Source organism: Paenibacillus lentus, assembly GCF_003931855.1.
In the GTDB taxonomy this organism is placed as follows: Bacteria; Bacillota; Bacilli; order Paenibacillales; family Paenibacillaceae; genus Fontibacillus; species Fontibacillus lentus.
Genome location: NZ_CP034248.1, coordinates 2,652,892 through 2,710,562 on the forward strand (window position 1 = coordinate 2,652,892; position 57,671 = coordinate 2,710,562).

Here is a 57,671-nt window from a genome sequence, read left to right on the forward strand (position 1 = left end):
CAACTACTATACAACGAATTTCCCTGAGCAAATTGTTGCTGGGTATACCGAAGCAGAGAAAGAAACTTTAAAAGCTTACGGCGCTACCACTTGGAAAGATCTGTTCCCGTCGGAGGAGGATTTCCCAGCGAAGGAATGGGGCGCGCTATACAATATGCCGGTTCCAACAGATGGCGATTACCAAATCATTTTTAAGAAAACACAAGATATCATTCGTAAGCGGATTCCGGAAGCCGTTCTAGCAAAACGCGAGAATTTCGATAAAATCTATGATGATTTCCTTGCTGAGCTGGATAAAGCCGGTGCGGAAAAAATGGAAGCCGAGTATACCGAGCTCGTTAAAGCAAGAGTAGCTCTGTTCACAGGTAAGGATATTAAATAGTTCAGCTTACAGAAATAGAAATTATGAAAATTGTATAGCTTGAATGCAGAAAAGGCCCGTAAATACTCGGGCCTTTTCTCTAAGTTACTGTATGCGGAGGGGAGAAAATGAGTAGAGAGCACCGGGCTGACCGCGAGGGAGTAAAGCTGTGGTACAATCAGCCGGCCTCCCGCTGGGAAGAAGCTCTTCCCGTCGGGAACGGAAGGTTGGGGGGGATGGTGTTCGGCGGGGATCGCAGCGAGCTCATTGCCCTGAATGAGGATACGCTGTGGTCTGGATTTCCACGTGATCATCATAATTATGATGCGCTTCGCCACTTGCAGCGGGCGCGAGAATTAATATTTGCGGGGGAGTACAGAGAAGCGGAGCAGCTGATCGGGGCCAAAATGCTGGGCAAGCGGACGGAGTCGTACCAGCCGCTGGGAAATTTGAAATTAGAGCATAGAGGCATTGGGGGCATCACGGATTATTACCGTGAACTGGATTTGGACACGGGAATTGCCATGGCTAAATATTATGCGAATGACACCTATTTTACGAGAAAGGTATTTGTCAGCGCGGTAGACCAGTTGTTGGTCGTGCATTTGTCGGCAGAAGGACAGAAGACGATTCAGCTAGGTATCACTCTAGATTCTCCGCTTCTGCACAGCGTCAGGGGATGTGATGAAGGGGATGGACTTGTCATGCGCGGCCAGGCTCCGAGTCATATCGCCGACAACTATAGGGGGGATCACCCTCAGTCTATTCTTTATGAAGAAGGCCTCGGATTGTCCTATGAAGTGCATCTGCGTGTGTTGCATAACGGCGGGAGTGTGAGTGTACGAGATAATGGACTGCTAGAGGTCTCCGACGCAAACTCAGTAACGCTGCTGCTCGCGGCGGCTACCGATTTTGTCGGTTATGGCATTATGCCGGGAACGGGTGGCATAGAAACCAGTATTGCCGAGAAGTGCAGGAAACCGCTGGCAGCCTCGCTTAAGCAAGGGTATGAAGTGCTGCTTCGTAATCACGGCAGGGATCATCGGAGAATGTTCCGCCGGGTAGAACTGCATTTGGAGTCGGAGTTGAAGCCGGTGTCTCAGTCGGAATCGGGAACGCCTCCGAGACCGAGTAACCCGGATAATAGCTCACTACCGACGGATGAGCGTCTTAAGGCTTATCAGTCCGGCAAGCCCGATCCGATGCTGGAGGCGCTATATTTTCAATATGGACGCTATTTATTAATGGCAAGCTCCAGACCGGGCACGCAGCCAGCTCATTTGCAAGGAATTTGGAATCCGCATATGCAGCCTCCCTGGAATAGCGATTATACGACAAACATTAATACAGAGATGAATTACTGGCCTGCGGAAATCTGTAATTTAAGCGAGCTGCATAAGCCTTTGTTTGACTTGATCAAAGATTTGAGTGTAACGGGGGCGCGGACGGCGCGGATTCATTACGGATGCGGGGGCTGGACTGCTCATCATAACGTGGATTTATGGAGGTCTGCTACACCGTCGGATGGGGAACCGAGCTGGGCGTTCTGGCCCATGGGCGGGGTATGGTTATGCCGCCATTTATGGGAACATTACGCTTTTAATTTGGATCGAGGTTTTTTAGCAGAAACGGCTTATCCATTAATGAAAGGCGCGGCTGAATTTTGTCTCGATTGGCTTGTTCCGGGGCCAAGCGGAGAGCTTGTTACTGCCCCCTCGACTTCGCCGGAGAATAAATTTTTGACGAGGGAAGGAGAGCCATGCAGCATATCCGCGGCTTCCACAATGGATCTGTATCTCATTCGCGAGCTGTTCGAGCATTGCATGCAGGCGGCTGAGCTTCTGGACATCGACGGGGAATTTGTCTATAGGCTCACGGAGACTTTAGAGCGTATGGCCAAGCCGGAGATTGGCCCGGATGGACGATTACGGGAATGGAGCAAGGATTATCCGGAAGCTGAACCCGGGCATCGTCATGTGTCGCATCTATACGGCCTGTACCCTGGAAATGCCATCACACCGACTCGCACACCGGATTTTGCCGAGGCAGCCCGCAGATCACTGGAGAGCCGGATCGTTCAAGGCGGAGGTCACACCGGCTGGAGCTGCGCCTGGCTGATCAACCTGTACGCGAGGTTGAAAGACGGGAATACGGCTCATCGTTTCGTGAATACCCTGTTGTCCCGCTCGACGTATCCGAATTTATTCGATGATCATCCGCCGTTCCAAATCGACGGTAATTTCGGCGGCACGGCTGGAATTGCCGAGATGCTGCTCCAGAGCCACGAGGGGACGATTGAGCTGCTGCCCGCATTGCCGGAGGCTTGGCCTAGTGGCCGCTTCAGCGGCCTCAAAGCGAGGGGCGGCTTCACGGTTAGCGCGGCTTGGGAGAACGGCCGCCTGAAATCAGCCGCCCTGGCCTCCAGCTTGGCAGGGTGGTGCTCCGTCAAGTATGTAGAGCCGTTAAGTGTTCAGGCGCCTGACGGAATCATAGTGAGCACGGGGGAGCGGTTCTGGGCCGAAGCGGGCGAGACGTACTTGGTTCAACTACGGAGCTAGGGCGTTACGACCGGTTGGTCGATGTGCTTGCTAGGATTGCGGACTGTTGACAACGGACATCAAAGGCTATATTATGCAGTCACCTATGCAATAAGGAGTGCTACTGTTTCAATCTGGCACCACCAAATCCTTAAATGTAAGAGGAGGATATTCTCTATACATTTACTGATATTGGTGGTTCTTTGTTCTAGGACTGAATATGAAGAAGGGGGGAGAGGACTATGAGCAGTAAATTCTATATGATAGGTTTAGGTCTAGCAGCATTGTTGGTAGCATTACTGGCAGGATGTTCCGCCGCTTCTTTGCCTGCAAACGAAAACAATTTGTCTAGTGAAACAATATTTGGGGAAATGGAAGCAAGCGAGCGTGATGAGCGGGAGGAGCATTCTGCTGGGATTGAACAACTGGAAACCGGGCTGATCTCCGAGCAAGTTGAGAAGGAAGCTGAATCAGAGTTTGAGGGCAAGCAAACAGAGATTGGGCAGATTTTCGAGCAAGAAAGGTATGAAGCCCTGTTTGAAGCTGAGGCTGAGGCCGATCTAGCAGAAGATCAGCCAGTCGTTGCGATTGTGAAGAAGCGAGAGCTACCCGAAGGGTTTGTTTATGTGGATGAGGTGCTGGAACATGCTTTGTACGACATTCGATATTATAGTGAATACAACTTTGTTGGAGAACGAATCGATGGCTATCATGCGCCGTTTGCTATTTTAAGCGAGCAAGCGGCAATTGCTTTAAAAAATGCAGAACAGGTGCTGGAGCCGCTTGGTTATGTCTTGCTCATTTATGATGCTTATCGCCCGCAAAAGGCGGTAGAGCATTTTGGTCGATGGGCGGCAGATGAGCAGGATGTAAAGATGAAGGAGGAGTTTTACCCAGACATTGACAAGGAATATGTATTCAAGCTAGGTTACCTTTCACGCCGGTCAGGTCATTCACGCGGCAGTACGGTTGATTTAACACTGGCTGATCAAGAAACAGGAGAGCCGCTTGACATGGGCGGAATACATGATTTTTTGGGGGAGATTTCCGCTCATGATGCGGCAGGCTTGACAGAAGTGCAGGCAGAGAATCGTTTGCTGCTGAAAGAAACGATGATGGCCGTCGGTTTTAAACCGTATCGTAAGGAATGGTGGCATTATACATTGAACAACGAGCCGTATCCCAAAAAGTATTTTGATTTTGATGTGGAATAAACCGAATAACGAATGGAATCCATGTGCTTAATTATGCTCTGAACGAATGTTTCAGGGAATTAGATGGATTTTATGCTCCTAAAATCAAGAAACTTACCCATGATTGGCATTTCCCTTCTTTTAGCGACATGAAATACATTTAAATTAATTTGCATGCATTGCCGCAGAAACTAACTACTATAAATCCACTTATTTAAGTTAAACTATTGAAAAGGCTATAAGGGCAAGCACGTAAAATGTTCCTGCGATCATTGTTGCTCCCAGATTTTCTGGATTATATATTATATAGATAAGCTATTCTGCTTAAAAATAAGTCGGATCATATATTTAAATTCGCAAGACAGCCCAGAAGATGGAGCCCCCCTTCTTCTGGGTCTTTTTTGCCTTTTTGTAAGGGAATCGCTGCAATTTGATCAGAGCCAGCAAAGCTTGGAGCTCAGAGTAGCCCTTCTATGAACTCGGTTATGATTTAGGTTCAGACAGAAGGCAGCGCGTCCCTTTTTTCTCTGCGAATTACGCCTCTCACTATTAGCATTAAGAATACACCTTGCGAAAATGTTGCGGTGTCATACCGGTAGTCTTACGGTACGTAGCGACGAAATGGCTTGGATCGCGAAATCCGGTAAGCTCGGCGATCGCAGCGACCGTCAGCTCGGAGCGGCCGGCCAGCAATTCCTTTGCTTTATGAATGCGCATCTGCACGAAGTAGGCATATGGGGAGAGCCCGAAGGCACGCTGAAATAATTTGCTCAATTGTCGCCCTGACATTTGAGCGATTTCTGCGAAATCATCCAGACCGACATCGCTGTCGCCGAGATTCTCTTCCATCCATTTTAATATGGGAATTAGCCTTTCAATATTGCGGGAGGTATACATCTGGTTGATTTGACCGTATTTGCTCAGCATGCCTAGAAAGCGATAGGCATCTATCGAGGTTTCGAGTCCGAACATATCTGTGTCCGTATCGAGCCTGGCCAGCATAGTGCTCAGCAAGGTTACAAATGTTGAATTGGAATCAAGGCGGTATTGCGATGAAGTCTGTACGCCGAACGAAGATATAATTTGCGCAGCCGCCTCACCGCCAAAGGTCAAATAATAAGTGCGCCATATTCCCGGTACGGAAGCTTCGTAGCTATGGGGCAGTCCCGGAGGCAGCAGCACTCCTGTTCCTTCGGTCAATCTGATGGTTTCATTGGCATAATTGAGAATGCCCTCGCCTTCCTCGGTTTGTATCCAGTGATACTTGGGATAGCCATCCGGCCGGGTGATTGGCTCCTGGTCGGGATTATAACCGATACTCTCAACGCTGATCGGTAATCCGGAAGGACCGGATGGCGAGAATACGAATCGGCGCATCGCTTTGGCAGTCAATGGGATCACCTACTTAATGGAGTTCCATATTATTATATCCTTAATCAATAATATTATATATATAGCAGTAATTGAAGAGATTACAATGATAATATAATTATATTTCATTAAAGGATGTGTATGGCATTGATTAATGATAAACTACCGAAAATTTGGTACGGCGGGGACTATAATCCGGAGCAATGGGGGCCGGAGGAGTGGAGCGAGGACGATCGCATGTTCAAGTTGGCTGGTATTGATGTGGCGACGATTAACGTGTTCGCCTGGGCTCTTCTACAGCCGGATGAGGAAACTTACGACTTTTCGACTTTAGATGCGACCATGGATCGTTTATATAACAATGGGGTATATGTTTGCCTGGGAACAAGCACGGCGGCACACCCGGCTTGGATGGCAAAAAAATACCCCGATGTGACGCGCGTGGACGTACAGGGGAGAAAACGCAAGTTCGGCGGCAGACATAATTCCTGTCCAAACAGTCCAACTTATCGCAAGTATTCTACCCGTATTGCCGGTAAGCTGGCTGAGCGCTATAAGGATCATCCAGCGCTGCTTATTTGGCACGTGTCAAATGAGTACGGAGGTTACTGCTATTGCGAGAACTGCGCCAAAGCCTTCCGCGTGTGGCTCAAGAAGCGCTATAAGACGATCGAGAATTTGAATAAGGCCTGGAACACACGCTTCTGGGGACATACGTTCTATGAGTGGGATGAAGTTGTTCAGCCAAGTGAGCTGAGCGAAGAGTGGGACGGAAATCGCACCAATTTCCAAGGGATATCTCTCGATTATCGCAGATTTATGTCAGACAGTCTGCTGGAATGCTACAAGCTGGAGCATGACGAGATCAAGAAGTATACGCCGAAAATTCCGATCACGACCAACCTCATGGGAACGTACCCTGAGCTGGACTACTTTAAATGGGGCAAGGAAATGGACGTTGTATCTTGGGATAACTATCCTTCCCTGGATACGCCGATCAGCTTCACAGCGATGAGCCATGATTTGATGCGCGGACTCCGCAGTGGACAGCCGTTCATGCTGATGGAGCAGACGCCGAGCCAGCAGAACTGGCAAGCCTATAATTCGCTGAAGCGCCCAGGCGTGATGCGTCTATGGAGCTACCAGGCCGTCGCGAGAGGCGCGGACACAGTGATGTTCTTCCAGTTGCGGCGTTCGGCGGGAGCCTGCGAGAAGTACCATGGCGCTGTTATTGAACACGTCGGGCATGAGCATACGCGGGTCTTCCGGGAGTGTGCTGAGCTTGGACGCGAATTGCAGCAGCTGTCCGATAAGCTGATCGATGCGAGGACGCAGGCTAAGGTTGCTATTGTCTATGACTGGGAAAACCGCTGGGCTACGGAATTATCGTCTGGACCGACCGTTGCTTTGAAATATGTGGATGAGGTGCATAAATACTACGATGCTCTCTTCCAACTGAACATCGAAGTCGATATGGTGAGCGTGGAAGAGGATTTTAGTAAATACGACCTGGTTATTGCTCCCGTAATGTATATGGTGAAACCTGGCTTTGCGAAAAAAACAGAGGATTTTGTCTCCAGCGGGGGGACGTTCGTTACAACCTTCTTTAGCGGTATCGTCAATGAGAATGATCTAGTGACGCTTGGCGGTTATCCTGGTGAGCTGCGCTCCCTTCTGGGCATATGGGCCGAGGAGATCGACGCGTTGTTCCCGGATCAGAAGAATAGAATTGTTATGAAGCAGCCATGGGGAGAACTGCAAGGCGAGTATGATTGTGGTTTGCTCTGTGACTTGATTCATTCCGAAGGTGCGGAGGTCCTGGCTGAATATGGTGATGATTTCTATCAGGGCATGCCGGTGCTCACGAGGAATCGATTTGGATCCGGTCAAGCTTACTATATAGCCAGCAGCCCGGAAGAATCCTTCCTGCAGGGCTTCCTGAGCAATCTGTGTGCGGAAAAAGGGATTAAGCCGCTTGTCTTGGCTGGAGACGGCTTGGAGTCTGCCCGCCGCGTGAAGAACGGGAACGCGTATCTTTTCTTGCTTAACCATAACGCAAGCCCGGCAGAGGTGCAAATCGGCGAAATCGAACAGAAGGATCTTCTTACGAATGAGACGGTTAAAGGTACGGTTATGGTGCCGGCTCGCGGCGTAATGATCTTGGAGAGCAAGTTGGATTAAAGTCTCATCAACAGTGGGCTTTTGAGCAATTGCGGGCTTGCTGGTTAGAGCTTCAAGGCTGAAGTATGAAAGATGTAGTTTGTTGCTTGTGCAGAGCTAGAAGGGAACGAAAAATGGTTCAGCATCGTAACAAGTAGGAACGAAAGGTGAGGCGCTTGCGGTATGCAAGCGCCTGTTAACTTTTGTATAACTAACTGTTCTCGAGAATCGTGTTCAAAGTGCTCCGATCTAGCCCTTGAACGAGCTTAATTAGCAGCTCTTTGGCCGCCGCGTAATCATCCGTATGAATGATTGAAGAGGAGGTATGAATATAGCGGGAGCAGATGCCGATGACAGCCGATGGGACGCCAATGCCGCTTAAATGTACTTGCCCTGCGTCAGTGCCGCCTGGCGAGACGAAGTATTGGTATTTGATACGGTGTGTATCCGCCGTGTCCTGCACATATTCAAGCAGGCCACGATGTGTCAGCATGGTCGGATCATAGATACGCAGTAGCGTGCCTTCGCCGAGCTTGCCGAAAGCCCGTTTATCTCCGGTCATATCGTTGGCAGCGCTGGCATCCAAGGCGAAGAAAATATCCGGCTGAATCAAGTGGGCAGCCGTTCTAGCTCCGCGTAAACCGAGCTCCTCCTGGACGTTAGCTCCGCAGTATAGCGTGTTCGGAAGCTTCTTATCGTGAACTTCCTGCATCAGCTCGATCGCCAGCCCGACGCCGTAGCGATTATCCCAGGCTTTCGCCATAATTTTCTTTGGATTGGCTAGCGGGGTAAATTCGCAAATGGGTACAATTTGCTGGCCTGGCTGTATGCCAAAGGATTCCGCTTCGGCACGATCATCCGCTCCAACGTCCAGATACATTGCTTTAATATCTACGGGCTTGCTGCGCGCGGCCTCATCCAACAAATGCGTCGGAGTAGAGCCGACCACGCCGATAATTGATCGCTCAGGGGTAATAATCTGCAAGCGTTGTGCTAATACCGCCTGGCTCCACCAACCGCCGAGCGGTTGGAAGGTGATCATTCCGCTGTCCGTAATGCCTGTAACCATAAATCCTACTTCGTCCATATGACCGGCTACCATGACTTTAGGTCCCTGCTCATCTCCACGAATTACACCGAACAGGCTGCCCAGCCGATCCTGTACAAATTCCTCCGTATATACTGATAGCTTCTCCTTCAGTAAGGCCCGAAGATTTCTTTCGAAACCCGGAGCAGCCGGAAATTCAGTTAGTTGTTTAAAAAGTGATAGTGTCTGTTCGTTCATATCCTGTGTCTCTCCTTCCGTCTATGTTTAGTATGAACTAGCTTTTCTGGATTGTCTATGCACCCCGATATGTCGCCGTGCATATAGTGCATGAGAGCATGCTGGGAGTCATAGGGAGGCAATTGCGATGGAACGTTATTCCAAGGACTGGCTGTTGATCTGCTTATTGTTCATTTTGCTCGTTATCGTGCTTCTATATTTGTAGCGACCCTAAGAAAAATAATGGCGGCGTAATCTCATGGTCAATATGACTATAGGCAAGCTGCTCTCAATTGGGGGAAGTGCCGCGTCCACTGGACGCGGCATTTGGCGTTCTGGGTATTTTTGCAATATGGATGATTTACCAAACATAACAAGCTTTGATCCGGCAAATAATATGTGGCAGAGCATGAATATACACGACAATTTGCAGTTTAATATGACGCATATGTAGAAAGGAGGAGTAGAGATTGCCTGCCAAAAGCAAATTCAGATCCAGAGTGAAGCTTAATTCCTTATCGATGAATGAACAGGAATACAAAGATCTCGCCAAGCAGCACAGGCCAAAGACAAATGTCGTTGGAAACTGCCTGAAAGCCTTTCTTGTAGGGGGGACGATCTGCCTGATTGGTCAGTGCATTCAACAGCTGTTTATGACATTTGCCAATATGACGTCCCAGGAGGCAAGCAGTCCTACCGTTGCCGTCTTGATCTTGATTTCCGTCATCCTGACCTCACTTGGGGTTTACGATAAAATAGCACAGTGGGCGGGAGCTGGTTCAGCTGTGCCTGTTACGGGCTTTGCGAACTCCATGTGTTCGTCGGCGATTGAATCGAAGGCGGAGGGGATCGTCCTTGGTGTAGGCGCCAATATGTTCAAGCTAGCGGGCTCCGTTATTGTGTTCGGTGTAGTAGCAGCGTTTGCTGTAGGCGTTGTGCACGTTATTTTTGGTTTGGGAGGAGTGCATTAGCGGTGTTAATCGGCTCGCAAACCTGGAGGTTCGACTCCAAACCATTCATTATCGGCGCATCCGCGGTCGTTGGCCCTGAAGAAGGAGCTGGACCGTTGTCGGCTGATTTTGACTTTAGCTATGACAATCTTGAAATTGACGAGAAAACGTGGGAGAAGGCTGAGCGCAAGCTACTGGAGCACGCGTCCGCACTTGCGCTCGTTCATGCTGGAATTTCTAGGGACGAGCTGCAGATTTTTATCGGCGGGGATTTGATGAATCAAATCATTAGCACCACATTTGCTGCGAGAAAGATCGCCGTTCCTTATCTTGGCGTATTCGGAGCCTGCTCTACGTCTATGGAAAGCCTGGCCCTGGCTGCACTTATTGTCGATTCAGGAGGGGCTCAGTATGCGATGGCTGGAACCGCCAGCCATAACTGCACGGTGGAGAAGCAGTTTCGTTATCCGACCGAATATGGTTCACAAAAGCCGCCGACTGCACAATATACGGTTACAGGCGCTGGCTGCGCCGTCGTATCGGCACAGGGTGTAGGACCGAGAATCACCCACGCAACGATTGGAAAGATTCAAGATCTCGGCGTTAAAGATCCCTTTAACATGGGGGAAGCGATGGCTCCGGCTGCAGCAGATACGATTGTGGCTCATTTTCGGGATACGGGGCGTACCCCGGCTGATTATGATTTAATCGTCACAGGGGATCTGGCTTCCGTCGGCCATGGCATTGTAAAGGATATGCTGAATAAAGATGGCCTATCCATGGCTGGAACAGAATTTAACGACTGCGGGCTTATGGTTTATGACCGGGAAAAGCAGCAATATGTTATGGCCGGAGGTAGCGGGTGCGGATGTTCTGCGGTGGTTACTTACGGACATATTTTCAAAAAATTAAAACGATTCGAGCTTAGCCGCGTGCTCATCATTGCGACAGGAGCCTTATTGTCTCCCTTGTCCTACCAGCAGGGAGAGAGCATCCCCTGTATTGCCCATGCGGTCGCTCTGGAAATGGAGGAAGGCGTGAAATGATTTTTCTATGGGCGTTTATCATTGGGGGACTGTTTTGCGTCGTCGGGCAATTAATGTTCGATGTTCTTAAACTCACTCCCGCTCACACGATGAGCACATTAGTTGTAATAGGAGCTCTAATGGATGCATTCGGCTGGTATGATCCACTTGTTAAATTCGCAGGGGCAGGAGCTTCTGTACCGATTACAAGCTTCGGAAATTCGCTCGTTCACGGCGCTTTGACCGAGCTGCAGAATGATGGCTGGATCGGGGTTATTACCGGGATCTTCGAAGTTACCAGCGCGGGTATCTCGGCGGCGATAATTTTCTCCTTTCTCGCCGCGCTTGTCGTACGTCCGAGAGGATAAATTGGATAAGTATTCCCCAGCGCTAATGAGGTGTGCCGAATACTGTTGAAGCAGCCAAAGAAGAAGTGATGGGCCTTGACCTGAGCTACTGAAGTATATCGCTTGTACTTGTAGTATTCCTGTTGGCGAGGTGCACCCCAAAGGTAGAGTAAAATCTAACTCTCGGGGTGTACTTTTAGTTGAGAAGATTTTGTAGCTGTAACCTGTTTGTAGCTGTAACCTGATTGGACGAATGTTACACGAAATTTTGTGCGGATATTGCATGCATGGAATGAATATTGTATGGATATTGCATGCATGGAAGGAATGCCGCACGCAGCACACAGGCGTCATATAAGCACCACACAAGTACCACGAAAAAACACCACGCAAGCAGCACGAAGAAACCCACGCAAGCACGATAAAGCATTGCACAGACAACCACGTATGCACCACACAAGTAGCACTCAAGTAGCACACAAGCACAGCGCCCTAGAAGTACGTAATGAAAGTTCTCAGCATTCACGGATGCATAAATAGTAACTGGATTTGTTGTAATTAAATGATACAATTTCTCGTCGAAAAAATAATTAACTGGATTCGATGTATTAAAAAAGATGATGCTGGACGAGTACGGCCAAAAACAATACATTAGATGCACGAAATCCACCTATTTTCACGGAAGCACCGGCTGGGAGGGAAATAGATACATGGAATCGATCTATCCTTAGGTTCGCACCTGTTCCCGGCAAAAGTGTGTGCTAACAGTGGATGTATGCTTTACGGGCATCTGTATAATCACAACTAATCGTTGCTACATACAACACCAACTATTAAACGCCGCATGTCTGCTACATACAACCAACCACTGAACGCCGCACGTTTTCTACATACAACCAGCTACTGAACGCCGCACGCTTGCTGCATTCAGGCCAACAAAAGTAATCGCATCGTATGTACATCGACAGGCTGCATCTATGTTATAGCAGCTATGTTCAAATGAGCCATCATCATACGCAATAGCTATAATTATAGCTGGAATCTTCTCCTGCACCACCCACCTGACCGTCAAGGTATTCAAAGGACGCCGCAAGATGCTTTTCTTCTGAAGGAATACTGTGAGTAGAGTGTACTTCCCCTCCTTGCTTCATGTACAATAAGTGTAAGTGTGACGAATTATGTCTGGGGAGGGAATTATTGATGCCCGTAAGAGAGCAATCGATACAAACGATGTCTGCTGTTCGCGCAAATCTGGAATCTTGCATACTAGGGAAAGAATTTGAAATAACTCTTCTTCTCACTGCTCTTCTTGCTGGAGGTCACGTTTTGATAGAAGATGTTCCCGGGACGGGGAAAACCCAGCTAATAAAAGCGATGGCGAGATCCATGAGCGGAGACTATCGACGCATCCAGTGTAATCCTGATATTTTACCGAGTGATATTACCGGCGTGTCCGTTTTCCATCCGCATGAAGAACAATTTGTATTTCGGCCGGGTCCAGTTATGACGAATATTCTGCTTGCGGATGAAATTAATCGAGCCACCACGAAGACGCAATCCGCTCTGCTTGAAGTGATGGAGGAACGCAGCGTAACTGCGGATGGACATACATATGAGCTTCCGCATCCATTTATGCTCTGTGCGACGCAAAATCCGATCGACTTCGAGGGAACCTACATGCTGCCGGAAGCTCAGCTCGACCGTTTTATGATGAAAATAGCGATGGGCTATCCTGATGAGGCGACGGAAAAGGCGATGCTGCAGTCCCATACGAAAGGCCAGCCGATCGATCAGCTTCAGGCGGTGACCACGATGGACGAAATCGCCGCTATCCAGGAAGAAATTCGCGATGTTTATTTAAGCGATGCGTTAAGTGACTATCTGCTTAACATCGTTCGTCGGACCCGGGAGCATGATGCCGTCATCCTTGGGGCCAGTCCGCGGGCTACGCTTGCTTTTGTGATGGCGGTCAAGGCGTATGCCTTCTTGCAAGAACGCGATTACGTCATCCCCGACGATATCAAGACGCTTACCACTTATGTATTAGGGCATCGGATTTTGCTTCGTCCTGAAGCTCGGCTTGGCAGCATGAGCTCCCAGCAGGTGCTTCAGCAAATTATCAATCAGGCCCATGTGCCTGTATCGTCGGTAGGTTAATGAGATGCGAGCCCTGCTTAATACATGGAGGTCAAGCTTACGTTCATTGAAGCTTTGGAGAATGGCCTCATTATGGCTGATATGTCTTCTCTATCTCTTATTCCAAGGCGGCAAAACTTCATTTATGTTGTTCGCGATGGTTACCCTGCTCGCAGGTTATTGGCTCCTCGGCAGCTTGGTTGGAATAAGGCAGATCAAGGGAAACAGGACGATGTTATCGCTTGAGGGGGAGCAATTTCTGCTGCAGGCAGGAGATCAGGCGCAGATCAAGCTCCATTTGCAGCTTCCGCGGCTGATGCCGATGCCCTACATTATCGTAAGAGAGGTTATGAAGCGTCATAACGGGGATTCATGGGCTTTTGAGGATAGCGTCGTACCACAAGTGCGCGGTGAAGCGGAGCTCGTGTATAATACGCCTGCACTTGAACGAGGTAAGTATGAATTTGTAAGTACGGAATGTACGTCAGAGGATATATTTGGATTAATGGAGCATCGTGGAACATTTCAAGCAGGCGGACAGTTTTGCGTGCTGCCCAGAACGGTGTTTATCCCGCATTGGCAGCTTTATAGCAGAAATTCAAGACTGCCTGGTCCGGAGACGGCTATGTCCAATTCCCGCCGGGAAACAACACAAATTAACGGAGTACGCGATTATGTATACGGTGACCGGATCTCAAGAATTCATTGGAATGCTACGGCAAGGACGGGGACGTGGAAATCGAAGGAGTTTGAACATGAGTCTCTACCGAAGACTGTTCTCGTGCTGGATGCGCACAAGAGTAGTTACGCAAGTTCGCAGCAATTTGAGTTAGCGGTATCTGTCAGCGCTTCTTTACTGGAGTATGGCTCGCGAGAAAGGATTAACATGGGGCTGTGCACGATGGGTAGGGAGCTTCGCAGATTTACGCCAGCCGAAGGGTATATTGAACGTCAGCAAATGATTCACCATTTGGTTGATATCGATGTGGACGGTGACGGGAGCCATCGAGGCAGGCTGGAGGAGATACGCGATTTTTTCCCGGCCGGATCCTTTTTTATATTTATTAGTCCGCTAGCGGATGAAACAGCGATGAGTGTACTGAACTGGGCAAAGACCAGGCAGATGACACCCTATCAAATCGAGGTTGGGGTTTCGGCTCAAGGAAAGACCACACGGTCATATTGGCAATCGGTCTTGCACAATCAGGGGATAAGAGCTGTACACATCTCCTCCTTGCAAGATCTTCCCATCGCGATGGGGGGAGGTCTGGCATGAGATTGGGGAAGCACACTGAGCCAGTATGGTACAGGCTCTCCGTTATTGTCTGGATGATGATTGTCGCTTTGCAGTGGATTGATTATACGGAGCCGATTTGGTATCAGGAGACGACAGCCCTAGTAACCACTACATTGATTGCTGTTGCCTTATGCGAAGCTTTGCTGCATTCTCGGCCATGGCTTAATTGGACGGTTAAGGCCCTTGCTGCCATAGTCATTCTTCGCATCGTTCTAGGCACTTATATTTATTATCCTTACGGCCCGATATTTCCAGATCAGGTTCGTCAATTGCTGGCGCATGCATCGCCTTATATTTGGTTCTCATTAAGTGCATGGGGGTTATTCGATTTATTGATCCGCTTGCTGACCGACAGAGCCAGAGTCATGATCTTCCTTAGCTTCAACTTGCTTGCGTTCACGATCCTCGACTCTTTTACTTCCTATTATTTATGGGGAAATGTGGCATGGCTCGTATTTGCTGGTCTTGGCTGGCTCGTATGCCTCCATCTTCGCAGGTTTCAGCTGAAATACCCTCAGGGATGGGTGAAGCTGCGCAAGGAACCGCTTAAGATCACGCTGAATATTATAGTTATTTTTGCTTCGGTGCTCCTGATTGGCATCAGTATGCCTGCTGTGTCTCCTACTTTAACCGACCCCTACTCGGCCTGGAAAAAAAGAACAACCCCTGTGCAGGTACCCGTGCCAGGAACAATTGCACCGAGCGAGGTAAGTCAACCTACGACGCCGAATTCCCCAGAGGAGGTTCTGTCCGGCTACAGCCGGGACGATACCCGATTAGGGGAAGGGTTTGATTTCAGTTACAGCCCTGTTATGAACGTTACTTCGGAGGTTCGCTCTTATTGGCGGGGGGAAACGCGTCGGATTTATACCGGTACAGGTTGGGCAGACCTAAGCAGGGAGGGTCGGGATACGCATTTTTATGCGGGAGGAACTCAAAGCGAACCATTGATTAATCGCGAAGCTGGCAAGATCCAGACTCGCATGGTAGAACAGATCGTAACGATGCAGACGGACCGGTCTTATCCCGTTCTGTTTGGGGGCTATTCCATTAGTAGTGTTGAAGTGCTGGATGAAGAAGAAGACATACGGCCGCGAATGAATTGGGCCAGTAAGGAAGCAGAACTGTATTGGAACGGATTTCGCGGTGCCGAGCTCGGTTATAATTATCCGAAGCGGTACAAGGTCATCGCTGAGATTCCGATTATTCCTGTGGAGGAATTGAGGCAAGCTAGTTATGACACGCTTTATCCTTCCCGTAGTGTAGATACTAAATACTTGCAGATCCCATCGGACTTTCCAGAGAGGGTACGTAGTTTGGCGGAGGAAGTAACAGCGGAGGGAAGTACCCCGTATGAGAAAATGGAGCTCCTTCAGTCGTATTTAAGGCAAAATTACGAGTATACGAATAAGCCGGATCTTTCACGAAAGCAAAGCAATGATTTCGTCGACAGCTTTTTGTTTGAAATTAAGCAGGGCTATTGCGATTATTATTCTACCTCTATGGTGATGATGGCCCGTTCACTCCAAATCCCCGCCAGATGGGTAAAAGGCTATGCGCCGGGCAGCATGCCCAGCATTGAAACGCTGCAGCGATTTCCAGAGATGGACACCGGATATAGAGTAAGCAATTCCGATGCTCATTCCTGGGCTGAGTTATACTTTGGCGAAGAATATGGCTGGATTCCGTTTGAAGCGACTCCGGGCTTTGATACGATACTGCTGACGCCGGAAGAGGAGAGCGTGGAGACATGGACGGAGGAGTTGGAGGAGGAGCGCGAGAGCATTCAGGAAAAATCAAGCATCCTGGATGAGATGGATCTTCGCACACTGCGCTGGGTTTTTGGTGTATCAGTTGCTGTGCTGGCCTTGTCTCTCGTTTATTTTTTTCGCTCGGAGCTGTATTTAATGCTGTTAAGAATCCGCCTTGGGCGCAGCTTGACTTTAGGGGAGAAAATCTCCTTTGAGGTGCTCAGCGTGGTGCGGCGATTAAGGCGGCATGGACTCTATAGAGAAGGGCACGAGACGATGAGGGAATCGTTTGTCCGCTGGGAAGTGGCGCAGCCTGAGTGGTCGCACTTGCTCCGACCGCTGCTGGTTAGCTTCGAGAAAGCGAACTACAGCCCGGAAGCTGTTTCGATGGAGGATTGGCAGCAAGTGAAGGAGCTTTCCCGCAAGCTACAGAAAGCGGTGCAAGCACGAAGGAAGTTAAGGTAGGTTTAAATAAGTAACTCAACTTTCGCAGCTCAAATCTCCAAACAAACCCTTAATATAGCTGGGTAAACCGGAGATCCATTCCTGTAGTTGACAAAATACAGCTGTTTTGTTCTTCTTTGTTTTCGCCTGGGACATTTCGAGAAATAAACTCATGAGCTGCTGAAGTGCAGTCTGGTAATCTAGATCGCGGACCTCATCAGCAAAGAGGAAAAAGAGTCCTCCCAATGTTCGGTCATCACTCGATTGGCGTCGTTCGTATTCCATCGCCAAATATCGGCTGAATACAATCGTGGTGTGGCTAATCAGCTGATCAAAGGAGCGGCCTTGGAATTCGGTTCCCAGTTTTAAGTAGCTTTTGGTGACTTTGAAAAAGGTCTCTATGCTCCAGCGCATACCGTAAATACGTACGATTTCAGTCGCATCAAGCGTCACATCTGTACTTAAAATCGCCAGCCACTCCCGTTTTTTATTCCGGTTGCGGACAAACACAAGCTTCACGGGTAGACCGCAGGCGGTGTGTACGATGATCGAGCCTTTAATATCTTTGGCATTCGATGCAGGAAGGCTTTGAAACACCTCGCGCAGTGTCATTCGCTTGCCTTGAACTAGATAGCGTTGTTTCATTTCTTTAACCATGCCAATCACGGGCAGACCTTGGCCAGTGAGCTCGCGAAGCAGTGGAGCTTGCGTAAACCAGCTATCCATAAGCACGTAATCAGCGGTGAATCCTCCACGTAAGGCTCGTTCCAGCAAGGCTACGACAGCATCCGGCTTTCGAGAAAAGGCCTCCATCCGGCGTTTGTAGCCGTTACTGCGTTTGGAAAGATTCGAAGCCATTTCGCACAGACGGTTGGCTAATTTAGCGGAAGACAGCATGACAAAATCAAGCGGAGCAAAACTAAATCCGTCTGACCAGCCTAGCGTTAGCATAGTGTAACCTTTGGTGAATTTGCCTGTGGAGTGGTCAAATACACGTGCCAAGAGTTCCGCTTTTCTGCTACGATTTCGGCTGAGCACGGAATCGTCAATAATGAACACACGTACCCGGTGGGACGAAATGAGCGATTCGAAATGGTGCACGATTCGAAGACTCAAAGCCTGCAAAAAGCGCCGCCAAGCAAAAGAAGCCTGATTCAAAAAACGGTAGATAACATCCTTGCCGGGAAGATCTGCTCCGCGATCACTTTCCAGGAGTCGAAACCAGTTTTTCCCCTCAAAGACCAAAGAGAACACGATTTGGAAAATCGCTAGACTTGAAAGACCGAAAGATTTAGAAATACCCGCTTGTCGTAACGTTTTTCCGATGTGGAGACTGGCAAAAATTTTGGGAAAGTGAGACTGTTCAGACAGGGAATGTTGTTGTAACATAGGGTTACACACCTTTCTTGTTGGTATGGTTGATTAGACACTTCCATGATACCAAACAAGCAAGGTGTTTTTTTGTCAATACGAGTAAATCTATTGAATTCTTCTTGCGCACTCAAGGGTTTAAGTCATTTTTCTAGGTGCGAAAGTTGAGTAAGTAATAAGTAAACAACAAAGAAATGCATGTTCTTCCGAAATGTCCCCGTGTACGCTTGCAACGGGGGCGTTTTCTTTTTTAAAATATAAGGAAGTCGGCGGAAGATTGTGGTATAGTTTGTCGTATGAAACCGAGGTGAACGTATTTGTTTGAGAGATTTTTGCCGAAGCTAAGAGTAAACAGCGTGTTTGATATCGACTTGGAAAGTCTTTACGCGCAAGGGTACCGGGGGATCATTACGGACTTGGACAATACCCTTGTTGGAGCAAAGGCTCCATTAGCGACGCCCGAGATCGTGGAATGGTTTGAAAAAGTGAAGAATTTCGGGTTTAAACTTGTCATTGTGTCAAACAATAATCTGGACAGGGTATCGAAGTTTGCTACCCCTTTGAATATTGAATATGTGCATGCGGCGAGAAAGCCATTAGGCGCTCCCTTCCATAGAGCACTAAGCATGATGGGACTAGCCCCGCAGGAGGCTATCGTTGTCGGCGATCAGTTGATGACCGATGTGTACGGGGGAAATCGTTTAGGGCTGTTCACTGTACTGGTGCTACCCATCGCCGTCACCGAAGAAGGCTTCGGTACCAGGTTTAACCGCCGGCTGGAACGAATCGTCAAGCGTCGGCTTCATAAGAGCGGATTATGGCTGGAGGAGGAAAAGAAGTGAGAGAGGGACAGGGCGTGTTAAACGCCGAACGCTGCAGCGGCTGTGGCATTAAACTGCAAAGTGAGCATAAGGATCAGCCGGGATACATCCCAGCGCAGGCAGTACAAAAGGAGATCGTGATTTGCCAGCGCTGCTTCCGGATCAAAAATTATAACGAATCCTCTTCCATTACGGTGGAGCAGGATGAGTTCCTGAGATTGCTGAGCCAAATCGGCGGCAAAGAAGCGCTGGTCATTCATATCGTCGATATTTTCGATTTCCAGGGCAGCGTCATTTCCGGTTTGCAGCGATTCGTGGGTAATAATCCCGTACTGTTAGCGGTAAATAAAATTGATCTATTGCCGAAAGTGACCAACTGGAATAAAGTCCGCAACTGGGTGCAGAAGGAAGCGAAAGATGCCGGGATTAAGGTGGAGGATATCATCCTGTGCAGCGCGAAGCAGAACAGCGGCTTTGATCGTTTGCTGGATGCCGTAGCCGAGTACCGCGGCAATCGCGATGTATATGTCGTTGGCGCCACCAATGTGGGAAAATCGACGTTAATCAACCGGCTTATTCGCGACTACAGCGACTTAGATCAGGAGTTAACGGTTTCACGTTACCCGGGAACCACGCTGGATATGGTACATATTCCATTGGATGATGGTCACTCGATTATCGATACGCCGGGAATTATGTACCCGTCTCGTTACAGCGAGCTTGTGAGCCCGGAGGACTTAGGTGCAATCCTTCCTGACAAACCGCTCAAACCTGCCGTTTATCAATTGAATGAGGGGCAGAGCTTGTTTTTTGGCGGCTTTGGACGATTTGACTTCATTCAGGGAGAGCGCCAATCCTTTACCTGCTTTGTGAGCGGCCGAGCCCCAATTCACCGGACGAAGCTGGAGAAAGCGGACGAGCTGTTCAGGACGCATGGCGGCGAGCTCCTGGCTCCGCCTGCTCGCGTAAACCTGGAGAAGCTGCCGGCGTGGACGCGACATGAATTTCGAATTCCCAAGAATAGCCGCCTAGATGTATTCATTTCAGGATTAGGCTGGATCAAAATCAATGGAGAGACGGGTGCTGTCGTTGCGGCTCATGTGCCAAAAGGGATCAAGGTCATGGTTCGTCCCTCGTTGATTTGATGGAAGTATTGATTAGATGGAGGGAATGAACGCGGAGGTATAGGGAGGTTGGACCAATAATGGGTAATGAGATGAAGGGGCAGGGTGAATTGCCGCTGCTGTTTGGCGTCATCGGGGATCCAATAACTCAAACGAAGTCGCCAGCCATGCATACAGCTGCGCTTCAAGCATCAGACCTTGCCGGCACTTATGTGCCGCTGCATGTCAAGAAGGAACAGCTTGCGGATGCTATTAAGGGCATAGTTGCTCTAGGTTACCGCGGCGTCAATGTCACCGTTCCTCATAAAGTGGATGTTATGAGGTATGTGGATGTAATTGATGAAGCAGCAAAGCAAATCGGTGCCGTCAATACCATCGTGAATGATAATGGCATGCTTACTGGATATAACACGGACGGGATCGGCTACATTCGGTCCCTTAAAGAAGAAGCTGTTCCTGATTTGTCAGGCAAGCATGTTCTTGTTATTGGTTGCGGCGGTGCAGCGAGGGGCATTATCTATGCGTTGTTGCAGGAGAAACCGGGGAAAGTGATCGTCGCTAACCGCACGAGACAGAAAGCTCAGGAGCTAGCGGACGAATGGGCTCATTTAGGAGCTATTAGCGCGTGTGGCATGGGGGAGTTGGCTCAGGCGGTTCAGAAGAACGATATCGACATTGTCATCAATACGACGTCTGTTGGAATGTATCCTAACGTCGGTGAGCTGCCGATGCCCACTGAGCTTTTGACGCCCCACATGGTCGTTAGCGATCTGATCTATAATCCACTGAAGACCGAGCTGTTGAGCAGGGCGGAGTCGATCGGCTGCCGCATTCATAACGGTCTGGGGATGTTCGTCTATCAAGGAGCTTACGCTTTTGAGTATTGGACGGGTCGGCCTGCACCAATTGAGGCGATGCGCACGGTTGTTTTGAATAGCTTACAGGTATGATGATTATTTTATATCACTCATTTTAGAATAGACAGTACATTTGAATAGTAAGGGGTTTTGAATTTAGATGCTAACGGGAAAACAAAAACGCTATTTGCGCAGCCTGGCGCACCATCTTCAGCCGATCTTTCAAGTCGGTAAAGGCGGTACGAACGATCAGGTTATCCGCCATATTTCTGAAGCGCTGGAACGCCGCGAATTAATCAAGGTTTCGATTCTGAACAATAACCTGGACGACCCGCAGGAAATCGCTGTTGAGCTGGCTGAAGGGGCAAATGCAGAGCTGGTGCAGCTCATCGGCAGAACGATCGTGCTGTACAAGGAATCGCGGGATTACAAACAAATCGAGCTGCCTTAAGCTGAGCCGGGGGGGATAGGAATGAAGAAGGTCGGCATTATGGGAGGCGCATTTGATCCGATCCATCTCGGTCATCTGTTGGCTGCAGAAAGAGCCCGCGAGCAATTCGAGCTGGAGGAGGTATGGTTCATGCCTTCGCATACGCCTCCTCATAAGCATCAATCCGGCGTTAGTGGAGAGCAGAGACTTGCCATGGTGACGGAAGCGATCCGAAGCAATCCGGCATTTAAGCCGCTCGATATTGAACTGCGCCGGGGCGGTGTTTCTTATACCGTCGATACGATCAAAGAGCTCCGTAAGGAGTATCCCGACTTGGAGTTTTACTTTATCATAGGTGCAGATATGGTCAATTATCTTCCGAAGTGGGAAGGCATCGACGCATTGACTGAAATGCTGAATTTCATCGGGCTGCAGCGCCCGGGGAGCTTTTTGGAGCTGGATACGTTACCGCCATTTATACAAGATGCTGTTCATCTGGCAGAAATGCCCTTGGTCGATATTTCGTCCAGTATGATTCGCAGCCGATTGGCTGCAGGTCATTCCATTAGGTACATGGTGCCGGATTCCGTGTATGATTATATGATAAGGAGCGGATTGTATGGACTTCACGCGTGAAGAATTAATGACTGCGGTATCCGGTCAAATGCCTGAGCGACGCTGGGGACATACTTTAGGTGTGATGGAATCCGCGGTCGCCCTTGCCCATCGCTACGGCGAGGAGCCAGAGCGAGCTGATTTGGCCGCTTTGCTGCATGACGTGGCTAAATATTGGCCGATCGATCAGCAGGAGTCGGTAATCCGCGATAATCAACTCAATATGGAACTGCTTGATTACGATAGACAGCTACTTCACGCAGAGGTAGGCGCCTTTGTAGCGAAGGAGAGGTACGGAATAGAAGATTCCGGTGTGCTCGATGCGATCCGCTACCATACATCGGGGCGCATTGGGATGACCAAGCTGGACAAAATCATTTGCCTTGCCGATTACATTGAGCCAGGACGGGATTTTCCGGGTGTGGAGCGCATTCGCGAGCTCGCCAAGCAAAGTCTGGAGGAGGCGCTCGTAGCAGCGCTGGACTCGACGATCTCCTTCTTGATTGAGAAGCGGAAGCGAATTTTTCCAATGACTGTATTGGCGCGCAATGATTTGATTAGGCAAATCAGCCGTTAATAAATGACCTATATACAACCATAATACAACGATAATTCAGGAGGTTCGTATGAATGCCGATTTCATCTAAACAATTGTTAGATCTCGCCGTACAAGCGGTAGATGAGAAAAAAGCAATGGATATTGTGGCGTTAGATTTAAAGGGGATTTCGCTGATTGCGGATTACTTTGTCATATGCCACGGTAATTCGGATATACAGGTTCAATCCATAGCGACGGAAGTTCGCAAACAGGCTCAGGAAGCCGGTGTAGACATTAAAGGAATTGAAGGAATGGATACCGCCCGCTGGGTGCTGATGGATCTTGGAGACGTCATTGTGCATATTTTCCACCGGGATGAACGTGAATACTACAATATTGAGCGGCTTTGGTCAGATGCTAAGGTCGTGGAGACGGTATGAGTCTGATCGCCGGTACTGTCGTATCACTGCTAATTGACCGTGAGGTATCGCCTTATGGTTATTTTCTAACGAATGGCATGCAGGATGTGCTGCTGCATTATTCCGAGCTGACCCGTGAAGTAAAGCCTGGGGAGACGGTGGAGGTATTCCTTTTCTATGATACCGAAGACCGTCTTGCGGCAACGATGAAGACACCTTATTTAACGTTAGGCGAGCTTGCATTGTTGGAAGTGGCGGATGTTCATCCCCGTCTAGGCTGCTTTCTCGAAATGGGGCTTGGTCGTCAATTGCTGCTGCCGATTCGGGAGCTGCCGGAACTACGTGAGCTGCATCCTCAGGTGGGTGATACTGTCTATGTCATTATGGAGCATGACAAGCAGGGCCGCTTAAAGGCTAAGCTGGCCGGGGAGCAGGAACTGGCTCCGAAGACCTTTCACGCTCCGACGACGTGGAAAAATGAGTGGGCCGAAGCTATCGTGTACAAGCCTTTGCAAATGGGCACCTTCGTTATTGTTGAAGGGGGCGTGCTTGGCTTCGGAGCGATCGGCATGATTCACTCTTCGGAACGGAGTCGGTTGCTCCGGCTTGGAGAGCGGGTCAAGGTTCGTATCGCTCATATTCGTGAGGACGGGCGAGTCAATTTGTCCATGGCTCCGCGCAAGGAAATTGGGCGGAACGAGGACTCTGAACGGATTTTGGCGTACTTGCAGGAGCGTCCTGGCGGAGGCATGCCTTATTCGGATACAACGCCGCCGGATTTGATCAAGCAGCGGTTCGGGATCAGTAAGTCAGCGTTCAAGCGGGCGCTCGGCAAGCTGATGAAGGAAGGCAAGGTTACCCAGAAGGAAAATTGGACTTATTTGGTCAGGGCTGACTCCAGTGAAGCTAATGAGTGAGGGAACCGGGGCTTAAATTCGTAGACGAGTTAATTGTTAATGGCCTCTGGTTAACCAGAGGAACGAGAGAGGTTCTGTGGCGCGTGCGAGTACGCGGATCACGGAATAAATTGATTTGATTAAGCAGATCATGCATGGAACATAGAGAGCAAAGATGTGGATTGCAGAAAGTCAGGTGACAGCGTGGCATCTTATCGTAAATTTGCCTATGTGTACGATGAATTGATGGAGGACATGCCTTACCCGGATTGGATACGTTTTGCGCGAACCGCTTGGGAACGTCTAGGCATGCCGCGAACGGTAGTTGAGCTCGGCTGCGGAACTGGGAGCATCACGATTCCTCTAGTGAATTCAGGTTTTGAAGTGACAGGTATCGACCTGTCAGCGGATATGCTTGCCGTAGCCCGGCGCAAAATGGAAGGAACCTCGCAGGGCGTGCGGCTGTTCCGCGAGGGCAGCGTTCGCTGGGTGCAGCAGGATATGAGAGATTGGGAGGCGCCGGAGCCGGTAGACTCTGTCATATCCTTTTGCGACTGTCTCAATTACTTGTTAGAAGAAGACGATATCATCCGAACGTTCCAAAGAACGTATCAGGGACTTAAACCCGGAGGCACCTTCCTGTTTGATGTCCATCATCCTAACACGTTGAAACGTTATGATGAAGAACAGCCGTTCATTTACGATGAGCGTTCGGTATCCTATATTTGGACTTGCGAGCGTGATGCGGCAAGGGATGAAATTCAGCATTATTTGTCCATCTTCGCCCGGGAAGAAAGCAGTGGTCCGGATATGTACCGCCGGTTTGAAGAGACGCATATTCAGCGGGCCTACGATCCGGCATGGATGAAGAGTGAATTACTTCGCTGCGGCTTTCGGGAGGTTACGATCTACGCCGACTTTGAATGGGTCGAGGCTGTGGATGACGCTGCCCGCTTGTTCTATGTAGCTGTGAAATGAAGTGACGATATGATGCGGAATCAGCCATACGGCCAATCATATAGCCAATCACAACAGGCCACCCTTTGGGGTGGCCTGTTGTGATTGGTCAGTTAAATCAGTAACCCATCGAACCCATTTAAACCATCTAACCATCTGAATCAGTTGCACTATTGAATTCATGGTGGGCAAGTACGAAAAATGTTTCTAAGATCACCGTTACGCTCAGATTTTTAGGTAATGAAGATGGAGTAAGAGGACGGAGTACAAAGATGGAGTATGAAGACGGAGTACAAAGATGGATTATGAAGACGGAGTATGAAGACGGAGTACAAAGATGAATTATGAAGATTCATAAGAGGTAAAAATCCAGTCACAAAGGAGACCACTACCGTATGCTCTCGATGCAGCCTTCTTTCAGTTTCTTTGGAATCCTTTTTCTACCTCGCCTATATCCCATTCTTTAGTTCCTCTTATGTGGAAAATCTTAATGGTCACGTGCGATGTTAAATGATTTAATGGTGCTAGCGACGCTAAAATGATCTAATGGTGCGAGTTATGTTAAAATGACCTAATGGTGAGTGTGAGCTAAAATGACCTAATGGTGAGTGTGAGCTAAAATGATCTAATGGTCACGTGCGATGTTAAAATCATCTAGTGGTGCTAGCAACATTAAAATGATCTAATGGTTGCCAGCGATGTTATTATGGGTAAAAAAGAGGTTTGCAAAATGTAGCGGTTGCCAGCGGCGCTATTTCCTGTTTCTTCGTGCACGGAGGGCTGTTTCGCCCAATTAAGCGTGTATACAACCGTTAGATAAGAAACCTTCGTTTTTTGGGTTGATTAAGCGCTAGGACAACCGTTAGCATTGCACTGTGCATTCAGGTTCGGTTCGCAGCCCTAACATTTTGCAATGCTATATCGCGTGCTTACTTCTTCTACTCTACTCTACACTGCTCATTGCTTCTACTCTTCCACCTTTAATCTATTTTCCATCCCAATTCCCCGCTCCGCTTGTCTATTCAAGATTCTTTACTTATTCGATATGCAGGTATGAAATTGAAATTCCTCACTATAGTTTTTAAGTCTTTATTTAAGTCTTTATTAAAATCTATATTTAAATCCATATTTAAGTCTTCAGTTCAAATCTTCAGTTCAAATCTTGAGTTCAACTAATATAGATGTTCTCCCGGGGTATGTTTCTTGTGGGACTCCGTCATCAGGTTGATTGAACAGGCGAAATAGAGTAGAGGATAGAGGCTTGTGATTCCGTGAGCATCTGCAATATCTCATCTTTGATACCTTCGGGCATTTGCAGTCACTATTTACTGGCTGATGTTCGCTTTAATGGTTACTTTATGTTTAATGGCTACTTTATCTTCGCTTTATGTTCGCTATATGTTTAATGGTTATTTTATGTTCGCTATATGTTTACTTTATGCTTACTTCATGGTTTTTATGGTTGAGTTTGCGACAATAACGGTTCTTAGCTGTAATCATATTTTCAACATGGGCGTTTCTGGATCAATGTGATTCTCGTGATTTAGAGGCGTTTTTGGCATTCCTAAAAAATTGACCCTGCCACCTAAAGATATGACATGTTTTTGGGCTTCAACCCTCGATAAGATGAAATTAAGCAACATTAGTATCACAAGAAAGAGGCAACTGAAAGAGGCAACTGAAAGAGGCAACTGAAAGAGACAACTAAGACATTTAGGGGGTTAACAAAATGGGGAAAAAGTTAAGAAAACCGGTTACGTTGCTATTGTCTTTATTTCTGGTTATCGGGCTTGCGGCTTGCGGCGGTAAGGACTCAGGTGGCGGAGGAAATTCTCCTTCGGTGAACGGCGGCGGGGAGTCTGCTGGCGGGAAAAGCCAGGCAAAAACTGATATTTTATTCTGGAGTCCTTTCTCTGGAGCGGATGGCCCATTTATGAAGAAGATCGTAGATAAATATAATTCTTCTCAAGATCAATACAAGGTCAATTTCGTCATTCAGCCGAGTGGAGAGTACTACAAGCAGCTTGACGTTGCACTCAGTACAGCGAAAGAGCGTCCGGATCTCATGATTATGCATGTGGATAATGTACCGACTTACGTGGACAAAGATCAGCTGCTGGCATTAGATGATATTGCCTCCTCGTCAGGAATCAGTAAAGAGGATTATGCTGAGGCTCCCGTAGAATATGCAACGATTGATGGAAAATGGTATAGCATTCCACTCGATATCCATCCAGTCGTTATGTATTACAACAAGGATTTGTTTGAAAAAGCAGGTATTAACTCTGCCCCAACCAATCGTGCCGAGTTTGAGGAGGCCGTCGCTAAGTTAACCGATAAAGACAAGGGCGTGTATGGCTATGTGCTTCCTACGCTGTGGCCGCAGCAGTTCATTTTCCCATCTCTGGTATGGCAAAATGGCGGCGAGCTCTGGGATGGCAGTGATGTAGCCTACAACTCTCCTGAAGCTGTAGAAATGGTGTCTTGGATGCGCAGCCTGGTTGATCAAGGTTATTCCCCAGGCAATGTTCAACAGGATGGAGAAAACACCTTGTTTCTACAAGGCAAAAATGCGATTCAATTCAACGGACCATGGATGAAATCGCAGTTTGACGAAGCTGGCTTGAATTATGGCGTAGCCCCGATTCCGCAAATTGGTAAAGTGAAAGCAGCAGCTTTCGCTGGTTCCCATGGCTTCGTTATTCCTAAAGCAGTAACTGATGAGGCCAAACTCGCAGGCATTGGTGATTTCTTAAAATATGTGGCAGATAATTCGATGGAATGGGCGGAATCCGGCCAAGCGCTAGCCTCTAAGACAATGGTAGAAAGCGAAGAATTCCAAAAGCTTGAGGTTCAGAGCAACATTGCCAGAGGCTTTGCCGATGTTCAATTTGCGCCGAACGTGCTCAACTGGGGAACGATCTCCGAGCCGATTTGGGGCGAGCTGAACAACGCGTTGTTAGGCAAGAAGGATCCGCAACAAGCAATGGATGATGCCGTCGCTAAATCGCGGCAGGCCATGAACAATTAACGACCCGAAGAAAAATTTTGAAGGAGACGGGGAATTGGCGGTGGCTGCTCTCTCGTCTCCTTTAAAATTCTAGGCCAATGAAGCAATGCCCCAGGGCGGGAGGGATAAATTTATGGTGAAAAGCTGGCACTCAAAATTAACATCATCGTTGTTCGTGCTTCCTTATTTCATTTGTTTTGCCGCTTTCTTATTATTTCCAATACTTTATGGTGTGTATATCAGCCTGCACAATTTCGAGCTGCTGTCGCCGGAGCATGATTTTGTAGGCTTAAAGCATTATGTGACGATTTTTACGCCGGGCACATACTTGAACAGCTTGTTCTTCAACGGGCTGTGGAACACGATTCAGTTCGTTATCTATTCCGTTCCCCTGCTAATTGTGGTCGGGCTTGGGCTGGCGATGCTGATCCAGCATCTCCCGGGGAAAATTCGCGGTTTGTTCCGCACGTTCTATTTTTTGCCGTATGCGCTGTCGGCGTCGGTCATGTCCGTCATTTGGCTGATGATTTTTGATACCAATTCCGGATTTCTAAACAGTTTGCTGACGAAGCTGAACATTCCGGCCATCCCCTGGTTGACCGATCAGCCGTGGGCCTGGGTATCGCTCATAACGACGACATTATGGTGGACGATCGGCTTTAATATGATTATTTTCATTAATGCCCTGAACCAGGTGCCTGAGGATTTCTATGAGGCTGCTTCGCTGGACGGAGCGAATGCATGGGATAAATTTTGGCATATTACGCTGCCTTCCATAAAGCCTGTCATGCTGTTCGTGATGATTACGTCTACGATTGCTTCGTTTAACGTCTTTGCTCAGCCATTCCTGCTTACCCGTGGCGGCCCGGGGGACAGCACGAAGGTGCTGCTGATCAACGTACTCGATCAGGCGTTTATTCGCAAGGAAATCGGCTCTGCTTCGGCAATGGCCATCTTAATGGCGTTGCTCATTATGATTATATCAGTAGTACAATTCAGACTGACTTACGGAAATAAGGGGGAAGAGTCATGAGCTTGAAACGGATTAAGACACTGCTGCTGGTTCTTCTCGCTTCGATCATTGCCGTCGTTTTCCTGCTGCCACTTGTATGGATGGTATCGACGTCTTTTAAGAACGACTTTGAAGCATTGTCCGGCAAAATGAACTTTATTCCGCTTAAGCCGACCTTTGATAACTATATCAAAGGGTTCAGTGGAGAATTGATGAATGTTCCGATCCTGCAATGGATTACGAACTCGCTGATGGTGGGAATCGCGGGGACGGCCATCGTACTGCTGATTGCTTCCATGGCGGCGTTTGCCTTGGCCAGATTGAAGGATCTGCCGTTGCGCCGTACACTGCTGTCGATGTTCATCGCCTCATTGATGATTCCCGGTGTCCTGACGTTTTTGCCGATGTATATGGAATTTAACGCGCTTGGGCTGATCAATACTTATGCTGCGCTTATATTGCCCTACACAGCGGGCGCCTTCGGCGTATTTCTGTTGTATCAGTTCTTTATATCCTTCCCGAAGGACATTGAGGAGGCGGCAAGAATTGATGGGGCAAACAAATGGAAGCTGTACACTCACATCATGCTTCCGTCATCGATATCTATCATGGTGACACTGCTCATATTTACGTTTATGGGGATTTACAACGATTTTGTATGGCCGCTCTATGCCACCACATCGCCGGAAATGCGCACGATTACTGCGGGGATCGCCATGATGGCTCAGGGCAGTTATACGCAGTCGTACGGCAAACTGATGGCCATGACAGCAGCGGCGGCGATTCCGGTCGTTATTATATTTATCCTTGGGCAGCGATCCTTCGTTAAGGCTATTACGCAGTCTGCTATCAAGTGATCGAGCGCTGAATTAGTGAAAGATCGCTGACGTTCAGTATCTGGTAGTGAAGCAGCAAATCCCAAAATCAAGAAATCAAAGAAGCAAAGACTCATAAACTCATAAACTCATAAACTCAAAGAACCAAAGAACCAAAGAACCAAAGAACCAAAGAATCAACGTAAGTTCATAGCATGATATGGGGTGGAGCCATGGACGACAGCCGGTTGTTGCGGAAACGCGGGATGAGGTATGGGGCGGCCTTACTCATAGGCATCGCCGTCATTGTTATAGTAGGAGTGATTGCGATGAGACAAACAGACAGTGGTATCGCTGACGAGAAATACAACGGACATGGGGGTACTTTCAAAAATCCATTGATCGATATGGATACCCCCGATCCAAGCGTTGTATACAAGGACGGGTATTATTACATGACGTTCACCCATAACGGAACGGATGTCATGGTCATGAAATCTAGAACGATCGATTTCAAGCAGGCTGAGAAGAAGGTGGTTTGGTACCCGCCGATCGATACGATGTATTCAGCTAATCTGTGGGCTCCGGAAATTCAGTACATCCGCGGCAAATGGTATATCTATTTTGCAGCGGACGACGGGCAGAATGAGAACCACCGGATGTACGCGCTGGAAGCGGTCGGAGAAGATCCGCTCGGCGAGTATGAATTCAAAGGGCAGATCACCGATGAGACGAATAAATGGGCCATCGACGGCCTGGTTATGGAGTATGAGGGGCAGCTGTATTTCGTCTGGTCCGGCTGGGAAGGGGACGTTAATATCCGGCAGAACACATATATTGCACCGATGAGTGATCCTGTGACGATTAGCGGGCCGCGGGTATTATTGTCCTCACCCGATCAGGAATGGGAGATGGCTGGAGGCCCGCCTTACATTCAGGAAGGGCAGGCAATTCTCTACCGGGAAGACCGTGTATTTATCGTATATTCGGGGGCAGGGAGCTGGACGCCATTCTATAGCCTTGGCCTGCTGGCGCTGAAGGAGGGGGGGAACCCGCTTCAGCCGGAGGACTGGCAGAGATCGCCAGAGCCGCTGATGACGCTGGACGAGGCAGCTGGCGTGTACGGCCCGGGGCATAATTCTTTCGTCAAGTCGCCCGATGGCACGGAAGACTGGATCGTCTACCATGCCACGACGAGTCCTACCGACGGCTGGAATAATCGCAAAGCCCGGGCGCAGCGCATTACTTGGAATAAGCAGGGGCTGCCGGAATTCGGAAAACCGTTGTCCTTGGATACGGCAATTCCGCTACCGTCGGGGTCTGGTGTGTACCAAGCTGGGCATGCCAACCGGGATGGAGAACGCCTGAGCTTCGGGAAGTTTGTAGCTACTGTCTCTACGGAGCTGCCGTTGTTAGTTCATTACAAGAACGAGACGGGCGTCTCTCGAATACTTGAGGTATGGGTGGACAATTCCCATGCGGGATCGCTAGAATTGCCAGTCACCGCACCGGATGAGATCGGTTATGCCTATGGACGTATTCGATTGGAAGCGGGGGGCGGTGAATTGACTCTCAAGGCGGGCAGGGATGACGCTGCAGATAATATTCTGGTCGGTGTCCGGGCGATCGAGCTGACGAGATATGAAGCGGAGACCGCTTCCTCCGGGCTTCAAGATATGGTGAGCGTTGATTTGTCCGCCTCCGGCGAAGGCGTGATGAAGCTGACGAGTGAGCAGGGTTCATCGGTGTCCTTCCGGCCAGTTCATGTACCTGAGGCTGGAAATTATCGTTTGATCCTTGGCATTTCCAATCCTGGGGAAGAGGAACAAACGGTTAAATTCAAAATCAATGGCAGCAAAGGGGGAGAGCTGAACGTACCGGCCACGGGACGAAACATTTTTACAGAAGTTGTGTTTGAAGGAAAGCTGCGAAGAGGTGATAATGAAATTATGATCGAAGGGGCTTCGGGTAATATGAGCCTCGATTATATGGACATTATCACTGATTAGTGTAACTTTCTTTGTCGTTAGGAGACGTGAATATGAAGAGACATTGCTGGAATAAAAATCGCAGCAAAACAACGATTGGATTGATCTCATGGACTGTACTTTTGCTCCTGCTGCCCGGGTGCATGGGACAGAACTCGGGAGGGGCGCCGATATCTAAGCCCGCTCATGTCGTTCGCTTGGAATACTGGACGCCCTTCAGCGGCGGGGATAACCAATTCATGACCGAAATGGTGGAGCAGTTCAATATGGAGCATCCGGAAATCCAGGTCACTCAGAAAAATTCGCGTCTTGATGATTACTACTCGCGGTTGAAAACAGCCGTATTATCAGGCAACGCTCCGGACGTGGCGATCGTGCATTCGACGATCATGCCGCAGTTTGTCCAGAACGGATATGTGGAGAAGCTGACGACCGAGGCCAAAGACATCGGCATCGATTGGAAACGCTTTAATCCAAACATTCTGCGTTCTGTATCCTATGAGGATGAATATTACGGAATACCGCTCGATACGCATGCTCTGGTGATGTACTACAACAAGGACTGGCTGTCTAAAGCCGGTTTGCTGGATGAGGCGCAAAGACCTGTGATTCCCAAGGGAGCAGCCGGATTCAAGTCCTTCCTGGAGCAAATTCGGGGGACCGTACCGTCCGATATCGCTCCTTTAGCCCAGCCCAGCACGCGGATCGATTCAGTCTGGTTATGGTGGAGCTTGTATAACCAGATGATAGATGGTGGGCAATTCTACAGCGAAGATGGGACGGGGGCTGTATTCAATAATCCTGCTTCGTTAACAGCGCTGAGCTTCGTGAATGAGCTGTATAAAGATAAGCTGATCCCTTCCGATATCAACGATGCTTTCCAATTGTTCTATGATGGGAAAGCAGCGGTATTGATTACAGGGATGTGGGGAACAGGTGCTTTTGAGAAGGCGCAGGGGCTGCATTTCGGGGTTATTCCGATGCCGACTTTATATGATCGTCCGGCGGTATGGGGAGATTCTCATAATCTTTCTATTCCTATGAAACGAGGGATGACAGAAGAGAAGAGAGAAGCGGTTCTGACCTTTGCGAATTGGATCGTAGGGCATGGTGATATGTGGGCCAAGGCGGGGCATGTTCCCAGCATGACCGAGCTTACAAGGTCTGAAGTATTCAATGAGCTCGAATATCGGAGCGATTATGCCGCTACGGCCAACTATGTCGCATACTGGCCGAGGAACGCTAAACAGTGGAGCGTTAATGAGCGGATTATTAACGAATTCGAGAGAATGATCTACGGTTACCAGACGCCAGAGGAAGCGCTCGACACGGCCGTCAAGAAAATCAACGCGGATTTGCGCAAGTGAGGGGCAGCTATGACGAGACTACGACGAGGAATTCAATGGCTCAGAAATTTGAAGCTGGCACAGAAGTGGATCCTCATAAATTCCGTGTTGATCGTGATTCCACTAGGAGCGCTTGGCATTTACGCGTTTTCCAGCTTTCGCGGGACGTTAGAAACTAACGTTGGCGAATCCCAATTGCAGACGATGAAGCAGATAACTCTCAATATTGACACTTATATGGAAGAGTTGAACCGACTCTCGCTGATGCCTTATCAGTATCAAGACATTCTCGATTATTTGGCATCAGAAAGGAAACCTGGCGCTTCTCTTAGTTTGGAAGAAATTAGTTTACTCAACAATTTCGTATCCAAGGTATTTCTGAATGGAAGAATCGATATTATGGGTGTTTCCCTCTATGGCTCCAAAGGGGCGTCCTATGTCGTCATGCCGGAGAGCCAGTATGTTACGACATATAGGCTTGACGAGGATGCGGAATGGATCAAGGAAGCACAGGGTCAGTTCGGTGAGCTGATCTTTCTAACGACCCATGAGCTTAAGCCGACGAGTGGCTCGGTCTACGAGGTGTTCTCCATCGTGAGAGAGCTGCGTAGTTTCGATAGCGGGAAGTCGCTTGGCTATATTGTACTTGACGTCGATCCGGCGGTCGTCGGGCAAATTTTGGCGCAGGTTCAGCTTGGACGCAGAGAATCTCTTTATATCACGAATGCCAGAGGGGATCTCGTCATTCGTAAAGGTTCTGCTGTTCCAGAGGTAGACGGCGCGGTGATTCCGTTCAGCGGGGAAGGTGTGACTCATCTAGAAGCGAACGGCGAACGGCTGCTTGTCTCTTATGCCACATCTGAGCTGACACAGTGGACGACTGTCGGTGCCGTTCCGGTCTCCGAATTGATGCAGGACAGCTTGCAGGTTCGCAACTCGATCACGATCATGGGGATCATCTGCGTGGGATTAGCGATGCTGTTCTCCGTATTTACGGCGTACCGGATTACACTGCCAATCCGCAAGCTGAGTCGGTTAATGAAAAAGGTGGAGAAGGGCCAGCTTGAGGTGGACTTTCCTGTGAATCAATGGGATGAGGTAGGGCAGTTGGGTAGCGCTTTTAATAGAATGGTGTCCCGACTGAGCGAGCTTGGCTACTTGCTCTATGAAACTGAGATTCGGGAGAAGGACGCGCAAATTGCTGCGCTTCAGAGCAAGATCAATCCTCATTTTCTCTACAACACGCTTGGATCGATCAGTATGTACGCAGAGCTTGAGGGAAGCAAAGAAATTACGACGATGACGAATAATCTTAGCCGTATTCTGAGGTACTCTTTGAATGCCCACCAGTCCGGAGTCGTTCTGAAAGACGAGATCGAGCATATCCGAAGCTATATGGCGATACAGAAGCTGCGTTATGATGAGCGGCTTCATTTCACACTCGATATCGCGGCGGAGGCGATGGACTGCGCCGTCATTCCGCTGATGATTCAGCCGATCGTAGAGAATTCCTTCAAGCATGGCCTTGACAAAGGAATAGGCGAGGGGCGGATCTCTCTGACTGGAGGGATTCAGGATGGACTGCTGCTGCTGACTGTGGAGGATGACGGAATTGGCTTAACTACTGCCCAGCTTGAGCATCTTCGCCGCCAGCTCGCATACTCGCGAGATCTTGGCGGAGAGACGGGCAATGGGCTGCTCAACGTACACCGACGCCTTGTGCTTTGCTATGGCGAGAGATACGGACTTACCATCGATAGTATGCCTTATCAAGGGGTACGTGTTACCTTGACGATCCCGGCCAAGCATATGTCCAAGGACGAGAAGAATCACGCACCGACTGTTTTTCATTCCACATCATGAGCTAACTAAGGAGGGTCATTTTATGCCAAAAATTCTGATCGTCGATGATGAGAAGATATTTCGGAGGGGTCTGCGGGCCATGATTACATCCTTAGATCCGGAATGGGAGATCGTAGGGGATGCTTCCGACGGTTATGAAGCTCTGGATTGCGCAGAGGTGCTGCAGCCTGACGTCATATTAACCGATATCCGCATGCCACGGATGGACGGCATCGCATTACAGCGGGTTGTAAAGGAGCGATTCCCGTATATGGAATGCGTGGTGGTCAGCGGATATGAAGATTTTAATTACGCGCTCCAGTCAATGAGATACGGGGCTAAGGATTATCTCATGAAGCCGGTGGAGCGGAGCGAGCTGGGACGGATTCTCGACAAGCTGAAAGAGGAGATGGTCAAACGGGGCAGCTCCTCGGCGGCCAGATTTGACCAGGAGGAGAATGAGCTTATCCGCCGCCATGTTAGCGAATCCGTTATTGCAGGATTGATGAGAGGGTTAGTGCAGCAGCATCATGTGGATCTGCTGCGCAAGATCGGCGTTGATTTTGACCAGCCTTATTATTGCTGTTTTCTAATTAAACTCGATAAGGGCTCCATAGGCTCGGAACGATATTTAAAAGCCGATCCTTCGCTATTTCAACTCTATATCCGCCAGTTTGTGCAGGAGATGGTCAATAAGCGAATGAAAGGTTACAGCCTTGTCCTATCTGATTCCGAGGTGGCGGCCATCGTCAATTTGAGCAGCGATGACAGCCTAGGACTGACAGAACTGGCCGAATCGATCCGTCGGCAGATTAGCTCTTTATCCAATCTCACCGTAACGATCGGTGTCGGCCGGATAGCGGAAGGAGTCAACTCGATTTCGGATTCTTACCGGGATGCCGAAATCAGCTTGCTATACCGGCTGATCGTAGGGGGCGACAAGGTGCTTCATTATGATGCGATCCGCCGGGATCATGATCTATATCTTGAGGTTGATGTCGAGTCCTGGGGAGAGATGGAGCGTGCTGTCCTTGAAGGACGGGAGGAGGAAGCGGCCAGCCGTGTGGAATCGGAGATTGGCAGCCTGTGCCGGCAAGCGACGAGCCCGGAACTCATTTATCAAAAAATATGCAAGCTACTTATCCAATTCTACGAAGCGGCCGAAAAGCTGAATTTGACCAAGGCATGGCTCGGAGAGCGAGATATTCGCAGCCTGATATTCGAGGTATGTTCAATTACATCAAGCGAAGAGCTGATGAACGAGTGTCGCATGCTGCTGGCGGGGCTGGCGCGTTGTATTGTCGATTCCAGGCTCGAAATTGAGCATGATCCGATCGATCAGGCGGTGCAGTATTTGGATTCTAATTTCCACAAGCCAGTTACTCTGAATGAGGTAGCAGGGCAGGTGCACTTAAATCCGGCTTATTTCAGTTCATTGTTCAAGCAGCGAACCGGTACCAGCTTTGTGGAGCGTTTGACGTCGATTCGCGTTGAGGAGGCGAAGCGACGGCTTATGGATACCGATGATATTATCGCAGTCATCGCCGAGGAAACCGGATTTCCGAATTTGCGACATTTTTACCGAGTGTTCAAGCGGGAGACGAAGCTCTCGCCGAAGGATTATCGCCTGAGCTTCCGCAAGGAAAAGCTGGGTAATGCAGTAATCACGTATGACAAAACGCATTCTGGCACGATGTAATTGATAAAAGTTAACACTAATAGGAGGTATGAATCAGTGACTAATATCCACAGCAATCAAATGATTCCGCGTGAGGAATATCCAAGACCACAGTATGTTCGTGCGGATTGGCTGAATTTAAACGGGGAGTGGGAATTCTCTTTTGATGACGATCGTATCGGAGAGCGGGAAAAATGGTACAGAAAGGAATTTGCGACTCCATATCCGCATTCAATTACAGTTCCCTTCGTATTCCAAAGCAAGCTGAGCGGCATCGGCAACCCTGAATTCCATGATGTCATCTGGTATCGCCGCAGCTTTGACTTGCCGGAGGCATGGAGTGGAAAGCGGATCATACTTCATTTCGGCGCGGTTGATTACTTAGCCAAAGTATGGGTTAACGGTGAACTGGCTGTAGTTCACGAAGGAGGACACACGCCTTTCCAAGCGGATATTACGAATTTCCTCGTTACTGGAAGCCAGACGATTACTGTCTGTGTGGAGGATTTCAGCCGGGACATTACGCTGCCGCGAGGCAAGCAATATTGGCTGGAGAATTCGGCAAGCATATTCTACACGCGAACAACGGGGATCTGGCAGACAGTGTGGCTTGAGCCCGTAGAACAGGTGCATCTGGAGCGGGTGGCCATGACTCCGGATATCGACCGGAATGAAATCCAGGTTCATACTTTCATTGAAGGGCTGCCGGGCGAGACGGAATTGGAGCTTGAAGTGACGGTGTCTTTTCAAGGAGAACAGATTGCTTGTGATCGCTACAAGGTGCTTCGCCCGGAGGAACACCGCAGCATTCACCTTCATGATTTTGCCGAGCATGGGCTGGGGCGACTTTGGTCGCCGGAGCATCCAAATCTGTATGATATTACGTTCAAGCTGGTCGGCGGGGATCGTGTGCTGGATGAGGTGGACAGCTATTTCGGCATGCGTAAAGTGTCTATTGAAAATGGCAAGCTTTGCTTGAACAACCGCCCATATTACCAGCGGCTTGTGCTGGATCAGGGCTATTTTGAGGAAGGCATACTCACCGCGCCAAGCGACGAAGATTTGAAGCGGGATGTTGAGCTTGCTAAAGAGATGGGCTTCAATGGCTTGCGGAAGCATCAGAAGATGGAGGATCCGCGCTTCCTGTATTGGTGTGACAAAATCGGTATGCTCGTATGGGGCGAGGCGGCGAATGCCTATGCGTACTCCGAGAACTATGTTCGGCAGTTTACGAGTGAATGGCAGGAGATTATTCAGCGTGATTACAACCATCCTTGTATCATCACGTGGGTACCGCTGAATGAGAGTTGGGGAATTCCGAATGTGCAGATCGATGCGAAGCAGCAGCAGCATGGTCTTGCCATGTATCATCTAACAAAATCAATTGATCAGACACGGCCTGTCGTGTATAACGACGGCTGGGAGCATATGACGACAGATCTGGTGACGATTCATGATTATGAAAGTCGGCGTGAGGTGCTTGAAGCCAGATATGCATCTGCGGAATCCACGCTGAATGCCATGCCTGCAAACCGCAGCATATTTGTCGGCGGAGCCGCTTATACCGGACAGCCTATTCTGGTGACGGAGTTCGGCGGAATTGCCTTCAAGGCGAGTGAATGGGAAGGCTGGGGATACTCGGGTGCGGATAATGAGGAGGATTATTTGAAACGGCTGAAGGACGTCGTTGATCCGATGTACGCCTCCCCGGTTTTACAAGGTTTTTGCTATACCCAGCTAACGGATGTGGAGCAGGAAATCAATGGACTTCTGACGTATGACAGAAAACCAAAAGCTCCATTAGAACGAATTCGGGAAATTATTACGGGAGCCCGTGCGGACTAAGTCTTTGTATTAAATCAACTTAATAAACAGATTTGACAGTCAAAGCTGGCGTGGGGTTGAACTGCGTCAGCTTTGTTGTCTACGCCAGACATCGGCGAAACTTGGTGTGAAATAGCTGTCGAGCGCTTTTCGATAGCTTTTTTTTTTGCGCGACTGGCAGAGGAATCACCTCGGAGTTTATGCGTCCTCTTCAGTGATTTGGAAAAATAATTAGTTATTATGAGTATAATTGAGTATAATTGAATACAAACCAGTGTTCTATAGAGGAGATATTTCTATGGATTCGGAGATCGAGATCATGACGATAGCTCAGGTTGCGAATTATTTGCAGCTTAGTGAGGTAACAACCTATAAGATGGTGAACGAGGGAGTCATTCCAGCTTTTAAAATCGGCAGGCATTGGAGGGTTAAGAGGAGTGATCTGTTCGATCTGATTGAACGGTTGAAACATGGTGAGCATGGTCAAAAACTATAGAGAGTAACAAAATTATAGAGAGCCATACAATACTATCATAAAGTCCGGCCCTCACAGGTGACCGGTATTTTGCAAGAGAGGAATTAAGCACATAATGAATGAAGAAGCTAGCAAAACTGCGAAGACTACGAAGACCGCGAAGACACAGCGCCGCCCTAAATCGTCCCCCCCGCCGGTTCGAATTTTTGCGTTGGGCGGTCTAGGAGAAATCGGTAAAAATATGTACGTTGTGGAGTACAGAAATGAACTCATCATCATTGATGCAGGCTTGAAATTCCCCGATTCGCGCCTATCCGGAATTGATTATATTATTCCCGATATGAGTTATCTAGTTGCCAACAAGCATAAAATCAAAGGATTGTTTATTACGCATGGACATGAGGATCATATTGGGGCCATTCCCTTCTTGCTCCGTCAGCTGCAAATTCCGATTTATGGGGGACCGCTGACCATCGGTCTTGTCCGTGCTAAATTGGAGGAATACCGCCTGCTCGGACAAGCCGAGCTGCATGTATTTCATGAAGACGATCGGTATGTTTTCCAGCATCTTTCCGTCCATTTTTTCAGGACAACCCATAGTATTCCTGACGCATTTGGGATCGTTGTCGATACGCCATACGGCCCGGTCGTACATACCGGGGATTTCAAGTTTGACTTTACGCCGGAGGATAAGCCGGCCGACCTGTCCAAAATGGCCAGCGTCGGGGGCGAGGGTGTTCTTGCGCTTCTGGCGGATAGCACAAACAGCGAACGGGAGGGCTTCACCCCTTCCGAGCGCAAGGTTGGGAACGCGATTCTTGAATCGTTCAAGCAGTGCGAGGGCCGCATCTTGTTCGCGACCTTTGCATCCAACGTACACCGCCTGCAGCAGGTGGTGGAGGCTGCAATGCAATGCGACCGCAAAATCGCTGTTATCGGACGGAGCATGGAGAAGGTATTTACGATTGGTCAGGAACTCGGATATATCCGCGTGCCTGATGGCATGCTCATTGATGTGAAGCATATTGACCGTTATGAGGACAATCGGGTGCTGATCGTTTGTACGGGAAGCCAAGGAGAGCCAAATGCAGCGCTGAGCCGGATCGCTTCCGGGGCGCATCGCTCTGTACAAATTTACCCTGGGGATTCGGTTATATTCTCCTCCTCTCCCATTCCAGGGAACGAGCAAAACATTAATCGAAGCATTGATATGCTGATGAGAGCAGGGGCTCATGTTATATACGGTTCCATCATTGATATCCATACCTCGGGTCACGGAAATCGGGAGGATCTGAAGCTCATGCTAAGCATTATCCGTCCGAAATACTTCATTCCGATTCACGGGGAATATCGTATGCTGCTCGCCCACCGCAGTCTGGCGATGCAGACGGGGATATCGGAAGACCGCATCTTTGTCATGAACGTCGGAGATACATTGTCTGTATATCGCAACCGTGCCAAGAAAGGCCGTTCGGTTTCATCCGGAGAAGTCTTCATCAGCAATGGCGAGATGAGAACCTACGAGGACGAGCTCGTGGAAGAGCGGGGCGAATTGGCGAGAGAGGGCATCGTTATCGTCGTCATGACGATTGACGCTGAGACCGGGCAAATTCTTGCTGGTCCGGATATCGTGACCCGCGGCTTCGTTTATATGCAGGACGCGCGCCCGCTGCTGCGGCGAGCAGAAACGACGCTGAAGCGCAACCTATCCAGACAGGGAGAGCGCCAGGAGTATAATCGTTCGGATTGGGTGCGGTCGACGCACCGGATCATGCGCAGATTTTTTATGAAAGAAGTAGGCCGAGCGCCTCATATTATGCCATCAATATTAGAGGTTTAGTTTGTAGAAAGAGCCTTCCCTGCGGGGAGGCTCTTTTTTGGCGTTAATGTTAGTAGTCAGCCATCACGGCCACAATGTCCTTGCGCAATATAGAGCCTATTTTTCCCTGTGAGTATTAAAAGCAAGTCAAGATGAGAATAATCAAAAGCATAACAGAAACAACCAATGAACTTAATTCAGGGGGTTTTTGAATCAACAGAATATAAAATTCATTCATTGTGGAAATTATCTTGTAGGGAAGAAATGAAGGAGGCCAATTGCATTGAAGGAGAACTTATTTCAAAAATTACGCGAAAAGAAAAACCGAATCATCGAGATTAGACGTTATTTGCATGCGCATCCGGAGTTATCATTTCATGAAGAGAACACAGCTAAATATATTGCGGACTTTTATACCGGTAAGGATTGTGATATACGCAAAAATGTTGGCGGAAATGGCATTGTCGTTACGATCGATAGTGGCAAACCTGGAAAGACGGTAGCCATTCGTGCAGATTTTGATGCGCTTCCGATTATGGAGGAGACCGGCCTTTCATTTGCTTCGAAGACACCTGGCGTGATGCATGCCTGCGGGCATGATGGGCATACTGCTTATATGCTAATTCTCGGGGAAACATTGATCGAAATGAAGGATCAGCTTCAGGGCAAGGTTGTGATTCTGCACCAGCATGCGGAAGAAACGCCTCCAGGCGGAGCCATACAAATGATAAAGGATGGCTGTCTTGATGGCGTCGATCATGTGATCGGTATTCATGTCATGTCTACGATGGAAACGGGAAAAATATATTATCGCGAAGGGAATATACAAACCGGACGTGCTTACTTCAAAGTAAAAATCAATGGTAAAGGAGGCCATGGCTCTTCGCCACATATGGCTAATGATGCGATTGTTGTCGGCAGCTACTTCGTTCAGGCTGTACAGACCATTATTAGCCGCCGCCTGAACCCGTTTGATGTAGCATCGATCACGATCGGTTCCTTCGATGGAAAAGGGAGTTTCAATGTCATTAAAGATGCAGTTGTACTAGAAGGCGATGTACGGGTGATGACCGAGGATTCCAGAGAATTGGTCGAACGGGAAATTCGGCGACTGCTCAATGGATTGCAGGAGATGTTCGGAATTACGTATGAACTGGATTACCTGAATGATTATCCTGTACTTTACAATGATCCTGAGTTAACAGAATTCGTAGTGAATTCGCTAAAGAACAGCTCAATTTCTGGGGTGACGGGAATTGAACGGTGTGAGCCGCAACCACCATCGGAAGACTTCGCATATTATGCTAAAGAACGTCCAAGCGTATTTTTCTATGTGGGGGCGATGCCAGCAGATGGGAAAGCTTATCCTCATCATCACCCTAAGTTCAATATTAATGAGGACAGTCTGCTTATTGCAGCAGAGGCGATGGGCGCTGTAGTTATAGACTACCTAAGAGAGGACGACACACAAAATGGAAACAACTCAGTACAGAGGCTCAAATAGGCTAATCATCGGGATTGTATTTGGTGTAATTACATTCTGGCTATTTGCTCAATCTATGGTTAATGTTGTACCAGCTGTTCAGGCTGATCTAGGGATTCCCCTTGATATCATCAATATCGCGATCAGTTTGACCGCATTATTCTCAGGAATTTTTATCGTTGTTGCCGGAGGAATGGCGGACAAGTATGGGCGTATGAAGTTGACTTATATCGGAATGGTGCTTAGCATCATTGGCTCATTATGCCTTGTATTTGCTCAGGGCTCCATTCTGTTGATTATTGGTCGTATCATTCAAGGGATGTCTGGCGCGTGTATTATGCCGGCTACGATGGCTATCGTTAAAGCCTACTATGAGGGAGCGGATCGTCAGCGGGCGCTAAGCTATTGGTCCATCGGGTCTTGGGGTGGCTCGGGCGTATGTTCGTTTGCCGGGGGGGCAATTGCTACCTATTTGGGATGGCGTTGGATTTTTATTTTTTCTATTGTGATTGCCATACTTGGGATATTCCTCATGAAAGGGACCCCCGAGAGCAAGTTTGAACAAAGCGGCAGCTCCAAATTCGACACTAGTGGTCTGCTGGCCTTCATCGTTGCCATGGTCTCTTTGAATCTGATCATTACACAAGGTGCTTCGTTTGGATGGACTAGTGTGATCACGATAGCTTTAATGGTTGGTTTTTTGCTGTTCACCTATATTTTCTTCAGGATTGAAACGCATAAAGCTGGTAAGGGCTTTTTCGATTTCTCACTGTTTAAGAATAAAGCCTATTCCGGTGCAACGATCTCTAATTTCCTGTTGAACGCGGTGGCTGGTACGCTTGTTGTTACCAATACGTATATTCAGATCGGCCGGGGTTTTACTGCTTTTACTACCGGGATGCTATCCCTCGGATATTTGGTGAGTGTATTGGCTATGATTCGGGTCGGGGAGAAGATTTTGCAGAGAATTGGCGCTCGTAAACCGATGCTGATTGGCACGCTGATCACAGGGGTCGGGATCGCCTTGGCCGCTTGTACATTTATACCAGGATTCCTCTATTCCATTGTGGTGTTTGTCGGTTTTGCGCTATTCGGGATCGGTCTTGGTATGTATGCCACGCCATCGACCGATACAGCTGTAACTAATGCACCTTCTGATAAAGTTGGGATCGCGTCGGGGATCTACAAGATGGCCAGCTCCCTGGGCGGGGCCTTTGGCGTAGCGATTTCCGCAGCTGTGTACGGAGCCATTGCGGCTACGGGCAACCTCGAATTGGCAGTATCTACAGGTTTACTTGTCAATGTTGCTTTCTGCGTACTGTCCATATTTGCTGTTCTGGCTATGATTCCTGGTGGCATGAGAGCAGAGGAGCAAAAGAAGCCGAGAATCGCTAAACCACAAAAAGTTTAAATGATGATTTCATCTAAATAAGCAAACGGGGGACGACTTATGCGAAATCAATTATTTAGTATGCTTGAGGCCCGAAAGGCAGAAATGATTGATATTCGGAGATATCTGCATGCGCATCCCGAACTGTCTTTTCATGAACAAGCGACATCGGAATATATAGCCGACTTCTATCAAGGCAAAGAGGTGGAGATTCAAAGGAAATGGGACGGCTATGGCATGATCGTAACGATTCGCGGCGGTAAACCTGGCAAGACGATTGCGCTTCGCGCAGATTTCGATGCTTTGCCGATTACGGAGCAGACCGACCTGCCGTTTGCATCCGAGAACCCCGGTGTCATGCATGCCTGCGGTCATGATGGCCATACCGCCTATTTGATGGTGCTCGCAGATTGTCTCATTCAACTGAAGAAGGATATTCCCGGGACGATCAAGATCATCCATCAGCATGCGGAAGAGACTCCTCCAGGTGGAGCCAAGGCCATCGTGGAATCAGGTCTGCTGGACGATGTGGATCAAATCTTCGGCATTCATTTATTTCCAACCTCACCGGCAGGAACAGTTACTTATCGCAGCGGTTATGCGATGGCGGGAAGAAGTTACTTCAAACTGATCATTCGTGGCAAAGGCGGTCATGGGTCTTCCCCGCATATGGCAAATGACGCGATTGTCGCGGCTAGTCATTTCGTTACTGCTGTCCAGATGATTGTGAGTCGACGATTAAACCCGTTTGAGACCGGGGTAGTCACAATTGGCTCTTTTGACGGAAAAGGAAGCTTTAATGTCATCAAGGATTCGGTTGTGCTGGAAGGCGATGTTCGTTACATGACGAAAGAGGCGCAACAACTGATCGATCAGGAGGTTCACCGGATCGTGAAGGGGATCGAGAGTATGTTCGGCGTAACGGCAGAGCTGACTTATACGGCGGATTATCCTCCGTTATACAATGATCCTGAAATCACCGCTAATGTAGTCAAGTATCTCAACCGGAGCGTAGGCGATTATCTGACTGCCGTTTCAGAAGCGGGTATGCTGTCTGGATCGGAAGATTTCGCTTATTATCTGGAAAAAATTCCGGGCTGCTTCTTCTATATTGGCTGCAAGCCTAAAAATACGGAAGAAGTCTACTTCAATCATCATCCGAAATTCGATATTGATGAAGATGCGCTGCTGGTCGCTGCCAAATCTGTCGGCGAAGTCGTGTGCGGATATTACGGTCTGGAGTAGTATAGAAGGCAGTCAAGCAGCCTCTGTCCTAACCTTCCTTTAAGATGCAGGTTACCTGCGATTATCTTTCTCGATGCGATATTTAGAATTGATGCCTCCAATCCAATTTTTAAAATGGATTGGGGGTATTTCATATCTAAGGAAGTAATATAACGGAGAAAGCTTCAATAAAATATAAAATAAATAAAAATTTAATTGACCAGCAGTACATATTTTCGTATAATGTGTAAAAATATAGGAGACATCCTTTTAGCTTTTTGATCGGGTTGATTATTTTGATTTTATGAATGAATTACATGTTTTATAATACATCATTTTATGTTGATACATAGGAAGGAGGAGCCTGAATGACGAATGAACCCATGATTCGTTCTGTAATTGAACAGGAACTTGAGCGTGGTGGTTACTCTTTGAGCAGTTTTGCCAGCCGCTCAGGAATTAATCGCGGGACACTCAGCGCCATTCTTAATGGAAACCCTCCCAAGCCAATCGCCATAAGTCAGCTAGATTTAATAACGGAAGCTTTAGAGTACCCTAAAGGCTACTATTATCCGTTGTATGTCGATGAATGCGTAGATTCAGATCAACCGAACCGGCGAAGACTCAAGGCTTTTTTACTGCGTTGCGCGGAAGTTGGACAGATTGAGTGTATTCAAGAGGTGTTGAATCGCATTGTAGAAAATTTGAACTATATTCCGATGATCTTCGATATTGGCGAGGAGCTATACGAGAAAGGGCTGCGTGAGGAATCCCGGCTATTTTACAATGTAGTGATCGAGAGCGAGAAGTATCAGCATTCCGAGCGGTTAGCCATCAGTCATTATCGAATTTTTCGGTTATCGCTGGGAGATGATACGGAGGCTAATTTGATCGCGGCTACGCGTTTTGAGCTTTATCGAACCCGTTTGCCAGAGGATTTTCAGTTGGACGGGCTACTACACCTGATAAATGTTTATTTAACATTACAGAAATATGAGCAAGCTGAAATATATACAGATGAATTAAGGAGGCTTGCTAAGTCGGTATATAAAAATTATGAGAGAGCGTATTATCAGTCCAAGGATTTTCAATTTAGAGTAGAGAGGCATCTTATAGTTTATTATGGGCAAGGATATTTGCTCAAAGGTGTTGCATTACAATTTCAAAGAAGATTCGAAGAAGTACCGAAGTACATAGCAGGTTATGCTGATTTAAGTTGGTTTGTTGGGCTGGATGAATTGGGGAAGCAGATGGTAGAGAAATATAAATTGTTTGCTAAATTGAATATTTATAACTTGAAAGTATTAAGTGGAGATCAATCTGTAATTACTGAATATATTGAATTAGTTAAAGATCACCCGTATGAAATATTGCCTAGTTTACGGGCTATCGTTGAATCTGCTAATATGTATGGTTATTTTGTAGATGATTTACTTGAAGAGTTCGATGTAGGTACGAAATTATATGATCAGTTTGGTAATTATTATAATACAGAAGTAAGTAGGAATAGATACTTAAGATTAAATTACCACTTATCAGTGTATTACTTTAGAAAAGAGGATCATCTAGAAGGAATAAAGAAAACTTTATATACGCTAAAATATGCAATTTCTCTTAGTAGTAAGGATTATTTTATGAAGATAGTACCCCTATTTGAGCGGTATAGATCTTATGCTACCGACGAACAGCTTAAAGAATACGAAACCTTACTAAAGGGGGTGTTAAAAGATGCGGAGATGGATTATGGCATTAATTCTCGTTGTTAGTTTGGGAACTGGTTTGATGGGTGGATCTGCAAATCATTCTAATCCTATTAAACCTTTTGATCACGGAGGAGGGTTTTAATAATTTTCTTAATCATCAACTATACTACATATCAAAATGCCGATAAACGGGTGAAATATCCGTACAGTCGGCATTTTGTTTTTTCTTAAATCTCACTCATAAAACAACAAACGATTGGCATATGCGTTGCGGAATTCGGTTGGGGTGAGGCCAGTCATTTGTTTGAACGATTTCATAAAGTGGTGGCTGTCGTGATAGCTAAGCTGCATCGCAATTTCGTTAATTGTTTGATTCGTGTCGGTAAGCAGAAAGGAGGCGGCTTCTATTTTTTGCTGCACAATAAATTGCTTCAACGACATTCCAGCAATGCTGGAGAATAGATGGGACAAGTATTTCACATTGTAACCGAAATAGTCGGCGATGTGCGACACCTTAAGCGGCTCGTAACGATGCCACTGGATATAATCGACGATATCGTTGTAGAGTTGTAGCTGCTTCAGTTTGCGTTTCGGGCTGATTTCCTTGCGAAATAATTGATTGTACAGCTCGCAGAGAATTGTTGTTGTCATATAATTACTCAGCGTCTGTTCGCGATAATTGCGAACAGCATCCTGAAGCTGCTTCATCAGGACGAGGATTTTGTCTGCGCTCCGCAGTTTGCCTTTACGGGGAATGATGATGCTGCCGGTCTGGTGTTCATGCTCGCTCGTAAGGCAAGTCTGTACGTCAATTCCCCCAGCGGACGGGGTGAAATGCAACCAATAGAAGCTGCAATCCGAAGCCTGGTATCCATGCTGTTTAGCACGGGGAGGCATTAACAGGAAGTCTCCTTCCTCCAGCACGTAACGCTCTTTTTCATCTGCAATATATAAAGAACCTTTAGTTTGCACGAATAATTCGTAATCCATGAGCACTCTGTTCATATGGATCCAATCTGGCGACGGGGAGGTAAACTTTCCTGTCATGGTCATATTCAGCGGTTTTTCCACGTTAAATAGATAGCCACTCATGTGAAGCATCCCCTTTAATCTAACATTTTAACACTAGCGATTGTGCTGCTCTTTGGAGAGGTTTTTCACTCAACCATTAATATAACTCACTATAACGATACCATTTATCAAGCGTTATACATATATCAAAAACAATAATCTAACCTTTTTACACTGATTCGAACGTTTCGCTATTTACCCTGCCAATCCCTAAACGCTAATCTGGAGTTAGTTATTAATCTGAGGAAAAAGAGGGATGCAGATGGAGACGATGGTGCGTAATGGCGTACTGAAGGATTTTAGGTTGCAACAGGTCGTTTTGACTGGGGATTATCATGTTAATGCTTTTGCTAAAGAGCTGCAATATTTGCAAAGCTATGATGTAGACCGGCTGCTGGCCGGCTTCCGGGAGAACCGGGGCCTAGAGCCGAAGGCGCAGAAATATCCTGGCTGGGAGGATACCGAAATTCGCGGGCATACGCTAGGCCATTTCCTGACGGCATGCTCGCAAGCCTATGAAAATACACAAGATGCGGCCCTGCTGGAGAAGTTGGAATATATGATGTCCGAGCTGGCGGCATGTCAATTCGAGAGTGGATATTTGTCGGCTTTTCCCGAGCAGCTAATCGATAACATTGAGATGAGGCAGCCGGCCTGGGTGCCATGGTACACGATGCATAAGATTATTGCCGGATTGATCTCCGTTTATCATGCGACAGGCTCTCAAACGGCTTACGATACGGTGGTGAAGCTTGGGGATTGGGTCGCCTCGCGGACATCCCGCTGGAGCGATGAGCTTCAGGCTACCGTACTTGCCGTGGAATACGGGGGGATGAACGATTGCCTTTATGATCTGTATAAAATATCCGGAGATGCGAAGCATCTGGAAGCAGCCCATAAATTTGACGAGCTTCCGTTATTCGAAGCGATTCAACAGGGCCGGGATATTCTGAGAGGCAAGCATGCCAATACGACGATTCCTAAGTTCCTGGGGGCGCTAAATCGTTACCTGGTGCTGGGGGAAAGCGAGCGTTTTTATTTGGAAGCTGCGCAAAGCTTTTGGGACATGGTGGTGTACCATCACAGCTACATTACCGGCGGCAACAGCGAGTCCGAGCATTTTGGCGAACCGGACATTCTGAACAGCAAGCGCTCTGATATTACCTGCGAGACGTGCAACAGCTACAATATGCTGAAGCTGACGCGGGAGCTGTTTAAATTGACAGGCGATGTAAAATACAGCGATTTCTATGAGCGGAATTATGTGAATGCGATTTTGTCCTCGCAGCACCCGGAAACGGGAATGACGATGTATTTTCAACCGATGGCGACCGGGTATTTCAAAATATACAGTTCGCCCTTTGAGCATTTCTGGTGCTGCACGGGTACAGGCATGGAGAGCTTTACGAAGCTCAATGACAGCATTTATTTCCATGCGGGGAGCACGCTTTACATCAATCAATACATGAGCTCTAAATTGAATTGGTTGGAGCAGGGGGTAAAGCTTACGCAGCGTGCGGTGATTCCTGAAACGGATGAGGTTACGCTGGCGTTCGAAATCGCGGATGGTGGCAGGAAGCGGCTTGATTTGCATTTGCGAATTCCTTATTGGGTTGCTGGTCAGATTGAGCTGAAGTTGAACGGAGAGGGGATTCCATGGAAGTCCGAGCAGCAGTATATCGTTATCGATCGGGAATGGAGCCATGGAGATGTGCTGACGATGAAGCTCCCTATGAAAATATTTGTCTCCCGGCTGCCGGATAATGAGAATGTCGTCGGATTCCAATATGGGCCTGTGGTGCTTAGCGCGGGATTGGGAACGGAGGATATGACGCAGGCGGCTACCGGAATCATGGTGAGCGTGCCCACACGGAAAATGCTCGTCAAAGACTTCATTATTCCCAGGGAAATGACGCCGGAGGAGTGGCTGAGCAGCATTGAGGACCATCTTGTAAGACGAGGACATGAGCTCGTGTTCGAGTTGCGAAACACGGACGAAGACGAACGGCTGGTGTTTACGCCGCATTACAAGCAGCATCGCGAGCGGTATGGCATCTACTGGAACATCGTGGCTGCGGATTCCGATGAACTGAAGCAGCACTTGGAGCGGGGGCGGCAGGAGCAGCTTATTAGAGAGGCGACGATCGATAGCGTACAGGTCGGAAATGATCAATATGAGCTGGAGCACGGGATTAAAGGAGAAGAGACCTTTGGCGGTGCCTGGGATGGCCTGAATGGCCGGGTGGCTCATGTCGGAGGCTGGTTCAGCTACAAACTGGCCGTTAATCCGCAAGTAGACAATCTGCTGCAGGTAACGTATTTTTCCATTAATCATGATCGGGTAATGAATATTTACGCTAATGGCGAACTGCTAGCCAGCGAGAGAACACCGGTTGAGCGCAAACGTGAATTTTTCACCAAGCAGTATCCGATCCCAGCCGAGTTTCTTCAAGGAAAGCGGGAGATGGAGTTCAAGTTCGTCCCGGAAGGTGATCTGAACGGCATTTACGGTGTGCTTCGAACGATGAAACCAATTGAGGAATAGTAGCTTTAATCTAAAGGCGATTTTAGGGAGCTGAGGGGAGCTCGTTCTAAAATCGCCTTTTTATATGGTCAGAATGATATTAAAAAATATACTTAGCCTTGGCGAAATCTTGCCTATGAATAGAGAAAGACGGATTTTATAGATGCTTCCGCATGTAGATTGTTGTTTTGCTCAGAATTTAATCTGGTGCTCTAATATGGTTCCAAGCATAATTACACCTCAAATTTGGGTTAACGCTTAAGAGAGTTTACACAAAAAACTAGATAACCTAGTTAAATAGGGGATAAAACTTTACTAGCAATTTATTCACGGCAAGAATAGTTTAAAGGTGAAAGAAGCAATCATACCTATGAAGAAGAGTGAAGTAACTCCCATAAGTTTCTTGTCATTCTCGATATCCATTACTCGAAACGCGATGAATGTAACCAAAATAATAATTTTCCAGATAGAGGTAACACTAGGGAAAACAATGCCTAATACTAATGCGATTGCTCTTAAACCCACGTTAACTACTGACTTCATGTGCATCATTAATCCCCCTTGATCAGATTATCTTGTTCCCATACTACTAGCATTCCCGACATTTTGTCATGTAGAGATTGCTTTTTTGGGTCTATCGCAATTAGGAGCAGTCCAGAAAACAAAAGAATGGATGAAGAAAATTTTCCTATGATCTCTCTTAGCAAAACATCCTCCCAGCTTAGTTTACTGGATGTGGCTGAGACTACCTTTATCCCCATAATAATTTTGCCAATCGTTTGTTTAAGTACGAGGGTAAAAATAAAAAAATAAAGGGAAGCAAGTATTGCCAGCATAATATCCGCTCCAAGGCCTGCTCTGCTATTTTCTCCTCGACACGTGTACTATGTTTATCCTCGTCACTGATTTTCTTTAATAACTTATATGTAAGTTCATCATGTCCACCTAACTCCAAAGCATGTACATACCCTAATCCTAGTCTGACCATACGATTATACGGTGATAATAGTGTTTCATCGTTCTTCTTTAGAATGGGGCCAACTACATCCAGCCAATCGCTTTCGATGATCTCAGTATGTTCCGCCTCTTTGTATTTAACCTTCAAATATAAATTGAAATTCGTTGTGACGGGATCGGGCGCAAACAAATGCCAATTCTGAAAGAAGAAAGGGGTGACGTATGCGTTAATTTGAGGCTGAAACTTTGCAGAAATAGGGTTAATTGGGCCTGCATGAAGAACTATAATGAAGAAGTGGAATGTTTAGCAGCTTCTTTGAGATAAACTACCCCTTTGGTTACAGCTCTAGCTACAGCACCGGCAATAGCCGTAGGTGTCTCACCGGAGCTATCGGCATTGATAGTAGAATTATCTAAGCCTGATACTACAGGAACAACACTGTTGTTAGTTGACATAGAAGCATTGATAGTAATACCTGCTGATAGAACTAATACAAGGGACAGCATGAGAACAGAGAATTTCTTCTTCAACCAAAACTCTCCCTAATATTGATAATTTTGGTAGATACCAATATTGTGATATTAATATAAATAATACCAATAAGCAAGTTGTTTCATATTTAAATTTGTATTTTTAAAAAATGAAATTTTAGAATGTTTATAGAATTTATAGTAATTCACCAATTGATAGAAACAATCTGCATATGATCTTGCACATATTCGCTAATCCGTACAGCAATATTGCCTTCCTGGCTCCCCGCACCCCAGATATCAAACCGCTGTATGCGCCCGTCTTACGTATTTGATAGAAAAGTCCTTATTATGTTGTTTATAATGCGGTACGGACCTTAAATATTTATAGGACTAATAATACAAATTGCCTCATAAAGAATCACTCTCTGCTAATACCCAATCATTTTTCTTCCAAATCTGTTGATCTATTTCTTCTAGCACCTCTTCAGTCTATGGGACTTATTTCCTCTCGAACCAGTCAGGCTAGGTAAAGAAACGAATAGGGAAGCCGACCCTAGGCAAGGAGGTGTCGGTTTTTAAGTTTTATAAGCATAACGTTAAATTTATCGCGTAAATGATGTGTTTGAGGCCTGCGGCAGATGGCGGATGAATTACCTTGGATCATTAGATGATTATAGCAAGAGGCAGCAACTTACCCACCGATTTTAGCATTTTACGACCGGTTGACGAACGATCGGGAATATGGCTATAATATTTATGTAAGTATTAATTAATTAATATAAATATTAATCATTGGAAAGGCGGATGTTCCCATGGCAAACCGTGCAGTACTTAACACTGATTTACGTAGAGGCACTATTAACCGCAATATTTACGGTCATTTCTCCGAGCATTTGGGACGATGCATTTATGAAGGGATTTGGGTGGGCGAGGATTCCCCGATCCCGAATACGAACGGGATTAGAAACGATGTCGTGCAAGCGCTTAAGCAAATTAAAATTCCGGTGCTTCGCTGGCCTGGCGGTTGTTTTGCCGATGAATATCACTGGAAAGATGGCATCGGGCCAAAAGAAAACCGCAAAAGAATGATTAATACGCATTGGGGCGGCGTAGTAGAGAACAATCATTTCGGAACTCATGAATTTATGATGCTGTGCGATATGCTTGAATGCGAGCCGTATATTAACGGAAACGTAGGAAGCGGTACCGTCCAAGAGATGTCGGAATGGGTAGAATACTTGACCTTCGGTGGCGTGTCGCCGATGTCTGAGCTGCGTCAGGCTAACGGCCGGAAGGAACCATGGAAGGTAGCTTATTTCGGGGTTGGCAACGAGAACTGGGGCTGCGGTGGCAACATGCGCCCTGAATATTACGCGGATTTATACCGTCGTTATCAGACGTACGTCCGTAACTATGACGACAACAAAATTCACCGGATCGCCTGCGGGCCAAACGTAGACGATTATAACTGGATGGAAGTTCTGATGCGGGAAGCATCCCGGTTCATGGATTCTATTACACTGCATTACTATACGGTTCCAGGAGCTACGTGGGAGGATAAAGGGCCTGCTACGGGCTTTGAGACGAGCGAATGGTTCACGACGCTGGAAAAGGCGCTGCGCATGGATGAGCTTATTACGAAGCATAGCGTAATTATGGATAAATACGATCCAGAGAAGCGTGTAGGCTTGATTGTCGACGAATGGGGAACGTGGTACAACGTTGAACCGGGCACCAATCCGGGCTTCTTGTATCAGCAAAATACGATTCGCGATGCACTGGTAGCCGGTCTAACCTTCAACATTTTCCATAAACATAACGAGCGCGTACAGATGGCGAATATTGCCCAAACGGTGAACGTGCTGCAGTCGGTCATTTTGACCGAAGGGGAGAAGATGGTGCTTACACCTACATATCATGTGTTTGATATGTTCAAGGTACACCAGGATGCAGAGCGGATTGATCTGGAACTGGACGGCGGCAACTATCGTTATGATGGTCGGGAGATTCCAGCGGTTACCGCATCGGCGTCGATCAATGCCGACGGAGTAATTCATATCAGCCTGTGCAATACAAATCATGCCGAGAAGTCGGTTGTTCCGGTCGATATTCGCGGCTCGAAAGGCCAATCCTTCGAGGTTGCGGGAACCGTGCTTAGCGGGGACAGAATAGATGCGCACAACACGTTCGATGCTCCGGATACTGTAGTCCCTCAACCGTTCCATAGCTTTACATTGGAGGGCGACCAGCTGACGGTTGAATTGCCGCCGATGTCTGTTACTGTCCTGGCGCTAACTCCAAAGGCATAGACGGATATGACATCGTCATCCTGCAAAGGCTGCAAGGAAGAATATAAAGTCACAGAGGAGCAGATCAAGCGTATTCTAGCCTCTTCGGCATTTGCTCCGGAGAAATGCGTGCCGGATGAGGTTTATGCCCGACGCTTAGAGCTATGCAGCACCTGTCCCAAGTTTCAAGACGGAGTAACCTGCCTCGTCTGTGGCTGCATCATTCCAGTAGTAGCCAAGCTGAAAGAGAGAGAGTGCGCTTTACCGGGTCAAAGTCGGTGGGGAGCTTATCGTGAGGGAACGTTTGACTCTTAGAATAAAATATAGCAATCCCCGATCTCATGATCGGGGATTATTTCAATTAGATACATTATTGAAGCGTTACATTATCAATGTAAACTGTAGTCTGACCGCTGCTGTTGGCTGAGGAGAAGAATTCCACGCCGATTTCCCTGACATCGCTAAGATTGGCGACGGAGGCAAGATCAATCGATAGTGTTGTGCCATCAGTAGAAGCGAGCTTGGCGGCATTGCCTGAATGCCAGGCCCATCCCGATCCGGTCTTAATATAAACTTGGGCGTGCAGGCCATCGCCTACCGAGCCCCAAGAAGCGTGTTTGGCGGTCAAGCTTAACTTTGATTTGCCACTTATGTTTATATTTTGAGTAAGGTGCAGGTAATGCTTGGAATTGCTGGACATGCTGATATCGGATTTAAGAGAGTTACTTCCATTGGATGACCATTCATTGACGCTCCATGGACCAGATACATTCGACCCGCTCCAGCCCTGCGTACTGCCTTCGAAGTCGTACAAGGTAGTCGTTGTGTCGCCACCGTTGTTTTCACCTGTGTTCTCAGCCGCGCTGAACCAGTTCAAGTTAAAGCCATTTCCCGTTGCATGGATTCGAAGCGTCTGGGTTCCTGCTGCCAGATTAACGTTCGTGGAAAGGGTTCGCCAATTTTCCCATCCACCTGTATTCGGAACTGTTGTGGAAGCAAGCACCGTCGAGCCTGAACGCAATTCAAATTTTCCCGTATCGACTGCACTGGCCACCCGAAATTGAAATGTGTAGCTGCCGGCGGTCTGAACATTGACGTTGTAATCCATCCAATCGCCTGAATCGACATAACCAACGACCAAACCTCCGCCAGTATCGGAAGTCGATCCCGTCTGTATGCCGCTCATCGCAATGTAATTCTCAGCTTCGACTTTTCCGGGAATTGCAGCAATTGTTCCATTGTTGCCTCCTCCATTATTGTCCCCATTGCTGCCCCCGCCATCACCTCCGCTGTTGCCTCCACCGTTGCCTCCGCCGTCACAAGATCCAGACTGTCTCCACTCCGCATATGGGGCATGACCGGCAAGAATATTCTTCAAATAGTTGCCTGCCGTTGTCAGACTACCATCCGTATTGAAAATACTTGCCCCTTCCGCCTTATCATTAGCTGACCAGTTGGTCCACGAAATGTTATTCTGATTCATCCATTCCAGCCATTGATTCGTGGAGTCGTAATTGATGCCGCCGTCGCCGTCCGCGTTGACAAAGCCCATTTCTGTCACGAATAACGGAATGCCCTTGTTCATTGCATCGTTGGCTTTATCTCGCAGCGACTGAAAATGTGTACCTGCGTAGAAGTGCAAGGCATACGCAATATTCTCATAGGATGTAATTGGATTATTCGCAGCCAGATCCACATCCTGGGACCAAAACGGCGTGCCGACGATAATCAAGTTGTCGGAATGCTGCCGAATCGCCGGAATAACCTGTTCGGCATAGCTTTTCACCGTGTCCCAGGAGATATGAGTAGGTTCGTTATAGATTTCGAAGATGACGTTGTCGTAGCTACCGTATTCCTGTGCCATGCGGCCGAAGAACTCTTTGGCGGCGTTGGCGTTCTTGTGCGCATCATGCGAGTGCCAGTCGATGATGACATAGATGCCCTTGGCAATTGCGGCATCGACAACATCGCGTAGTTTGGATTCATCTGCCGTGTTGTACGGATTACCATTTTCGTCGATGCCGTACGCTGCTCTGACGATTTCCACTTGTAACTCGTCCGCCAGTCGATTCACCGCGGAGGCATTCCAAAAATCACCTGACCAATTGGACCAGAATAAACTCGAACCTTTTACCATTACGGGTTGATTTGTTTTGGAGCCGTTAATTCGGTTTCCGCTTACTTTCATTTCACCGAAGTAACTGACGGGAGTTGGACAAGTAGATGTGGAGGCAGCGGCTACAGGGCCGATGGCTGGAAAAAGCAGCGACACTAAACTGAAAAGCATGATCATGACGGATGGCTTGATGAATACAACAGTAGATGGTTTCATATTTTATTCTCCTTTAAGTGTTTGATCATGAAATGACTTGTATTTTAGTTTGATTAAGAAGTTATATGAACAAGATCGGATGCAACCAGCTAAATTTATAAGTCACCCCCAGGCATGATAGAGTTTTACGTGTCCAGCTATACTCTCCTTTCGGATGACCAGCCCCTTTCTTTATGAGGCGTTTTTTTTTAAGTGCAAGGAAATTCAGAGGATATCCAACTTATGCCAATCTATAAAATACTTAATGTTACTATATTTGTCAACGTTTGGGCTGGATCTCTGAAATGTCTCCAAACACAAATAATGCCCGCCCGACTTCCTAGGGAGAAGCGGGAGGGCTGAAGAATTTATTGTCCTGTTATCCGGAACTTTGCTGGTAATCAGAGGTAATACAGCTCGAAGATCAGATGCTCGTTGTAATTGCCGAAGCCTTTGCCGAACAGGGTCAAACCGCCAACATGTTCGGCATCATCCTCGACGGACAGTTTGAATGTCCATTGCTTATGAAGGATATGAACATCGTCCAATGTAACCTCGGATAATTTCAATCCGTCCATATATGTTCCTTCATGCGTTATGCGCAGCTTCTTGAGCAGTCCGTATTGGTTGGTCTGATGATGCCACCAGCTAGGCGTATACTTGCCTCTGCTGTCCCCGTAATCACCAGGGCTCGTCCAATATCCGAGATGGACTCCGTTCAGACTGAACGTAATATCTGATGGCCAATTATTGTTCGTGCTTGGCGCTTCAGAAGCAATTTCCATCGTGATGACAAGCTCTTCGGGCTGCTGACTCGATAATAAGAAATTTGGGATCTTATATTCTATAAACCCTTTGCCGAACCACAGAATACCGGCATTAATCCGTTCCTGATCCCAGAAATGCCTCGGATCGTCAAAACTGCCGATGATATGATCGACCGTAGCCAGGCCGCATGTCGGTTCAATCACGAAGTCGGAGTAATGGCCGACCGGAATTTCAGTGCGATGGCATTTATATTCGTTTTCCTCCTTGCGGGGAATGGCGATTTCGATGCTGTCGACGGCAAGGGAGCATATTTTTTGCAATCCGTTTCGTCCCGGGGCCATTTCGCTGGAAATAAGGCCAGCGGCTTCTAATTTGCGAACGTGCATCGTCATAATAGCACTGCTGAGCTGCAGTGCTTCGGCCAGTTCTTTAATATTCATGGGGTGCTCAGCGAGCTGAGTCAATATTTTTAGCCGTACAGCGCTGGATAACGCTTCATATACGGGAAGTGATTGCTCTGTAAGATTTAGCTTCATTAGAGTTATGCCTCCATCATTTACTTTTTACTTTATTTATATATATGTTATACGATTAATGATTCTGTTATTTAAATGTTCTATTTCTATTGTAGTTGATGCCGCTCAAATAGGAAAGCTTGTAATAGGCTTTTTTAATCAAACTTGGACGGGGGAACGTTATAGTATTTTTTAAAAGCCTTCGAAAACGTAAAAGGATCGGGGTAGCCAAGAAGGCTGGCGATTTCCTGAATCGTATATTTCTTTAAGTTCAGGTAATCCCTCGCCCG

At 47.7% G+C, this 57,671-nt stretch carries 47 protein-coding genes (2 of these 47 only partly in view); 36 read left to right on the top strand and 11 right to left on the bottom strand.

All coding sequences use genetic code 11. From position 1 onward, the window contains the following. The 3 genes from EIM92_RS11780 to EIM92_RS11790 all read left to right on the top strand — a co-directional run. On the top strand, window positions 1-382 hold the 3' portion of the coding sequence (locus EIM92_RS11780) for an ABC transporter substrate-binding protein (protein ID WP_125082792.1). The gene continues 1,346 nt to the left of window position 1, outside the view; 382 of the gene's 1,728 nt are visible here — the last part of the coding sequence; its start codon lies beyond the left edge, outside the window; its stop codon occupies window positions 380-382. Window positions 383-489: 107 nt separating this feature from the next. Continuing rightward, the gene (locus EIM92_RS11785; protein WP_125082793.1) at window positions 490-2,919 is read left to right on the top strand and encodes a glycoside hydrolase family 95 protein; all 2,430 of its coding nucleotides are present in this window, start codon (window positions 490-492) and stop codon (window positions 2,917-2,919) included. Between the two features lie 221 nt (window positions 2,920-3,140). Then, window positions 3,141-4,112, top strand: a complete 972-nt coding sequence (locus tag EIM92_RS11790) for a M15 family metallopeptidase (protein ID WP_211344362.1) — start codon at window positions 3,141-3,143, stop codon at window positions 4,110-4,112. 534 nt (window positions 4,113-4,646) lie between these two features. Here the strand turns inward: EIM92_RS11790 and EIM92_RS11795 are convergent. Continuing rightward, entirely contained in the window at window positions 4,647-5,483 is an 837-nt protein-coding gene (locus tag EIM92_RS11795) for an AraC family transcriptional regulator (protein ID WP_125082794.1), read from the bottom strand. Between the two features lie 126 nt (window positions 5,484-5,609). Here EIM92_RS11795 and EIM92_RS11800 point away from each other — a divergent pair, with 126 nt between their 5' ends. Then, entirely contained in the window at window positions 5,610-7,643 is a 2,034-nt protein-coding gene (locus EIM92_RS11800; RefSeq protein ID WP_125082795.1) for a beta-galactosidase, read from the top strand. 190 nt (window positions 7,644-7,833) lie between these two features. Here EIM92_RS11800 and EIM92_RS11805 read toward each other — a convergent pair whose 3' ends face one another. Continuing rightward, window positions 7,834-8,907 (bottom strand): M42 family metallopeptidase, encoded by a 1,074-nt coding sequence (locus EIM92_RS11805; RefSeq protein WP_125082796.1) that lies wholly within the window; start codon window positions 8,905-8,907, stop codon window positions 7,834-7,836. A gap of 449 nt (window positions 8,908-9,356) precedes the next feature. Between EIM92_RS11805 and spoVAC the strand changes: the two genes are divergently transcribed. The 6 genes from spoVAC (at window position 9,357) to EIM92_RS11840 (ending at window position 16,857) form a co-directional block, all read left to right on the top strand. After that, window positions 9,357-9,857, top strand: a complete 501-nt coding sequence (spoVAC, locus tag EIM92_RS11815) for a stage V sporulation protein AC (protein ID WP_246020947.1) — start codon at window positions 9,357-9,359, stop codon at window positions 9,855-9,857. Between the two features lie 2 nt (window positions 9,858-9,859). After that, complete coding sequence (spoVAD, locus tag EIM92_RS11820) at window positions 9,860-10,882, top strand: stage V sporulation protein AD (RefSeq protein ID WP_125082798.1); 1,023 nt, start codon at window positions 9,860-9,862, stop codon at window positions 10,880-10,882. Further along, window positions 10,879-11,229 carry a stage V sporulation protein AE gene (gene spoVAE / locus EIM92_RS11825; RefSeq protein WP_125082799.1) on the top strand — a complete coding sequence of 117 codons (351 nt, stop codon included), beginning with the start codon at window positions 10,879-10,881 and terminating at the stop codon, window positions 11,227-11,229. Before spoVAD ends, spoVAE begins: the two co-directional genes overlap by 4 nt. A gap of 1,179 nt (window positions 11,230-12,408) precedes the next feature. After that, a complete protein-coding gene (locus EIM92_RS11830; RefSeq protein WP_125082800.1) occupies window positions 12,409-13,365 on the top strand; it encodes an AAA family ATPase in 957 nt (318 codons plus the stop codon). 4 nt (window positions 13,366-13,369) lie between these two features. Further along, the gene (locus EIM92_RS11835; RefSeq protein WP_125082801.1) at window positions 13,370-14,620 is read left to right on the top strand and encodes a DUF58 domain-containing protein; all 1,251 of its coding nucleotides are present in this window, start codon (window positions 13,370-13,372) and stop codon (window positions 14,618-14,620) included. Further along, a complete protein-coding gene (locus EIM92_RS11840; protein ID WP_125082802.1) occupies window positions 14,617-16,857 on the top strand; it encodes a DUF4129 domain-containing transglutaminase family protein in 2,241 nt (746 codons plus the stop codon). Before EIM92_RS11835 ends, EIM92_RS11840 begins: the two co-directional genes overlap by 4 nt. Before the next feature lie 15 nt (window positions 16,858-16,872). Here the strand turns inward: EIM92_RS11840 and EIM92_RS11845 are convergent, their stop codons facing one another. Then, window positions 16,873-18,225 carry an IS4 family transposase gene (locus EIM92_RS11845; protein ID WP_125081488.1) on the bottom strand — a complete coding sequence of 451 codons (1,353 nt, stop codon included), beginning with the start codon at window positions 18,223-18,225 and terminating at the stop codon, window positions 16,873-16,875. Window positions 18,226-18,524: 299 nt separating this feature from the next. On the opposite strand from EIM92_RS11845, the gene EIM92_RS11850 reads away from it, so the two are divergent. The 23 genes from EIM92_RS11850 (at window position 18,525) to EIM92_RS11960 (ending at window position 46,536) form a co-directional block, all read left to right on the top strand. Further along, on the top strand, window positions 18,525-19,049 hold the full coding sequence (locus EIM92_RS11850) for a YqeG family HAD IIIA-type phosphatase (RefSeq protein ID WP_125082803.1): 525 nt from the start codon (window positions 18,525-18,527) through the stop codon (window positions 19,047-19,049). Further along, a complete protein-coding gene (gene yqeH, locus EIM92_RS11855) occupies window positions 19,046-20,173 on the top strand; it encodes a ribosome biogenesis GTPase YqeH (RefSeq protein ID WP_425464158.1) in 1,128 nt (375 codons plus the stop codon). Before EIM92_RS11850 ends, yqeH begins: the two co-directional genes overlap by 4 nt. A gap of 59 nt (window positions 20,174-20,232) precedes the next feature. Next, window positions 20,233-21,102 (top strand): shikimate dehydrogenase, encoded by an 870-nt coding sequence (gene aroE / locus EIM92_RS11860; protein ID WP_125082805.1) that lies wholly within the window; start codon window positions 20,233-20,235, stop codon window positions 21,100-21,102. A gap of 67 nt (window positions 21,103-21,169) precedes the next feature. Continuing rightward, a complete protein-coding gene (gene yhbY, locus EIM92_RS11865) occupies window positions 21,170-21,460 on the top strand; it encodes a ribosome assembly RNA-binding protein YhbY (protein WP_125082806.1) in 291 nt (96 codons plus the stop codon). Window positions 21,461-21,481: 21 nt separating this feature from the next. Continuing rightward, window positions 21,482-22,075 carry a nicotinate-nucleotide adenylyltransferase gene (locus tag EIM92_RS11870; RefSeq protein ID WP_125082807.1) on the top strand — a complete coding sequence of 198 codons (594 nt, stop codon included), beginning with the start codon at window positions 21,482-21,484 and terminating at the stop codon, window positions 22,073-22,075. After that, window positions 22,059-22,631: a bis(5'-nucleosyl)-tetraphosphatase (symmetrical) YqeK gene (gene yqeK / locus EIM92_RS11875; protein WP_125082808.1), complete on the top strand. Its 573-nt coding sequence runs from the start codon at window positions 22,059-22,061 to the stop codon at window positions 22,629-22,631. Before EIM92_RS11870 ends, yqeK begins: the two co-directional genes overlap by 17 nt. 53 nt (window positions 22,632-22,684) lie before the next feature. Beyond that, a complete protein-coding gene (gene rsfS, locus EIM92_RS11880) occupies window positions 22,685-23,032 on the top strand; it encodes a ribosome silencing factor (RefSeq protein ID WP_125082809.1) in 348 nt (115 codons plus the stop codon). Next, on the top strand, window positions 23,029-23,928 hold the full coding sequence (locus EIM92_RS11885) for a CvfB family protein (RefSeq protein WP_125082810.1): 900 nt from the start codon (window positions 23,029-23,031) through the stop codon (window positions 23,926-23,928). Before rsfS ends, EIM92_RS11885 begins: the two co-directional genes overlap by 4 nt. A 183-nt stretch (window positions 23,929-24,111) precedes the next feature. Beyond that, window positions 24,112-24,885: a class I SAM-dependent DNA methyltransferase gene (locus EIM92_RS11890; protein WP_125085148.1), complete on the top strand. Its 774-nt coding sequence runs from the start codon at window positions 24,112-24,114 to the stop codon at window positions 24,883-24,885. Window positions 24,886-26,593: 1,708 nt separating this feature from the next. Next, window positions 26,594-27,895 (top strand): ABC transporter substrate-binding protein, encoded by a 1,302-nt coding sequence (locus EIM92_RS11895; RefSeq protein WP_125082811.1) that lies wholly within the window; start codon window positions 26,594-26,596, stop codon window positions 27,893-27,895. Between the two features lie 112 nt (window positions 27,896-28,007). Beyond that, window positions 28,008-28,907: a carbohydrate ABC transporter permease gene (locus tag EIM92_RS11900; protein WP_125082812.1), complete on the top strand. Its 900-nt coding sequence runs from the start codon at window positions 28,008-28,010 to the stop codon at window positions 28,905-28,907. After that, the gene (locus EIM92_RS11905) at window positions 28,904-29,743 is read left to right on the top strand and encodes a carbohydrate ABC transporter permease (protein WP_125082813.1); all 840 of its coding nucleotides are present in this window, start codon (window positions 28,904-28,906) and stop codon (window positions 29,741-29,743) included. Before EIM92_RS11900 ends, EIM92_RS11905 begins: the two co-directional genes overlap by 4 nt. 191 nt (window positions 29,744-29,934) lie before the next feature. Then, a complete protein-coding gene (locus EIM92_RS11910) occupies window positions 29,935-31,710 on the top strand; it encodes a family 43 glycosylhydrolase (RefSeq protein WP_246020949.1) in 1,776 nt (591 codons plus the stop codon). A gap of 32 nt (window positions 31,711-31,742) precedes the next feature. Continuing rightward, the gene (locus tag EIM92_RS11915) at window positions 31,743-33,056 is read left to right on the top strand and encodes an ABC transporter substrate-binding protein (RefSeq protein ID WP_125082814.1); all 1,314 of its coding nucleotides are present in this window, start codon (window positions 31,743-31,745) and stop codon (window positions 33,054-33,056) included. Between the two features lie 9 nt (window positions 33,057-33,065). Continuing rightward, entirely contained in the window at window positions 33,066-34,898 is a 1,833-nt protein-coding gene (locus EIM92_RS11920; RefSeq protein ID WP_125082815.1) for a cache domain-containing sensor histidine kinase, read from the top strand. A gap of 22 nt (window positions 34,899-34,920) precedes the next feature. Next, the gene (locus tag EIM92_RS11925) at window positions 34,921-36,576 is read left to right on the top strand and encodes a response regulator (protein WP_125082816.1); all 1,656 of its coding nucleotides are present in this window, start codon (window positions 34,921-34,923) and stop codon (window positions 36,574-36,576) included. A gap of 60 nt (window positions 36,577-36,636) precedes the next feature. Continuing rightward, window positions 36,637-38,400: a glycoside hydrolase family 2 protein gene (locus EIM92_RS11930; RefSeq protein WP_125085150.1), complete on the top strand. Its 1,764-nt coding sequence runs from the start codon at window positions 36,637-36,639 to the stop codon at window positions 38,398-38,400. 277 nt (window positions 38,401-38,677) lie between these two features. Further along, window positions 38,678-38,875, top strand: coding sequence for a helix-turn-helix domain-containing protein (locus EIM92_RS11935; RefSeq protein WP_125082817.1), 198 nt, complete (start codon window positions 38,678-38,680; stop codon window positions 38,873-38,875). Window positions 38,876-38,969: 94 nt separating this feature from the next. Then, window positions 38,970-40,694, top strand: a complete 1,725-nt coding sequence (gene rnjA / locus EIM92_RS11940) for a ribonuclease J1 (RefSeq protein WP_125082818.1) — start codon at window positions 38,970-38,972, stop codon at window positions 40,692-40,694. Window positions 40,695-40,956: 262 nt separating this feature from the next. Continuing rightward, window positions 40,957-42,177, top strand: a complete 1,221-nt coding sequence (locus EIM92_RS11945) for a M20 family metallopeptidase (RefSeq protein WP_125082819.1) — start codon at window positions 40,957-40,959, stop codon at window positions 42,175-42,177. Continuing rightward, complete coding sequence (locus tag EIM92_RS11950) at window positions 42,146-43,567, top strand: MFS transporter (protein ID WP_125082820.1); 1,422 nt, start codon at window positions 42,146-42,148, stop codon at window positions 43,565-43,567. Before EIM92_RS11945 ends, EIM92_RS11950 begins: the two co-directional genes overlap by 32 nt. Window positions 43,568-43,606: 39 nt before the next feature. Continuing rightward, entirely contained in the window at window positions 43,607-44,791 is a 1,185-nt protein-coding gene (locus EIM92_RS11955) for an amidohydrolase (protein ID WP_125082821.1), read from the top strand. A gap of 347 nt (window positions 44,792-45,138) precedes the next feature. After that, entirely contained in the window at window positions 45,139-46,536 is a 1,398-nt protein-coding gene (locus EIM92_RS11960; protein WP_125082822.1) for an XRE family transcriptional regulator, read from the top strand. Between the two features lie 171 nt (window positions 46,537-46,707). Here EIM92_RS11960 and EIM92_RS11965 read toward each other — a convergent pair whose 3' ends face one another. Further along, entirely contained in the window at window positions 46,708-47,565 is an 858-nt protein-coding gene (locus tag EIM92_RS11965) for an AraC family transcriptional regulator (RefSeq protein WP_125082823.1), read from the bottom strand. Window positions 47,566-47,806: 241 nt separating this feature from the next. Here EIM92_RS11965 and EIM92_RS11970 point away from each other — a divergent pair, with 241 nt between their 5' ends. After that, on the top strand, window positions 47,807-50,089 hold the full coding sequence (locus EIM92_RS11970; RefSeq protein ID WP_246020951.1) for a glycoside hydrolase family 127 protein: 2,283 nt from the start codon (window positions 47,807-47,809) through the stop codon (window positions 50,087-50,089). Window positions 50,090-50,395: 306 nt separating this feature from the next. Here EIM92_RS11970 and EIM92_RS11975 read toward each other — a convergent pair whose 3' ends face one another. The 4 genes from EIM92_RS11975 to EIM92_RS11985 are packed head-to-tail and all read right to left on the bottom strand — an operon-like array spanning window position 50,396 to window position 51,556. Next, a complete protein-coding gene (locus EIM92_RS11975; protein ID WP_125082825.1) occupies window positions 50,396-50,611 on the bottom strand; it encodes a hypothetical protein in 216 nt (71 codons plus the stop codon). A gap of 8 nt (window positions 50,612-50,619) precedes the next feature. Then, window positions 50,620-50,904: an RDD family protein gene (locus EIM92_RS11980; protein ID WP_125082826.1), complete on the bottom strand. Its 285-nt coding sequence runs from the start codon at window positions 50,902-50,904 to the stop codon at window positions 50,620-50,622. Beyond that, complete coding sequence (locus EIM92_RS24745) at window positions 50,820-51,314, bottom strand: DUF5819 family protein (protein ID WP_425464203.1); 495 nt, start codon at window positions 51,312-51,314, stop codon at window positions 50,820-50,822. The genes EIM92_RS11980 and EIM92_RS24745 overlap by 85 nt, the downstream gene beginning before the upstream one ends. Continuing rightward, window positions 51,308-51,556: a hypothetical protein gene (locus tag EIM92_RS11985; protein ID WP_125082827.1), complete on the bottom strand. Its 249-nt coding sequence runs from the start codon at window positions 51,554-51,556 to the stop codon at window positions 51,308-51,310. Before EIM92_RS11985 ends, EIM92_RS24745 begins: the two co-directional genes overlap by 7 nt. A gap of 755 nt (window positions 51,557-52,311) precedes the next feature. Here EIM92_RS11985 and EIM92_RS11990 point away from each other — a divergent pair. Continuing rightward, window positions 52,312-53,808: an alpha-N-arabinofuranosidase gene (locus EIM92_RS11990; RefSeq protein ID WP_125082828.1), complete on the top strand. Its 1,497-nt coding sequence runs from the start codon at window positions 52,312-52,314 to the stop codon at window positions 53,806-53,808. A gap of 6 nt (window positions 53,809-53,814) precedes the next feature. Further along, on the top strand, window positions 53,815-54,102 hold the full coding sequence (locus EIM92_RS11995) for a hypothetical protein (protein ID WP_125082829.1): 288 nt from the start codon (window positions 53,815-53,817) through the stop codon (window positions 54,100-54,102). A 55-nt stretch (window positions 54,103-54,157) separates the two neighbouring features. Here the strand turns inward: EIM92_RS11995 and EIM92_RS24215 are convergent, their stop codons facing one another. The 3 genes from EIM92_RS24215 to EIM92_RS12020 form a co-directional block, all read right to left on the bottom strand. Next, complete coding sequence (locus EIM92_RS24215; protein ID WP_246020953.1) at window positions 54,158-56,119, bottom strand: cellulase family glycosylhydrolase; 1,962 nt, start codon at window positions 56,117-56,119, stop codon at window positions 54,158-54,160. A gap of 380 nt (window positions 56,120-56,499) precedes the next feature. After that, the gene (locus EIM92_RS12015) at window positions 56,500-57,402 is read right to left on the bottom strand and encodes an ArsR/SmtB family transcription factor (protein ID WP_125082830.1); all 903 of its coding nucleotides are present in this window, start codon (window positions 57,400-57,402) and stop codon (window positions 56,500-56,502) included. A gap of 134 nt (window positions 57,403-57,536) precedes the next feature. After that, window positions 57,537-57,671 carry the final stretch of an AraC family transcriptional regulator gene (locus EIM92_RS12020; RefSeq protein ID WP_125082831.1) on the bottom strand. 711 nt of this gene lie beyond the right edge of the window, so 135 of the gene's 846 nt are visible here — the last part of the coding sequence; its start codon lies off the right edge, out of view — the gene reads right to left on this strand; it ends in the stop codon at window positions 57,537-57,539.

Bases quoted from the DNA above. Each gene is read 5' to 3' on its own strand.
- EIM92_RS11785 (WP_125082793.1), top strand. From the start codon at position 490: ATGAGTAGAGAGCACCGGGCTGACCGCGAGGGAGTAAAGCTGTGGTAC.
- EIM92_RS11790 (WP_211344362.1), top strand. From the start codon at position 3,141: ATGAGCAGTAAATTCTATATGATAGGTTTAGGTCTAGCAGCATTGTTG.
- EIM92_RS11805 (WP_125082796.1), bottom strand. From the start codon at position 8,907: ATGAACGAACAGACACTATCACTTTTTAAACAACTAACTGAATTTCCG.
- spoVAE (WP_125082799.1), top strand. From the start codon at position 10,879: ATGATTTTTCTATGGGCGTTTATCATTGGGGGACTGTTTTGCGTCGTC.
- EIM92_RS11830 (WP_125082800.1), top strand. From the start codon at position 12,409: ATGCCCGTAAGAGAGCAATCGATACAAACGATGTCTGCTGTTCGCGCA.
- EIM92_RS11835 (WP_125082801.1), top strand. From the start codon at position 13,370: ATGCGAGCCCTGCTTAATACATGGAGGTCAAGCTTACGTTCATTGAAG.
- EIM92_RS11840 (WP_125082802.1), top strand. From the start codon at position 14,617: ATGAGATTGGGGAAGCACACTGAGCCAGTATGGTACAGGCTCTCCGTT.
- EIM92_RS11845 (WP_125081488.1), bottom strand. From the start codon at position 18,225: ATGTTACAACAACATTCCCTGTCTGAACAGTCTCACTTTCCCAAAATT.
- aroE (WP_125082805.1), top strand. From the start codon at position 20,233: ATGGGTAATGAGATGAAGGGGCAGGGTGAATTGCCGCTGCTGTTTGGC.
- yhbY (WP_125082806.1), top strand. From the start codon at position 21,170: ATGCTAACGGGAAAACAAAAACGCTATTTGCGCAGCCTGGCGCACCAT.
- EIM92_RS11870 (WP_125082807.1), top strand. From the start codon at position 21,482: ATGAAGAAGGTCGGCATTATGGGAGGCGCATTTGATCCGATCCATCTC.
- yqeK (WP_125082808.1), top strand. From the start codon at position 22,059: ATGGACTTCACGCGTGAAGAATTAATGACTGCGGTATCCGGTCAAATG.
- rsfS (WP_125082809.1), top strand. From the start codon at position 22,685: ATGCCGATTTCATCTAAACAATTGTTAGATCTCGCCGTACAAGCGGTA.
- EIM92_RS11885 (WP_125082810.1), top strand. From the start codon at position 23,029: ATGAGTCTGATCGCCGGTACTGTCGTATCACTGCTAATTGACCGTGAG.
- EIM92_RS11895 (WP_125082811.1), top strand. From the start codon at position 26,594: ATGGGGAAAAAGTTAAGAAAACCGGTTACGTTGCTATTGTCTTTATTT.
- EIM92_RS11900 (WP_125082812.1), top strand. From the start codon at position 28,008: ATGGTGAAAAGCTGGCACTCAAAATTAACATCATCGTTGTTCGTGCTT.
- EIM92_RS11905 (WP_125082813.1), top strand. From the start codon at position 28,904: ATGAGCTTGAAACGGATTAAGACACTGCTGCTGGTTCTTCTCGCTTCG.
- EIM92_RS11910 (WP_246020949.1), top strand. From the start codon at position 29,935: ATGGACGACAGCCGGTTGTTGCGGAAACGCGGGATGAGGTATGGGGCG.
- EIM92_RS11915 (WP_125082814.1), top strand. From the start codon at position 31,743: ATGAAGAGACATTGCTGGAATAAAAATCGCAGCAAAACAACGATTGGA.
- EIM92_RS11920 (WP_125082815.1), top strand. From the start codon at position 33,066: ATGACGAGACTACGACGAGGAATTCAATGGCTCAGAAATTTGAAGCTG.
- EIM92_RS11925 (WP_125082816.1), top strand. From the start codon at position 34,921: ATGCCAAAAATTCTGATCGTCGATGATGAGAAGATATTTCGGAGGGGT.
- EIM92_RS11930 (WP_125085150.1), top strand. From the start codon at position 36,637: ATGATTCCGCGTGAGGAATATCCAAGACCACAGTATGTTCGTGCGGAT.
- EIM92_RS11935 (WP_125082817.1), top strand. From the start codon at position 38,678: ATGGATTCGGAGATCGAGATCATGACGATAGCTCAGGTTGCGAATTAT.
- rnjA (WP_125082818.1), top strand. From the start codon at position 38,970: ATGAATGAAGAAGCTAGCAAAACTGCGAAGACTACGAAGACCGCGAAG.
- EIM92_RS11950 (WP_125082820.1), top strand. From the start codon at position 42,146: ATGGAAACAACTCAGTACAGAGGCTCAAATAGGCTAATCATCGGGATT.
- EIM92_RS11955 (WP_125082821.1), top strand. From the start codon at position 43,607: ATGCGAAATCAATTATTTAGTATGCTTGAGGCCCGAAAGGCAGAAATG.
- EIM92_RS11960 (WP_125082822.1), top strand. From the start codon at position 45,139: ATGACGAATGAACCCATGATTCGTTCTGTAATTGAACAGGAACTTGAG.
- EIM92_RS11965 (WP_125082823.1), bottom strand. From the start codon at position 47,565: ATGAGTGGCTATCTATTTAACGTGGAAAAACCGCTGAATATGACCATG.
- EIM92_RS11970 (WP_246020951.1), top strand. From the start codon at position 47,807: ATGGAGACGATGGTGCGTAATGGCGTACTGAAGGATTTTAGGTTGCAA.
- EIM92_RS11975 (WP_125082825.1), bottom strand. From the start codon at position 50,611: ATGAAGTCAGTAGTTAACGTGGGTTTAAGAGCAATCGCATTAGTATTA.
- EIM92_RS11980 (WP_125082826.1), bottom strand. From the start codon at position 50,904: ATGCTGGCAATACTTGCTTCCCTTTATTTTTTTATTTTTACCCTCGTA.
- EIM92_RS11990 (WP_125082828.1), top strand. From the start codon at position 52,312: ATGGCAAACCGTGCAGTACTTAACACTGATTTACGTAGAGGCACTATT.
- EIM92_RS11995 (WP_125082829.1), top strand. From the start codon at position 53,815: ATGACATCGTCATCCTGCAAAGGCTGCAAGGAAGAATATAAAGTCACA.
- EIM92_RS24215 (WP_246020953.1), bottom strand. From the start codon at position 56,119: ATGAAACCATCTACTGTTGTATTCATCAAGCCATCCGTCATGATCATG.
- EIM92_RS12015 (WP_125082830.1), bottom strand. From the start codon at position 57,402: ATGAAGCTAAATCTTACAGAGCAATCACTTCCCGTATATGAAGCGTTA.